Origin of the sequence: Methylomicrobium album BG8 (assembly GCF_000214275.2) — a bacterium.
GTDB classification, from domain to species: domain Bacteria; phylum Pseudomonadota; class Gammaproteobacteria; order Methylococcales; family Methylomonadaceae; genus Methylomicrobium; species Methylomicrobium agile.
This window is the reverse complement of the sequence record NZ_CM001475.1, coordinates 2,423,518-2,481,188: the sequence shown is the minus strand read 5'-3', so window position 1 is coordinate 2,481,188 and position 57,671 is coordinate 2,423,518. Positions and strand designations below refer to the sequence as shown.

General features: G+C 55.0%; 49 protein-coding genes and 2 pseudogenes (2 of these 51 only partly in view). 25 read left to right on the top strand and 26 right to left on the bottom strand.

The features are described from left to right. Nucleotides 1-1,367, top strand: partial view of an efflux RND transporter permease subunit gene (locus METAL_RS10685; protein ID WP_005372216.1) — the final stretch only. 1,810 nt of this gene lie to the left of the window's left edge; only the last 1,367 of its 3,177 coding nucleotides appear in the window; its start codon lies beyond the left edge, outside the window; its stop codon occupies nt 1,365-1,367. After that, nucleotides 1,354-2,802 (top strand): TolC family protein, encoded by a 1,449-nt coding sequence (locus METAL_RS10680; RefSeq protein ID WP_213069365.1) that lies wholly within the window; start codon nt 1,354-1,356, stop codon nt 2,800-2,802. Before METAL_RS10685 ends, METAL_RS10680 begins: the two co-directional genes overlap by 14 nt. Before the next feature lie 304 nt (nt 2,803-3,106). Here METAL_RS10680 and METAL_RS10675 read toward each other — a convergent pair. The 3 genes and pseudogenes from METAL_RS10675 to METAL_RS10665 form a co-directional block, all read right to left on the bottom strand. Beyond that, nucleotides 3,107-4,065: pseudogene (locus METAL_RS10675) on the bottom strand (IS5 family transposase). Between the two features lie 382 nt (nt 4,066-4,447). Then, nucleotides 4,448-5,983, bottom strand: a complete 1,536-nt coding sequence (locus METAL_RS10670; protein WP_005372210.1) for a hypothetical protein — start codon at nt 5,981-5,983, stop codon at nt 4,448-4,450. Nucleotides 5,984-6,350: 367 nt separating this feature from the next. Further along, on the bottom strand, nt 6,351-7,589 hold the full coding sequence (locus METAL_RS10665) for a glutaredoxin family protein (protein ID WP_005372209.1): 1,239 nt from the start codon (nt 7,587-7,589) through the stop codon (nt 6,351-6,353). Nucleotides 7,590-7,718: 129 nt separating this feature from the next. Here METAL_RS10665 and METAL_RS10660 point away from each other — a divergent pair, with 129 nt between their 5' ends. Then, nucleotides 7,719-7,943 carry a hypothetical protein gene (locus METAL_RS10660; protein WP_031431729.1) on the top strand — a complete coding sequence of 75 codons (225 nt, stop codon included), beginning with the start codon at nt 7,719-7,721 and terminating at the stop codon, nt 7,941-7,943. 301 nt (nt 7,944-8,244) lie between these two features. Here METAL_RS10660 and METAL_RS10655 read toward each other — a convergent pair whose 3' ends face one another. After that, the gene (locus METAL_RS10655; protein ID WP_005372207.1) at nt 8,245-8,961 is read right to left on the bottom strand and encodes a YidB family protein; all 717 of its coding nucleotides are present in this window, start codon (nt 8,959-8,961) and stop codon (nt 8,245-8,247) included. 375 nt (nt 8,962-9,336) lie between these two features. Here METAL_RS10655 and creA point away from each other — a divergent pair, with 375 nt between their 5' ends. Beyond that, nucleotides 9,337-9,804 carry a protein CreA gene (gene creA, locus METAL_RS10650; RefSeq protein ID WP_005372205.1) on the top strand — a complete coding sequence of 156 codons (468 nt, stop codon included), beginning with the start codon at nt 9,337-9,339 and terminating at the stop codon, nt 9,802-9,804. A gap of 177 nt (nt 9,805-9,981) precedes the next feature. Continuing rightward, nucleotides 9,982-10,335 (top strand): YceK/YidQ family lipoprotein, encoded by a 354-nt coding sequence (locus tag METAL_RS10645; protein ID WP_005372203.1) that lies wholly within the window; start codon nt 9,982-9,984, stop codon nt 10,333-10,335. Between the two features lie 87 nt (nt 10,336-10,422). Here METAL_RS10645 and METAL_RS10640 read toward each other — a convergent pair whose 3' ends face one another. The 3 genes from METAL_RS10640 to METAL_RS10630 form a co-directional block, all read right to left on the bottom strand. Beyond that, nucleotides 10,423-11,265, bottom strand: coding sequence for an alpha/beta hydrolase (locus METAL_RS10640; RefSeq protein ID WP_005372201.1), 843 nt, complete (start codon nt 11,263-11,265; stop codon nt 10,423-10,425). 89 nt (nt 11,266-11,354) lie between these two features. After that, nucleotides 11,355-11,729, bottom strand: a complete 375-nt coding sequence (locus METAL_RS10635; protein ID WP_005372199.1) for a hypothetical protein — start codon at nt 11,727-11,729, stop codon at nt 11,355-11,357. Between the two features lie 78 nt (nt 11,730-11,807). Continuing rightward, a complete protein-coding gene (locus tag METAL_RS10630) occupies nt 11,808-12,377 on the bottom strand; it encodes a hypothetical protein (RefSeq protein WP_005372197.1) in 570 nt (189 codons plus the stop codon). Nucleotides 12,378-12,695: 318 nt separating this feature from the next. Here METAL_RS10630 and METAL_RS10620 point away from each other — a divergent pair, with 318 nt between their 5' ends. Then, the gene (locus METAL_RS10620; protein ID WP_005372195.1) at nt 12,696-13,406 is read left to right on the top strand and encodes a glutamine amidotransferase; all 711 of its coding nucleotides are present in this window, start codon (nt 12,696-12,698) and stop codon (nt 13,404-13,406) included. A 33-nt stretch (nt 13,407-13,439) separates the two neighbouring features. Here METAL_RS10620 and METAL_RS10615 read toward each other — a convergent pair whose 3' ends face one another. The 3 genes from METAL_RS10615 to dnaB form a co-directional block, all read right to left on the bottom strand. Then, nucleotides 13,440-14,567 carry an aminotransferase class V-fold PLP-dependent enzyme gene (locus tag METAL_RS10615; RefSeq protein WP_005372194.1) on the bottom strand — a complete coding sequence of 376 codons (1,128 nt, stop codon included), beginning with the start codon at nt 14,565-14,567 and terminating at the stop codon, nt 13,440-13,442. Between the two features lie 109 nt (nt 14,568-14,676). Beyond that, a complete protein-coding gene (alr, locus tag METAL_RS10610; RefSeq protein ID WP_005372192.1) occupies nt 14,677-15,792 on the bottom strand; it encodes an alanine racemase in 1,116 nt (371 codons plus the stop codon). Then, nucleotides 15,785-17,179, bottom strand: a complete 1,395-nt coding sequence (gene dnaB / locus METAL_RS10605; RefSeq protein WP_005372190.1) for a replicative DNA helicase — start codon at nt 17,177-17,179, stop codon at nt 15,785-15,787. Before dnaB ends, alr begins: the two co-directional genes overlap by 8 nt. A gap of 199 nt (nt 17,180-17,378) precedes the next feature. Here dnaB and ssb point away from each other — a divergent pair, with 199 nt between their 5' ends. The 9 genes and pseudogenes from ssb to mepK all read left to right on the top strand — a co-directional run bounded on the left by ssb (nt 17,379) and on the right by mepK (nt 27,075). Next, nucleotides 17,379-17,858: a single-stranded DNA-binding protein gene (gene ssb, locus METAL_RS10600; protein ID WP_005372189.1), complete on the top strand. Its 480-nt coding sequence runs from the start codon at nt 17,379-17,381 to the stop codon at nt 17,856-17,858. 214 nt (nt 17,859-18,072) lie between these two features. Next, nucleotides 18,073-18,291, top strand: a complete 219-nt coding sequence (locus tag METAL_RS20770; protein ID WP_213069364.1) for a hypothetical protein — start codon at nt 18,073-18,075, stop codon at nt 18,289-18,291. A gap of 48 nt (nt 18,292-18,339) precedes the next feature. Continuing rightward, entirely contained in the window at nt 18,340-18,471 is a 132-nt protein-coding gene (locus METAL_RS20765; protein ID WP_213069363.1) for a type I restriction endonuclease, read from the top strand. Nucleotides 18,472-18,546: 75 nt separating this feature from the next. After that, nucleotides 18,547-20,092 (top strand): annotated as a pseudogene (locus METAL_RS10595) (type I restriction-modification system subunit M). After that, nucleotides 20,089-20,907, top strand: a complete 819-nt coding sequence (locus METAL_RS10590; protein WP_005372187.1) for a KilA-N domain-containing protein — start codon at nt 20,089-20,091, stop codon at nt 20,905-20,907. The pseudogene METAL_RS10595 and the gene METAL_RS10590 overlap by 4 nt, the downstream one beginning before the upstream one ends. Next, entirely contained in the window at nt 20,904-22,232 is a 1,329-nt protein-coding gene (locus METAL_RS10585; RefSeq protein ID WP_005372186.1) for a restriction endonuclease subunit S, read from the top strand. Before METAL_RS10590 ends, METAL_RS10585 begins: the two co-directional genes overlap by 4 nt. Beyond that, nucleotides 22,225-23,073 carry a BRO-N domain-containing protein gene (locus tag METAL_RS10580; RefSeq protein WP_005372185.1) on the top strand — a complete coding sequence of 283 codons (849 nt, stop codon included), beginning with the start codon at nt 22,225-22,227 and terminating at the stop codon, nt 23,071-23,073. The genes METAL_RS10585 and METAL_RS10580 overlap by 8 nt, the downstream gene beginning before the upstream one ends. Further along, nucleotides 23,066-26,167: an HsdR family type I site-specific deoxyribonuclease gene (locus METAL_RS10575; protein ID WP_005372183.1), complete on the top strand. Its 3,102-nt coding sequence runs from the start codon at nt 23,066-23,068 to the stop codon at nt 26,165-26,167. Before METAL_RS10580 ends, METAL_RS10575 begins: the two co-directional genes overlap by 8 nt. Nucleotides 26,168-26,421: 254 nt before the next feature. Beyond that, entirely contained in the window at nt 26,422-27,075 is a 654-nt protein-coding gene (mepK, locus tag METAL_RS10570; RefSeq protein WP_005372178.1) for a peptidoglycan L,D-endopeptidase MepK, read from the top strand. Between the two features lie 64 nt (nt 27,076-27,139). On the opposite strand, the gene METAL_RS10565 is transcribed toward mepK, so the two are convergent. From METAL_RS10565 to METAL_RS10555, 3 genes are read right to left on the bottom strand one after another with little or no spacing between them, the layout of a single operon-like run. Continuing rightward, a complete protein-coding gene (locus METAL_RS10565) occupies nt 27,140-27,331 on the bottom strand; it encodes a hypothetical protein (protein WP_005372177.1) in 192 nt (63 codons plus the stop codon). A 20-nt stretch (nt 27,332-27,351) separates the two neighbouring features. Next, the gene (locus tag METAL_RS10560) at nt 27,352-27,558 is read right to left on the bottom strand and encodes a hypothetical protein (protein WP_005372174.1); all 207 of its coding nucleotides are present in this window, start codon (nt 27,556-27,558) and stop codon (nt 27,352-27,354) included. Between the two features lie 59 nt (nt 27,559-27,617). Continuing rightward, a complete protein-coding gene (locus METAL_RS10555) occupies nt 27,618-28,919 on the bottom strand; it encodes a dicarboxylate/amino acid:cation symporter (protein WP_005372172.1) in 1,302 nt (433 codons plus the stop codon). Between the two features lie 155 nt (nt 28,920-29,074). Between METAL_RS10555 and METAL_RS10550 the strand changes: the two genes are divergently transcribed. The 5 genes from METAL_RS10550 to METAL_RS10530 all read left to right on the top strand — a co-directional run bounded on the left by METAL_RS10550 (nt 29,075) and on the right by METAL_RS10530 (nt 35,666). After that, a complete protein-coding gene (locus METAL_RS10550; protein ID WP_005372167.1) occupies nt 29,075-29,323 on the top strand; it encodes a hypothetical protein in 249 nt (82 codons plus the stop codon). Then, entirely contained in the window at nt 29,320-29,697 is a 378-nt protein-coding gene (locus METAL_RS10545; protein WP_005372166.1) for a hypothetical protein, read from the top strand. The genes METAL_RS10550 and METAL_RS10545 overlap by 4 nt, the downstream gene beginning before the upstream one ends. A 45-nt stretch (nt 29,698-29,742) precedes the next feature. After that, complete coding sequence (gene ppk2, locus METAL_RS10540; protein ID WP_005372165.1) at nt 29,743-30,528, top strand: polyphosphate kinase 2; 786 nt, start codon at nt 29,743-29,745, stop codon at nt 30,526-30,528. A 502-nt stretch (nt 30,529-31,030) separates the two neighbouring features. Beyond that, complete coding sequence (locus tag METAL_RS10535) at nt 31,031-32,617, top strand: MFS transporter (RefSeq protein ID WP_245549344.1); 1,587 nt, start codon at nt 31,031-31,033, stop codon at nt 32,615-32,617. A 562-nt stretch (nt 32,618-33,179) separates the two neighbouring features. After that, nucleotides 33,180-35,666 carry a hypothetical protein gene (locus METAL_RS10530; protein ID WP_005372163.1) on the top strand — a complete coding sequence of 829 codons (2,487 nt, stop codon included), beginning with the start codon at nt 33,180-33,182 and terminating at the stop codon, nt 35,664-35,666. A 199-nt stretch (nt 35,667-35,865) separates the two neighbouring features. Here METAL_RS10530 and METAL_RS10525 read toward each other — a convergent pair whose 3' ends face one another. Continuing rightward, complete coding sequence (locus tag METAL_RS10525) at nt 35,866-37,650, bottom strand: ABC transporter ATP-binding protein (protein ID WP_005372162.1); 1,785 nt, start codon at nt 37,648-37,650, stop codon at nt 35,866-35,868. A gap of 339 nt (nt 37,651-37,989) precedes the next feature. On the opposite strand from METAL_RS10525, the gene lpxB reads away from it, so the two are divergent. Both lpxB and METAL_RS10515 read left to right on the top strand, forming a co-directional pair. Next, nucleotides 37,990-39,114 carry a lipid-A-disaccharide synthase gene (lpxB, locus tag METAL_RS10520; protein ID WP_051040368.1) on the top strand — a complete coding sequence of 375 codons (1,125 nt, stop codon included), beginning with the start codon at nt 37,990-37,992 and terminating at the stop codon, nt 39,112-39,114. A 177-nt stretch (nt 39,115-39,291) separates the two neighbouring features. Then, complete coding sequence (locus METAL_RS10515; RefSeq protein WP_040578519.1) at nt 39,292-40,161, top strand: hypothetical protein; 870 nt, start codon at nt 39,292-39,294, stop codon at nt 40,159-40,161. A 42-nt stretch (nt 40,162-40,203) separates the two neighbouring features. On the opposite strand, the gene tnpC is transcribed toward METAL_RS10515, so the two are convergent. From tnpC to tnpA, 3 genes are all read right to left on the bottom strand, one after another. Continuing rightward, entirely contained in the window at nt 40,204-41,835 is a 1,632-nt protein-coding gene (tnpC, locus tag METAL_RS10510) for an IS66 family transposase (RefSeq protein ID WP_005372160.1), read from the bottom strand. Between the two features lie 74 nt (nt 41,836-41,909). Continuing rightward, nucleotides 41,910-42,260: an IS66 family insertion sequence element accessory protein TnpB gene (gene tnpB, locus METAL_RS10505; RefSeq protein WP_005372159.1), complete on the bottom strand. Its 351-nt coding sequence runs from the start codon at nt 42,258-42,260 to the stop codon at nt 41,910-41,912. Further along, a complete protein-coding gene (tnpA, locus tag METAL_RS10500) occupies nt 42,248-42,535 on the bottom strand; it encodes an IS66 family insertion sequence element accessory protein TnpA (protein WP_005372158.1) in 288 nt (95 codons plus the stop codon). The genes tnpB and tnpA overlap by 13 nt, the downstream gene beginning before the upstream one ends. A 105-nt stretch (nt 42,536-42,640) precedes the next feature. Between tnpA and METAL_RS10495 the strand changes: the two genes are divergently transcribed. Further along, a complete protein-coding gene (locus METAL_RS10495) occupies nt 42,641-42,952 on the top strand; it encodes a hypothetical protein (RefSeq protein ID WP_040578327.1) in 312 nt (103 codons plus the stop codon). A gap of 63 nt (nt 42,953-43,015) precedes the next feature. Here METAL_RS10495 and METAL_RS10490 read toward each other — a convergent pair whose 3' ends face one another. The 9 genes from METAL_RS10490 to recA all read right to left on the bottom strand — a co-directional run bounded on the left by METAL_RS10490 (nt 43,016) and on the right by recA (nt 56,450). Then, on the bottom strand, nt 43,016-43,720 hold the full coding sequence (locus METAL_RS10490) for a DUF2490 domain-containing protein (RefSeq protein ID WP_005372157.1): 705 nt from the start codon (nt 43,718-43,720) through the stop codon (nt 43,016-43,018). 26 nt (nt 43,721-43,746) lie between these two features. Beyond that, nucleotides 43,747-45,330, bottom strand: a complete 1,584-nt coding sequence (locus METAL_RS10485; protein ID WP_005372155.1) for a glycoside hydrolase family 57 protein — start codon at nt 45,328-45,330, stop codon at nt 43,747-43,749. Between the two features lie 9 nt (nt 45,331-45,339). Beyond that, nucleotides 45,340-46,236: a DUF4912 domain-containing protein gene (locus METAL_RS10480; protein WP_213069362.1), complete on the bottom strand. Its 897-nt coding sequence runs from the start codon at nt 46,234-46,236 to the stop codon at nt 45,340-45,342. A gap of 109 nt (nt 46,237-46,345) precedes the next feature. After that, nucleotides 46,346-49,798 (bottom strand): AAA family ATPase, encoded by a 3,453-nt coding sequence (locus METAL_RS10475; protein ID WP_005372152.1) that lies wholly within the window; start codon nt 49,796-49,798, stop codon nt 46,346-46,348. Nucleotides 49,799-50,092: 294 nt separating this feature from the next. Then, nucleotides 50,093-50,515, bottom strand: a complete 423-nt coding sequence (locus tag METAL_RS10470) for a hypothetical protein (protein WP_005372151.1) — start codon at nt 50,513-50,515, stop codon at nt 50,093-50,095. Nucleotides 50,516-50,736: 221 nt separating this feature from the next. Next, nucleotides 50,737-51,960, bottom strand: a complete 1,224-nt coding sequence (locus METAL_RS10465; RefSeq protein WP_005372149.1) for an aspartate kinase — start codon at nt 51,958-51,960, stop codon at nt 50,737-50,739. 126 nt (nt 51,961-52,086) lie between these two features. Continuing rightward, nucleotides 52,087-54,702: an alanine--tRNA ligase gene (alaS, locus tag METAL_RS10460; protein WP_005372147.1), complete on the bottom strand. Its 2,616-nt coding sequence runs from the start codon at nt 54,700-54,702 to the stop codon at nt 52,087-52,089. Nucleotides 54,703-54,899: 197 nt separating this feature from the next. Continuing rightward, nucleotides 54,900-55,364: a regulatory protein RecX gene (locus tag METAL_RS10455; protein ID WP_245549343.1), complete on the bottom strand. Its 465-nt coding sequence runs from the start codon at nt 55,362-55,364 to the stop codon at nt 54,900-54,902. A gap of 54 nt (nt 55,365-55,418) precedes the next feature. Then, nucleotides 55,419-56,450: a recombinase RecA gene (gene recA, locus METAL_RS10450; protein ID WP_005372143.1), complete on the bottom strand. Its 1,032-nt coding sequence runs from the start codon at nt 56,448-56,450 to the stop codon at nt 55,419-55,421. Nucleotides 56,451-56,592: 142 nt separating this feature from the next. Here recA and METAL_RS10445 point away from each other — a divergent pair, with 142 nt between their 5' ends. Both METAL_RS10445 and secA read left to right on the top strand, forming a co-directional pair. Next, nucleotides 56,593-57,096 (top strand): hypothetical protein, encoded by a 504-nt coding sequence (locus METAL_RS10445; protein ID WP_005372141.1) that lies wholly within the window; start codon nt 56,593-56,595, stop codon nt 57,094-57,096. Nucleotides 57,097-57,199: 103 nt separating this feature from the next. Then, on the top strand, nt 57,200-57,671 hold the start of the coding sequence (gene secA / locus METAL_RS10440) for a preprotein translocase subunit SecA (protein ID WP_005372139.1). The gene runs 2,246 nt beyond the window's last position; only the first 472 of its 2,718 coding nucleotides appear in the window; the start codon lies at nt 57,200-57,202; the stop codon falls past the right edge of the window.

The following is a 57,671-nucleotide window of genomic DNA, read 5'->3' as shown; positions in this document are numbered from 1 at the left end:
ACGGCGTGCAATCGGTTTCTTCCTTGGCGGGCTACGAAGTGCTCACCGAAGGACGCGGTTCGAATGCCGGCACCTGTGTCATCAACCTGAAAGATTGGACCCAACGCAAACATTCCGTACAGGATATCATCAACGAACTCGAGGAAAAAACCCATGACATGGGCGCGGTCATCGAGTTTTTTCAACCGCCGGCAGTGCCGGGTTACGGCGCGGCATCCGGCTTGGCGTTTCGTTTATTGAATAAGACCATAGATACGGATTACTTCGAGTTCGACAAAATTAACCATACGTTCATGGATGCGATGCGCAAGCGAAAGGAGCTGACCGGATTGTTTACCTTCTATGCGGCCAATTATCCGCAATACGAACTGGTCATCGACAATAAGCTCGCGATGCAAAAAGGCGTTACCATCGACAAGGCGATGAATAACCTGGACATCATGATCGGCAGCACCTATGAGCAGGGCTTTATCCGCTTCAATAACTTTTTCAAGGTCTACGCCCAGGCTCTGCCCGAATTTCGGCGTTTCCCTGAGGATGTGTTGAAATTCTTCGTGAAAAACGACAAGGGCGCGATGGTGCCGTACTCCGCTTTCATGACCATGAAGAAACGGCAGGGTCCCAATGAGATCACGCGTTATAACCTTTACAATTCCGCCGCTATCCGCGCCGAGCCAGCCGCCGGTTATACCACGGGAGCAGCCATCAAGGCGATCCAGGAAGTCGCCGCTGAAGTTTTACCGAAAGGTTTTGACGTCGCGTGGGAAGGTTTGACGTTTGACGAAGCCCGCCGCGGTACTGAAGCAATAGAGATCTTCGTGGTCGTTATCATGTTCGTCTATCTGGTGCTAGCCGCGCAGTATGAAAGCTTTGTTTTGCCGTTAGTCGTATTATGTTCGCTGCCCCCTGGTCTTTTCGGCGCATTCTTCCTGCTGAAAGAGCTGGGCCTTGCCAATGATGTCTATTCTCAGTTGGGGCTGGTGATGTTAGTGGGTTTGCTCGGTAAAAACGCGGTATTGATCGTGGAATACGCGGTGCAGAAGCAAGCCCAGGGCATGACGATTAAAGAGGCAGCGATCGAGGGCGCCAAAGCGCGTTTCCGGCCGATCTTGATGACTTCGTTCGCGTTCATCGCCGGCCTGATTCCGTTGGCGATCGCCACCGGAGCGGGAGCTGTCGGCAACCGGACGATCGGCACGACCGCCCTAGGCGGCATGCTGTTCGGTACCGTATTCGGCGTCGTGCTAATCCCCGGATTGTATTACGTCTTTGCCAAGATGATCGAAGGCAAGCGACTAATTAAGCACGAAGATATCGATCCTTTAACCGAAAAATATCACTACGGTACGAATGATGTTGAAGAGTAATACATTGCAGTTTTTGCTGTTGGGCGCTGTGGGGCTGATGTTACAAGCCTGCGGCATCCCGGCAATGACCGCCAAAAAGACCGACACCGCGCTGCCGGATCATTTCAAGAATACACCGGGCGTTTCGGCACAGAAAAATACCGCAACCGCGAATTGGGCAGATTTTTTTGAAGATTCCGATCTGATCGCATTGATCAAAACGGCGATCGCGAACAATAAGGAAATGAATATCATGCTGCAGCGCATCAGCGTGGCGGAAAATGAAATTCAAAAGCGTAAAGGGGCTTATCTGCCCTTTGTGAGCATCGGTGCGGGCGCCGGCGCGGACAAGGTCGGACAGTTTACGCGCAGCGGCGCGGTCGAGGAAAATCTGGAGATACGGCCGGGCGAGTCGTTTCCGACCTTGCTCGGCGATTATCAGTTCGGGCTGTTTTCGACCTGGGAGATCGACGTTTGGAAAAAGCTCAGAAACGAGAAGCAGGTGGCCGTGCTGGATTACATGGCGTCGATCGAAGGCCGGCACTTTTTGGTGACCAATCTGGTCGCCGAGGTCGCGCATTCGTATTACGAACTGCTCGCGTTGGACAATCAGCTCGAAAACCTGGAACAATACATCGCCATTCTGCAAAACGGCCTGGAGATGGTCAAGCAATTGCAGATTTATGCCAGAACGAATGCGCTCGCGGTCAAACGTTACGCTGCGGAAGTGACCAAAAACGAGAGCAGAAAATACGAGATCAAACAGCAGATCAGCGTCATTGAAAACCGCATCAATTTTTTGTTGGGCCGAACGTCCGGGCCGATCAAGCGCCATTCGGCCGGCTTCATGGACATCAAACCGAAAATGCTCCAGGTGGGGATACCTTCGCAACTGCTGCAAAACCGGCCCGATATCAAGCAAGCGGAACTGGAGCTGGCGGCGGCCGATTTGAGCATCAAAGTGGCGAGAGCGAATTTCTATCCGACCTTCGGCATCAAGGCCGGCATCGGCTTTCAGGCTTTCGCGCTCAAATATTTGATCAATACGCCGGAGTCGCTGGCGGCGACCATTGCCGGCGAGATGGTCGCACCGCTGGTAAACAAGAACGCGATCATCGCCGAATACAAAAACGCCAACGCCAAGCAGGTTCAGGCGGCTTACGAGTACGAGCAAAGCATCATCAAAGCCTATATGGAAGTGGCCAATCAAATTTCGAACATCGACAATCTGGACAAGAACTATCGCTTCAAGAGCAATCAGGTGGACTCGCTCGTGCAATCGATCGACGTGGCCAACCAGCTGTTCCTGTCGGCCCGCGCCGATTATCTGGAGGTTTTGTTGACGCAAAGGGATGCCTTGGATGCCAAAAAAGAGCTGATCGAAACGAAACAGAAGCAAATGAGCGCGGTGGTGGACTTGTATAAGGCGCTTGGCGGCGGGTGGCAGAATGTGTAATTGTCTAGTGAGTAGGTCGGGAAACCGCTTCACCGTTGCCCGACGCTTGGGCGAGAGCCATGCCCCAAATAGGAACATAACTCAAAACCATCACCCGATTGCGGTATCGATATTGTCGGGCACAAAAAGCGCGCCAGAGCTACACGGCTTTAAGGAAGCTCTGAATAAGTGGTTTTTATAAGCGACACCGTGCGACATCCGTGGCACCTCGCCGAAAATGGGCAAATCCTTCCCGGCAGCGCCCGCTATCGGGGTGATTTCACTCAGTGTTCTCGGTTTTCCAGGGCGAAGGACAAAGGTCTCCCTAGGTCGGCTGCAGCGCCTGCCGAACGTGATAAAGATTGCCCAGGGCAAACAGCAAGTAGAGTTGTTGGGCATTCTTGAACAGCCCCCGGTAACGCACTTTGGTATAGCCGAACTGGCGCTTGACGATCCGGAACGGATGTTCGACCATGGCGCGTAACGGCGCCAGCCATGTGGTTGTGAAGGGCTTGCTCTACCGGCAACTCCTCACCCTTCCCCCCGCTTGAACGGAAAGGCCCAAACCGGCTCACCTTCCAGGCGATCCGCCGCCAGATTCCGGTCCTTGCGGGTATAGGCCCGATCGCCCAGCACGACCCGTTCCTCGCCGTGCAGCAACGCCTCCGTCATGACCCCATCCGCCACCTTGGCGGTGGTCATCTCCACAGTATGCACTAACCCCGACTCGGCATCGACCCCAATGTGCGCCTTCATCCCAAAGTGGTAATTGTTCCCTTTCTTGGTCGAACTCATCTCGGCATCCCGTTTGCGCGCCCGGTTCTTGGTGGACGGCGGGGCAGCGATTAATGTCGCATCGACGATCGTGCCTTGCCGTAGCAACAGGCCTTTTTCGGCCAACAGCGCCGCCGTTTCATCAAATAGGGTTTGTGCCAACTGATGGCGTTCCAGCAGATGCCGGAACTTGAGGATCGTGGTTTCATCCGGCAGGGCGTCCTCGCCCGCATCGAGCCCGGCAAACTCGCGCAGCAGCGGCATGTCGTGCAATACTTCCTCCATCGCCGGATCGGAATAGCCGAACCACTGCTGCATCAGGTGAATGCGCAACATCGTCGCCAAGGGAAAGGGGCGGCGGCCTCGGCCCGCTGTCGGGTAGTGCGGCGCTATCCGGCTCGTCCACAAACTCCAAGGCACTACCTGCTCCATCTCTTGGAGAAATTGCTGCCGCCGAGTCTGTTTCGGTTTCTTCACAAACAGTGGGGCACTGAGTCCGAGTTGCTTCATGGCGGGCACCTATCGAAAATGGCAAGCTGCGGATATTTTATCCCAGGCGTAGGACTTATTCAGAGTTTCCTTAAACACAACCTTCAGTTGTAGGGTACGCTGTGCGTACCATCAATGTCGCAAGGTACGCGCTCGGCAATTGCTCCTGCATTGCCCTACCTCCTGCATCCATGCAGTCGTCGGCAATTGCTCCTGCATTGCTCTCGATCGCCTGTTCCCGACGCGATCTACCTCCCCCATCCCTGGAGTCGTACCTCCTGCATCCCTACAGTCGAGCGTACCCTACAGCGGCTTGTACCTTTTTGGGGGTGACCCAAGCTGGCAAGGGGGTATCGCGATAAACGCTCGGCGGGGGAACGAAAAGGGGAAGTTATGAGACGGATTAGTCGTCAGCCCTCGGCGTCTGGAAGTAAGCGGCCGCGCCCAGCAGGCCGATCATGAAGAACGCGGTGCCGACCAAGGTGAAGCGCAGATTCGATACTTCGACCGGCAAATCGTCCGTCGTATACAACATGATAATCACGGCGATCGTTCCCCAGCCGAAAAACCGCAGTAGAGCGGCCAAAACCACTCTGCCGATGGATTCCGATGCGCTGGCGGGGCTGTCCATCTGATAAGCCACGAAGCCGCACACGAGCGCCGGCAGGATTCCCCAACGCATGTGCTGGATGAAGCTTTCCAGAAAATTGAAATGCTCCCTGCGGTAGAAGGTCAGTTCGAGCACCAGTACCGATACCGCGGTGCTGACGGCGAAGCCCAACATCATCACCGATATATAAAAACCGTAGTATCGGTCGGACCGCCCTCGATGCTGCCGGAAAACAAAGGTCCGGGAAACGAAGACCAGCGCGACCGGCAGCACGTACATCGGAATCGCATAGGCGACCCAACGCAAGGTGGTGTAGTCGAAGTGGGCAAGCGGCCTTTCCGGAAACAGGAAGGTATTGTGCAGCAGGACCGAGATTTCCCGGCCCAGCATCACTCCGATCGCGGCGGCGGCGGTAAACAGCAGGATGTATCTATAGGTGTGTTCCAGCCGGGCTTCGCGCACGTTGCCGCCGAGCCGCTTCACGGCGGACCAAATGTCGTTCTCATTGGCGCTGCCGAACACGATCAGCGACGCGAGCAGGCGGCAGAGCAGGCCGGTCAAGTGATCCAGATCCTTCAGTAGATTGACCGTCTTGGTATAGTGCGGCTCGGCTTCTTTCCACACGGCGACTCTTTCCGACATGGCGTTGTAGGAAATGCAGATTTCTCCCCATTTCAGCGACGGTTCGTTGAAAAAACGGCGAAAGGAGGTTTGCTCGGCGTAGTTCTGGATTTCATCGAAAAGCAGGCAATTGTGCGCCCATTTATACTCGACGGTGGCGTCGGATTTCTGGAAATCGCCGGGATCGATGCTCGGCACCAACAGACGGTCGGCAATTTTCTCTTTTAAACGGTCGTCGATCGCGGACAATCTCGAAGTGACCAGCCCATTGTAGACTTCGACCGCCTTGGTCGGAATCGCGAAGGCATCGTGGATGCTGTCGCGCAAGATCAGCAGGGGATTGAACTTGTTTTCCCAGGCAATGAAAAACAGCAACAGTGCGGCGATGATCAACGGGACCAATGTGCTGCCGCCCAAACCGTTCAAAAGGGTTACCCAATCTCCGGTGCGAAGGCTCTTGACGATCAGCGTCACCAGAGGCTCGATAGGCAGCCATTGCCACGTCAACAGGCCGTAGAACGTTGCCATTAGCGTGCAATATAAGGCGATTCCGGCCGTGTAGGTGCTCCGGCGGATAAAGTATTGCGGCAGCGTCGGTTCGGCGCCCAGTTTGATGCGGCGTTTTTCGAAGGACCGGTAGGCCAGAAGGAAGGCCGCCCCGGTTCCAAGCAACTGCACCGTCAAGAGAACGAAGAGTTCGGCCGTCATCGTGTAACTGCTCCCGGGTACTTTTTAAAAGATGTCGAATAGGGAAAGATCATACTGTTTTGAAGAATTATAAGCGCGCCGATGCGAAATGATTGAACTTTTGCCAGGGTATTTTTTACCGACCGCCGTTTGATAAAACGGTTATTTAAATCGAAATGAGAATAAACTGCCGTCAATAATGCCATGAACGATAGGGAAATGCCTAGTGCGAAACGCAAGTTCCTGTGCTGGCTCTTGAGTCTTAGCCGCACCCTGCGGCGCGGAGGTTGCGGACGCGGCTATTCATGCGGTTTCAGGACATAGCTTTCATCGGCAGGGCAGAGCGATCGGCATACCGCCAGTTCGGTTCGGTCGAGGTGGCTGTCGCTCAACCCGAATGCCGTGCCTCCAACAGATAGACGCCGAGAGCGATCATTACGCCGCCGCTGGCCAGTTTGAGCCAGCGGCCTTCCTTTTCCTGGAGCCGCCTCTGGCTGAGCGTGAATATGCCGACGCCGAGCACGAGCATATCGTCGAACATGTAAGCCGCGTTGTACAGCAGCAGGTAGCCGTAGTAACTCCAGGGATCCAGTTGCCGCAGGGTCAGAATGCGGGTATAAAGCGCCGGAAAGCCCGAGGTGCAGAGGAACTCGACGATCTGCACCAAAACGGCCAGCATCGCGGCGGCGATGAGCGCGCCAAGCAGATTTTCGGCCTGGAGGATTCGGCGGATTCGCGCGTAGAGGCCGGGTTTGGATTGTTGCGGTATCGACAGCGAAATCCCACGGCCGAAGGCCAGCGCATCCTTGATATGAATCATCCCGGCGCCTATCGCCAGCGCCGCGATGATGAGCTGCGAGACCCGCGAGAATCCCACCAGCAAGAACAGATTCAGCCAGGCCGCCATGAAAACCAGATAGGCCAGCCCTTCGACCGCGATGAAGGTTCCCGCGACCGCGAACATGCGCCAGCGGTCCCGCATCGGCGCCAACAGCGAAATCATCAGGATCAGCACCCACATCGAGCAGGGGTTGAAGCCGTCGAGCAGACCCATCGCCAGCGTGAACAGCGGCAAGCCGGCCCGATCCGGCGCGAGCGTATGGCCGAACAGCGAGACTTCGAAGCCGGCCGGCTCTGGCGGCTTTTCGCAAACCTGGGCTTGATCGAGGGTACAGCTTTCCGGAGGTGCGGCCGGTTGCGGCCGTTTTGCATCGGCCAGTGCGTCCAGAAGTTGTTTTCCGGTGTTTGTCTCATCCGAAAAGCCGATCATCAGCCGCCGGTCGATATAAAAAGCCGGCACGCCGGGTTTGCCGATGCCTTGCGCATTCGCCAACTCTCTCAAGCGCTCGAGCGCGGCCGCGTCTTGGCCGACATCGCGCAGCAAAATCCGCAGCTCCGGCCGCTCGGCCGCCAGAGCGCCCAGGAATGATCTGGCTTTCTCGCAATGGGGGCAGCCTTCGCGAATGAACACTTCGACGGCGATGTCCTTTGGCGCCGCAATCCGATCTGATTCGGCTTCAGGCGTTACCGCTGAAGGCGCCGCGCCGGCTATCGAGGCAACAAATCCGAGCAGTAAGGCAAGGACAACCGGCGTTGAACGCGCAAGTAAAAATTTGAGCATGTTCATTCGGAGACTTGATCTCTATCGATGCGGCAAGGCTTTCATTATCATCTTAAAATCAACTATTGCCTAAAAATAAGGTCGGAGTATTACAACCTTTTCGTCCCCCTATCTTTATTCAGGTTGGTGAACCCGATGACTTCGAAAAACATCCATATCACGGACGCCGAGTTATCCAGAGCCCGCGAGTATATCGCCGGCCAGTTTATCGCGCGCAGCTGGTGGCCCAAGGAACAGCCGGGAGAAGCCAAACGGGAATTCGAGCTGATGAAAGGCAGCGCCGGTTCCTTGAATGCCTGGTGCGAGCGGTGGCTGGACGCCGGCCAGGCGAAAAAATTGGAAAAGACGTTGCGGGGCTGAATTTCAAGGAACGCCGGTTTACGTTAGAGTATTTTCATGTCGCGTGTAAGAAGGCCCTCACCTTCTGAAGGCTGCCATGTCGTTAAGTCCAGCCAGCCCCGTAGGGTACGCTCGACTGCAGGGATGCAGGAGTTAACGCATGGAGCCGTTGCCGAGTCCGTACCATCTAATATCGAAAGATACGCAGAGCGTACCCTGCAGCTAAGCGTTCGGCGGGAGAACGAGGGGGAAATTATGATCGACCTAATCCTAAGCGCCATTCAATTCTATCCACGACGGCTCCCGTTGACCTGCGCTATCGTTAGGGGATGCGCAAATTCTGGCCTGGGGATATCCGGTCCGGATTGTTCAAAATGTCGCGGTTCGCCTCGTAAATGCGCGGCCACTGGTTCGGGTCATGGTAAAACCGCTTCGCGATTTCCGACAGCGTGTCGCCGCTCGCGACTTGATAAGTGCGCGGCTGCGGGGCAGGGGATGCCGGAGCGGCCGGCGCGTCGGCTTTGATACCCGTGACAGCCGGCGACGGCGTGGTTTGCTCAGGCTCGATCGAGGGCTGATCCTCTTCCTTGTCCTGGCGTCCGAAATAGACGCCTGCCGCGGCCGCGGCGATGCCCGCCCCGCCCAGAATCATCTTGCCCCACTCCGCCAGATTGCCCGATTCGGGTTCCTTGCCTTCCGGCGTCAATCTGTCGACCATGTCGGGCAGGATTTTCGAAAGCACGGAGGGCGCCGCGGATTCGGAGATGCCCGCTCGTTGGGCCAGGTTCCTGATTTGATCCTCGCCCAATACCTGTTTCAATTGCTCCGGCTGTACGGTTTGGTTTTTTTCCTTGCCGACCCACGACGAGGCCACCTCGCCGAGTCCGGACTGCTGGAATTTTTGAACCAGTCCGCCGACGCCCCCCATGGACTCCAGCATGCCAAGGGCGCCGTTTACCAGATTTTGGGTCTTGGGTTCGGCTTCTTCGTGGGTATTCGCGCCGATGGCGGATTTGACGATTTCGGTAAATAGACTCATCACGACCTCCTCGATAACCGGATGAAAAAAATCGAAGACTCGGTTGCGGATCAATCACAGGCGATTTTTGCTTCAGGACGATTCAAAAATCCGTAAACCTGCCATTGCCGATACCGGACTTAAGGCCCGATTGCATCGGGAATAACACTTAAGAGCAATGAATGCGATCGAGGGTTCAGACTGGCGGAATAATCGTGTCCGATTCAATCCATCGAATGGATTCAAATGGCAGAGGCGGCGGGTCTCGACAAAAAACATCCGCGTCACCGGCCTCCGTAAAGCCGTCGAAAAGCTTGAAAAAAGTCAGGGTTCCTGTGTAATAGAAGATAATCGGATTACTTTTTGTTTTACCTTAACCATTTCGGGAGGACCCCTATGAAAAACCGAAGCGTCATCAGTCTGTTATTGATCGCTTGCAGCACAACCGCGCCGGCCGATACGATCGGCTCCGTAGATACCGAATTCAAGCTGATCGGCCCCGACAACAAGATCGTGATCGAGGCATTCGACGATCCAGACGTCGCCGGCGTGACTTGCTACATTAGCCGGGCCAAAACGGGCGGGGTTTCCGGGGCGGTCGGCGTTGCCGAAGACACTTCGGATGCGTCGCTGTCCTGCCATCAGACCGGAGCGATCAACCTCGATCCAAAGATCAAATCGGGCGAGCGCGACGGTGAAAACGTATTCAAAAAACGCACCTCGCTGATATTCAAGTCGATGCAGGTGGTCAGGTTTTTCGATAAAAACCGCAATACCCTGGTTTATATGGTCTACAGCGACCGGGTATTGGAAGGCTCGCCGAAAAACAGCGTTTCCGCCGTACCGATTCAGGCCTGGCGCTAAATCCGGACGTGATGAAGCGGTTTGGCGAGATCGTATCGAACCTGCGGAAGGACTGCGGGTCAGATAAAGCAGAGGTGACAGGCTTACGGCGCGGCGGCCGGTTCATGGGGTTAGGATCGTTCTCTCCGAGGGGTTTTCCGGAACGGGAGCGTTTCCACTGGAAGGTAGGAAAGAGCGATGAAGTTCAATACTGCAAGATGGGTTACGGTGATTCTCCTGGATTTGCTGATGCTCGGCTGTTCGAGCATACGAGCGAGAACCGACGTTGTTGAGCAAGATGATAAATGGCGGGTTTATCCCGGCGTTCGGCAGGATGTGAACGATCTCGGGACGCTAATGAAAGGCCAGCCTTTGAAAACCGACCAGGAAGGTGTGCAGCCGGGATGGGTCAACGGGATTGTCGGCTTTGTTCTGACTATCGATCTGCCTTTTTCTACCGTTTTCGATACGGTCGTGGTGCCTTACGACCTGTATCGCATTTACAATCCGGAGGCGTTCCGTAGCGACGACATCGCATCGGCCGGCAACTGAGGTGTTTTCATATCGTATTCGGCGGCGGAGGCACGGAACGAGTCTTCGGAGAGGGATACCGAATTTCGTCGATCCGGCAAGCCGGCGCTAGTTCTTCTGGAGGGAGATCAGGCGTTTGTCCAGCCAAGCGGCGGTTTCCTTCAATACCTGCGCCGATTCGGCGGGCCGATGATTGAGCAGTTCGTGCTTGAAGCCGGGATAAACGATTAACGATTTGTCCTTGCTCCCCAGCCGCTCGTACAAGGCCTTTGCGCCCGAAAGCGCGGCGATCCGGTCACTGCCGCCGTGGCAAATCAAGGCGGGCGATACAATGCGGCCGGCGTGGCGCCCGATATGTTCGCGGGCCAGGGTAAACTGGTTCAGCCAGCCGAACGTGACGGTAGAGAGGCGGCAGGGGTCGTGCTCGAAGTCGTCGATCACGCGTGGATTGTCGGTCAGTTCGTCAAGGTCGATCAGGGTGGGAACTGTAAATTGCGGCGCATATTTCGAGCATTTTTTGGCTAAAGCGGCGCCGTAATCGGCAAGCCGGCCGGCCAAGTGCAGCGGGCAGGAAAAAACCAGCACTCCGCGGATGATTTGCGGGTACTGCAGCACGTAGTTCAGCATCACGATCGAGCCCATGCTGTGACCGAACAGAAAAAGCGGACGGGCCGCCGCCTCGTCAACGATCCTGGCGATGAACTCGGCGACATCGTCGACGTAGTCCTGAAAAACATGAACATGCCCGCGTTTGCCTTCGGAACGGCCGAAGCCGCGCTGATCGAAGCCGTAGCAGTGGTATCCCCGGGCGGCGAACGCCTGAAGAGCCGGCTCGTAGCGGCCGATATGTTCGCCCACGCCATGCAGAAACACGATCGACGCTTTCGGCGACACCGCCGGACGGGCCGTATAAAAAAGGGACAGGCGGTCCCGTGTCTGAAAAAATTCCATTTTACGAAATCTTGGTGGAAGCGGGCCGTGCCGGATTCAAGGAAGCGACCCGATAGGGAATTGCCGGGCCGCGGGAGCGGCAAGGGCGGTTAGCCATAATCCTCCGAAGTCTCGTGTTTTCGGGCTTCTTTCGCTCTTTCGCTGGCCTTGTAAAGGTCGATCGAGATCAGCGCGAACACCGCCGCCCACAGTTTCGAGGCGATGTCCTGGCCGTATTGGAAAAAACCGAACGAGCCCGGCGCGCCGTACGGTAAAAAGATAAAGAAATATTCCACGACAAACCAGACGGGCGGCAGGATGCCCCAGGCAACCAGCAAGAGATATTTGATTCTCAAGGTATCCCGTCTATACAGTACCCACAGCGTGATGGCCAGCGCGAACAGGCCGAAAAAAATAAAGGCATAAATGCCGATCTGCAATGGTCCTTCATAAATCATTCGCATCCCGGAAGCATCGTTGTTCATCGGTTTTACTCCAGTCGGCTAGGCTAGCGCCGAGGTCTCGGCGAGGGTTGGCGGAGATCAAACGATATGCACCCCGTCTCAATGTGCGCTTCCGTTCAGGTGCCGCTCGATCGATTCATATACGTTGAGTTTTTCGAAAAGTTGTGGCGCCGGAGGCGAAGGCGGCAGGGTTTCGTAACCGGCCGGCCAATTATCCCAGCCGTAACCCCAACGCCAGGGCGTCGGTAGCCAGGGCATTCCGCCCAGCCGGACTCCGGCATAGAGGATATTTCCGAGTCCGTTCGCTTTCGCGTTCACGCAGCGCATCAATTCCCGGTCGGCGTAATCCCGGTCCCGGCCGCTGCCGCCGCACCAATACGCGATGTCATGCGCAATGCAGCAGGCGACCCAGTCATCATCCGGCCAACGCGAGCAGCCGTCGGTCGTGAAAATGAAATCGGGCTGCGCATGAGTTTCGGTGCGTTTTTCCCGGCAATAGGCTTCCGCGAGATCTTCGAGCGCGTTTCGCACCGGTTTGTTTTTGGTGTAGGGCTCGATGGATAACCGGGACTCCAGCGACGTACAGCCCGCGGTCAGGAAACTCGTCAATAAACCGATTAGCAGCCGGCGGTAACTCGGCAAGCGGAAACGGCGGTTTTTAGTCTGCATGCTACCGATCCTGACTGATTTCATCGATTCACCGGTGCCTATCCTAACGCATAAGCATGGCGGATGCCACAGTCAGGCTGTCATTTTCCCGGACTGTCTGACGGAAGAGGGAGAAACCGGCGTCCACGCAGCAAAATGTCGGCTTTACCGTAATCGCCTTACGGCCGGCCCCGGCGTCCACGGCCGCACCTTCCCCGAAAATCGCCCGGCAGAGTATAATGCCTGCGAGATCCCGGGCGGCGATCAGTGTGCCTGATACCGATCGGTTGCGCGCCGCGATCACTCCCCAAGTCCAGTTTAAAATTCCGGCTATATCATTTGAAATCTTTCGTCATCATCAAAACCGGCTCGACATTGTTGCCCATCCGGCAGCGCTTCGGCGATTTCGAAGACTGGATGAGCGAAGGCTGCGGCCTGTCCGGCGCGCCGGTTATCGATGCGGCAGGAGGCGAAGCGTTGCCGTTGCCGGAAACTTTATCCGGGGCGATCATCACCGGCTCGCCTGCGATGGTGACCGATCGAGCCGGATGGATGCAGTCCCTGGCCGTCTGGGTACGGGAGGCGGTGAGCGAGGCGGTCCCTTTGCTGGGCGTCTGTTTCGGCCACCAACTCCTGGCGCAGGCGATGGGCGGCCATGTCGATTATCATCCCCAAGGCCGGGAAATCGGCACCGTCGCGATCGAATTGACCGAAGAAGGAAAACGGGATCCTTTGCTCGGCCATTTGCCGGACCGGTTTACCGCGCATGTCACCCATGCGCAATCGGTGATGCGGCTGCCGGCGAGTGCCTTGCACCTGGCGGGCAACGCCTACGAAGCGCACCAGGCGTTTCGGGTGGGCGAATGCGCCTGGGGAGTCCAGTTCCATCCCGAATTTACCGCGGAGATCATGCACGGTTATGTGGCCGAACATGCCGCCGCGCTGCATGAACACGGCCGGGACGTTGCCGCGTTGAAGGCCGCGATAGCCGATACCGAGGCCGCGAATGCGCTGCTGAAACGGTTTTACGGCTATTGCACGGAACGGTAGCGGTAGCGACGGAACGGCGATGACCCGAGCCGGTCAGGCCGGACAGCGGTCGATGATGGCCAGCGCCCGGTCGATCTGATCCGGACTGTTGTAAAAATGCGGCGAGAAACGGATGCCCGCCCCGCGCAGGGCGCAAATCACTTTTTGTTGCATCAGGTATTGATAAAGCGCTGGATTCGCAATCTTTTTATGTTTGAATACCGCGATACCCGACTTTAGCGCCGGCGGGGCAGGGGACCGTAATTCCAGCTCGGGATGCCGTTCTATTCGTTCCCGCAGATAATCCATCCGTTCGAACAGCAGGCTTTCGATCTTTTCCATCCCGGTTTCGAGCAGCAGCGAGACGCTGGCGGACAAGGCATGGATACCGAGCATGTTCGGGCTGCCGCATTCGAAGCGGCGGGCGGCCGGGTGCATCGCCCAGGGCCTGTTTTCGTAATTGTGCGTATCCTTCATCATGTGCCAGCCGAACTGGGTCAGTTTGAGCCGGTCGCGCGCGTCCGGGGCCGTATAGAACACCCCGAGCCCTTCGGGGCCGAACATCCATTTATGGCCGTCGGCCATCGCGAAATCCGCCCGGCAGGCCTGCACATCGAAGCGCACCGCGCCGATGCTCTGGATCGCATCGATGCAGAACAGGATGCTTCGCCGCTTGCAGAATTCGCCGATCCTTTCGATATCGAGCCGGAGGCCGGTCGCGAACTGGATCGAACTGACCGTCAGCAGGCGGGTGTTGCGGTCGACCAACGCGAACAGCGCGTCTTCCGGCGTGGCGGCGGCATGCAGGTCGGCCTGGCGCAGTTCGACGCCTTGCGCGGCCAGCGACTCCCACGGCAGCCGGTTCGACGGAAACTCCTCGTTGCTGGTCACGATATTGTCGCCGGCCTGCCAGTCCAGGCCGTAAGCGACGAACGACAGCGCTTCGGACGTGTTTTTGACCAAGGCGATGTCGTCCGGACTCGGTGCGTTGACCAGCGCCTGCAACTGCTCACGCAACTGCGTTTCTTTTCGAAGCCAGTCGGGATAGAACGCCGCGCCGTAGCGGGCGTTCTGTTCGGCGAACTCGGCCACGGCCTTACGGGTCCGGTCCGGCCAGGGCGCGACCGCGGCATGATTGAAATAAATCAGGTCATCGGCTAACGGAAATTCAGGATGATGCATACATAAGCTCGAAAATGATCGGATTGTTTAATCATGCACCCTGTAGGGTACGCCGTGCGTACCTTGAATCGGTATCCTCCTTTATCTCTCTCGGTACGCACAGCATACTCTACGATTCGCATGTCGCCGGCTCGAATTCCCGCTCGATGATCTGCACCCGTTGGGTGATCCCGCACACCAGCGTGTAAGGAATCGTGTCGGCGCACTGCGCGATTTCTTCGACCGGCAGCTCGTCGTTCCATAAGGTCACCGGGTCGCCCGGCTTGGCGTCCGGTTGCGAGGCCAGATCCACCGTAATCATGTCCATCGACACGCGCCCGATCAGCGGCACGCGGCGGCCGTTGACCAGCACCGGCGTGCCGTTTCTGGCATAGCGCGGATAGCCGTCGCCGTAACCGATCGCGATCACGCCTAGCCGCGTCGGTTCGGGGCAACGCCAGGTGCCGCTGTAGCCAACCGTTTCGCCTGGGTACGCCGGCTTGACCGCAATTAACTGCGAATAGAGGCCCATCACCGGCTGCAGGCCGATTTGGCTGCCGGTCTGCGACGGGAACGGCGAGATGCCGTAAAGCATCACGCCGGGCCGCACCCAGTCGGTCAAGGCATCTTTCCATCCCAGAATACCGGCGGAGTTGGCGATGCTGCGTTCGCCCGGACAGCCCGCGAGCGTCTCGTTGAATAAGGCGATCTGTCGAAGGGTTTTTACATCGGTTTTGTCGTCCGCATTGGCCAGATGCGTCATGAAACGGATCGGGCCTTTGACGACCCGGCATTCACGCAGACGCTGATGCGCATGACTGAAATCGGCGGGCCGAAAGCCGAGCCGGTTCATGCCGGTGTCGACCTTCAGCCAGACGCCGAGCCTGCCGGTTTCCGGGCAGCTTTCGAGAATATCGAGCTGCGGGAACGAATGTACGACCGTATCGAGGCCATACGACAGGAAGAGATCGAGCTCGTCGCGGTTCCGGAACCCTTCCAGCACGGTGGCCGGCTGCTCGAAGCCGGCTTTTCGCAGCCTGATCCCTTCGTCGCCGCGCGCAACCGCGAACGCATCGACATCGGCCAGCACTTCGGCGATACGCTGCAAGCCGTGGCCGTAGCCGTTGGCTTTGATCACCGCCATGATTTTTGCGCCGGGCGCATGGCGTCTCACCACGGAGACGTTACGTTTTACCGCATCGGTATTCAAAACCGCATAGGCGGCAGGCATTAGCGGATCATTCATAATAATCCTGGTCGTATTGCGTGCCCGCGTAATTCTCGAAACGGGTAAACTGCCCGAGGAAAGTCAGGCGCACGGTGCCCAAAGGACCATTCCGCTGCTTGCCGATGATCAGTTCGGCGATGCCTTTGTCTGGGGTATCTTCGTGGTAGACCTCGTCGCGGTATACAAATATGATCAAATCGGCGTCCTGCTCGATCGCGCCAGACTCCCTGAGGTCCGACATCACCGGCCGCTTGTTCGGCCGCTGTTCGAGGTTGCGGTTCAACTGCGACAGCGCGATCACCGGCACGTTCAGTTCCTTCGCGAGCGCCTTCAGGCCGCGGGAGATGTCCGAAATCTGCTGCACCCGGTTGTCGCCGCTGCTCGGCGACTGCATCAATTGCAGGTAGTCAATCACGATCAGCCCGATCTGGCCGTGCTCGCGCATCAGCCGGCGCGCGCGCGAGCGTACTTCGGTCGGCGTCAGCGCGGGCGTGTCGTCGATGAACAGTTTGGTTTCGGCAAGCAGGCTCATCGCCGAGGTCAGCCGCGGCCAGTCGTCGTCCTCCAGTTTGCCGGTCCGGACCTTGTTCTGGTCGATCCGGCCGAGCGAGGACATCATCCGCATCGCCAGCGCGTCGCCCGGCATTTCCATACTGAACACCGCAACCGGCATCCGGCTTTTGATCGCGATATTCTCGGCCATATTCATCGCGATCGTGGTTTTACCCATCGACGGCCTTCCGGCCACGATGATCAGATCGGCCGGCTGCAGGCCGGAGGTCAGGCGGTCGAGTTCGGTATAGCCGGTGCTGGCGCCGGTGATCGAGCCTTCCTGCGCGAACATCACCTCGATCCGGTCGACCGCTTTGGCGAGCAGCGATTTGATCGGCTGGAAGCCGCTCTGGCCTTTCTGGCGCTGTTCGGCGATCTTGAACACTTCGCGCTCCGCATGTTCGAGCAGCTCGGAAGTATTGCGGCCTTCGGTGTTGAAGCAGGAGTCCGCAATGTCGGTGCCGACGTGGATCAATTGCCGCAGCACCGAGCGGTCGCGGACGATATTCGCGTAGCTGACGATGTTCGCGGCGCTCGGCGTATCCTTCGCGAGCATGCCCAGATACGCCAGGCCACCCGCATTTTCGAGCTCGCCGATATCCTCCAGCGCCTCCGATATCGTCACCACATCGAAAGGAATCTGTTTTTCGGCCAGATTCTCGATCGTCCGAAAGATCAGCCGGTGGTCCTTCCGGTAGAAATCGTCGGCGGTCACCTTGTCCGCAACCGAATCCCAGGTCTGATTGTCCAACATCAGGCCACCCAGTACGGCCTGTTCGGCCTGGATCGAACTGGGCGGAACTTTTAAAGAGTCATGCGCGTAGTCGTGCGGAAAAATCAGGCTGTCAGGCATTTAATGACGAGAGAAAAAGAGTGGGTTAGATAAGTGAGGCAAGCGCCCCTCGATTTGATATACTGCTATATTATCAAAATTGGCCGCGGCACACCGGAGCATCGGTGATTTTCGTTGCGGGGTATGGGTAGGCAATCGACGGAAGCCGGCTCGGCAGCGGCGGTTTTGATGGATCAGGAAAAACATTTTGGAGTAAGCAATGCTGAATAAGGTTATTTTGATTGGGAGATTGGGAGCCGATCCCGAAGTCCGCTTCATGCCGAGCGGCGGTCAGGTGACGACGATTCGTCTGGCTACCAGCAGAAGGTGGCGCGATAAGCAGACCAACGAACGCAAGGAAGAGACGGAATGGCATCGCGTGGTGTTCTTCGCCCGGCTGGCCGAAGTGGCCGGGGAATATCTGAAAAAAGGCAGCCAGGTTTATGTCGAAGGACGCATTCGGACCCAGAAATGGCAGGGCCAGGACGGCCAGGACCGTTATACGACCGAAATCGTCGCGGAAGAAATGCATATGCTCGACAGCCGCAGCGGCGGCACGGCAAGCTTTGGCGATCAGCCGCAATCGGGCTATGCGGCTCCGGGCAAGCCGTCGTCTTCAAGGCCGGAAGCGCCGGCGTCTTCCGGTTCGATGCCGCCACCGCCGAATTACGACGACTTCGACGACGATATTCCGTTCTAATTCCTACCAAATGATAATTTGCTAAAAATTGTCTATGGAACCCGCATCACTGCGGGTTTTCCATTCTGCGTTTCGATGTTTGTGAAGACCCTGGCGAATACATCGGTTAGTGCAATCGGAACTGATGAGTTGGGGCGCTGATTGCCATTGAATTGCCGACTTCTTGCCAACGATAAATATTCGTCCTGGAAAGTTTTGCGCGCAGAGAAGGCCAATGCGCGCATTTGAATTTATTTTGATGGCACTCAGCGCAGATGAGCACTTGTATAAAAATGGCGATCATGCCTGCTTAACGCCATCAGAAGCTCTCTCCAGAAGAGTTGGGCGAGGGCAATTTAAAACTGGCAAAAAGCATATCATGAAGTTCACCGAAAACACCCGAGTTAAACTACCGACCATCCTGCATTTAATCCGTTTGGGTTATGAGAAGTGAAACTGGCGTTGGAAACGGAGGATCTCCAAAGCCTTTTACGAAAAACCGATGGGCCGCTCGGGCGCCAAATTGATCGACTTTGAGAACTTCAACAATAACAGTTTTCATCTGGTTACCGAGCTCGCCTATCAAAACGGCGACGAAGAGTTCAGGCCTGACAGAATTTGGACGGTCGGATAAGCGATAGCCTTGTCCATGTCACCTCCCTCTGAGATGTAATAACCCCACAAAATAGATTAAAACAGGAACAACACCATGACAAGCACCCAACAACGGGCCGCGCTGCAACGCCAAATCTGGCAAATCGCCAATGAGGTACGAGGCGCGGTCGATGGCTGGGACTTTAAGCAGTATGTACTCGGCACCCTGTTTTATCGCTTTATCAGCGAAAACTTTGCCAACTACATCGAAGGCGGTGATGACGGCATCGACTATGCGAAGCTCCCCGATAGTGTCATCACCCCGGAAATCAAAGACGACGCCATTAAAACCAAGGGCTACTTCATCTACCCCAGCCAGCTGTTCGCCACTATCGCTGCGGGCGCCAATACCAACGACAGCTTGAATACCGACCTGGCCGCTATCTTTGCCGGCATCGAAAGTTCCGCCAACGGCTACCCATCGGAGCGCGATATTAAAGGTCTGTTTGCCGATTTCGATACCACCAGCAACCGCCTCGGCAATACCGTTGCCGATAAGAACATCCGATTAGCCGCCGTGCTCAAAGGCGTGGCCGGGCTGGATTTTGGCGATTTTGACGCCAGCCACATCGACCTGTTTGGCGATGCCTACGAGTTTCTGATCTCCAACTACGCCGCCAATGCCGGCAAATCCGGCGGCGAGTTTTTCACCCCGCAGCATGTGTCCAGGCTGATCGCGCGGCTCGCCATGCACAAGCAAACCAGCGTCAACAAGATTTACGACCCCGCCTGCGGCTCCGGCTCCCTGTTGCTGCAAGCCAAAAAGCATTTCGACGCGCACATCATCGAAGACGGCTTCTTCGGGCAAGAAATCAACCACACCACCTACAACCTGGCGCGGATGAATATGTTCTTGCACAACATCAACTACGACAAGTTCAATATCCAACTCGGCAACACCCTGATCGCCCCGCGCTTTGGCGACGACAAGCCCTTCGATGCCATCGTCTCCAACCCGCCCTATTCGGTGAAGTGGATCGGCAGCGACGACCCGACGCTCATCAACGACGACCGCTTTGCCCCGGCTGGCGTGCTCGCCCCCAAATCCAAGGCAGACTTCGCCTTTGTGCTGCACGCGCTCAGTTATTTGTCCAGCAAAGGCCGCGCCGCCATCGTCTGCTTCCCCGGCATCTTCTACCGGGGCCGAGCAGAAGATTCGCCAGTATCTGGTGGATAACAACTACGTCGAAACCGTGATTTCGCTGGCACCCAACCTGTTCTTCGGCACCACCATCGCCGTGAACATCCTGGTGCTGTCCAAACACAAGGCCGACACCACCACCCAGTTCATCGACGCCAGCGGGCTGTTCAAAAAGGAAACCAACAACAACGTGCTGCTGGACGCGCACATCGAACAGATCATGGCGGTGTTCGACAGCAAGAAAAATGTCGATCACTTTGCCCAAGCCGTGCCGTTTGAGCAGGTGGCCGCCAACGACTATAACCTATCGGTCAGCAGCTATGTGGAAGCCAAAGACACCCGCGAAGTGGTGGACATTACCCAGCTCAATGCCGAGCTAAAAACCACCGTCGCCCGCATCGACCAGCTACGCAAGGACATTGATGCGATCGTCGCGGAAATTGAGGGAGGTGAAGCATGAGCAACAAGAAGATCGACGTGCGAGGAGTTCCAGTCACGGTCTATTCCGACAAGGACATGGACTTCATCTCCCTGACCGACATGCTCAGAGCCAAGGACGGGGACTTCTTCATCTCCGACTGGCTGCGCAACCGCAACACCGTGGAGTTCCTCGGCATCTGGGAGCAGGTCAACAACCCCGCTTTCAACTATGGCGGATTCGCCACAATTAAAAGTCAGGCGGGCCTGAACAACTACAAGCTCAGCGTCAAGGAATGGGTGGAGCAGACCAACGCCATCGGCCTGACCGCCAAGGCCGGGCGCTATGGCGGCACCTACGCCCACAAGGACATCGCCTTCGAGTTCGGCATGTGGATCAGCGCCGAGTTCAAGATTTACCTCATCAAGGAGTTCCAGCGCCTGAAAGAGGCGGAAACCGCCCAACTGGGCTGGGACATCCGCCGCAACCTCACCAAGATCAACTACCGCATCCATACCGATGCGATCAAGGTCAATCTGATCCCGCCAGAACTGACACCCGCACAAACCAGTTTTGTCTATGCCAGCGAAGCAGACTTGCTGAACATGGCCCTGTTCGGCAAAACCGCAAAACAGTGGCGGGACGAGAACCCCGGCAGCAAAGGCAACATCCGCGACGAAGCCAACGCCTCGCAACTGGTCTGCCTGGCGAACCTGGAAACCCTGAACGCCCATTTCATCCATCAGGGCCTGGCACAACCGGAACGCTTGAAGCTGCTGAATCAGACCGCCATCGGGCAAATGAAGCTGCTGCTGGGCGATGCGGGCGTTCGGCAACTGGAAGGAAAGAAGAAATGAGCGGCGCAAGTTTTCTGGAAAGGCTGCTGGGTGGGGTGGCGGTGGAGTGGAAGGCGCTGGGGGAAGTTGGCGAGTTTATTCGCGGCAATGGTTTGCAAAAAAAGGACTTCGTTGAGTCAGGATTCCCTGCCATACACTATGGACAAATCTATACAAGGTATGGCTTGTCTGCCGAAAAAACATTCACTTATGTATCTAATCAATTGGCAAGCAAATTGAGAGTTGCCAACAAGAATGATTTATTGCTTGCAACCACATCCGAGAATGATGAAGACGTTGTAAAGCCGCTGGCTTGGCTTGGCGATAAAGCTGCTATTTCTGGCGACATGATGCTGTTCAGGCATAAACAAAATGTTAAGTATCTTGCGTATTTTTTTAAAACAGAGAATTTTCAAGAGCAGAAGAAAAAATATATTACTGGCGCAAAGGTTCGCAGGGTTTCTAGCAGCGACCTATCCAAAATACCTGTCCCCATCCCCTGCCCAGAAAACCCCAAAAAATCGCTTGAAATCCAGGCCGAAATCGTCCGCATACTGGACAGCTTCACCGAGCTTACCGCCGAGCTTACCGCCCGCAAAAAACAATACAACCACTACCGAGACCAGTTGTTGAGTTTTGAAGAGGCCGTCATTCCGCATACGTCATTCTGCGCGGAGCGAAGCGCAGTCGCAGAATCCATGCAGGAAGAAAAAGCTGGACCCTGCGACTTCGCGCAGGGTGACGGGAGAGTTGCAGTGGAGTGGAAGACGTTGGGAGAGGTAGCAACCTATTCGAAAACGCGCATCAGCTCTGGTGAAGTTGACTCAATGAGTTATGTTGGCGTTGACAATCTTTTGCAAAATCGCGCAGGAAAGGTTGCATCTAATTTTGTACCGACTGAAGGCAATTTAACTAGATATCAAGATGGCGACATATTAATAGGCAACATTAGACCTTACCTAAAAAAGATATGGCACGCTGATCGGACTGGTGGAACGAATGGCGATGTTCTGGTGATTCACCCAACGGATAATGCTGTTAATCCACGGTATCTATATCAGGTTTTGGCTGATGATAAATTCTTTGAATACGACATGCAGCACTCCAAAGGGGCGAAAATGCCTCGCGGCAATAAGGAAATGATTATTGCGTATCAAATTCCGATCCCTTCTCTAGCCGAACAAGCACGCATCGTCGCCATTCTCGACAAATTCGACGCGCTGACCAACTCCATCACCGAAGGCTTGCCCCGCGAAATCGAGCTGCGCCAGAAGCAATACGAGTATTACCGCGATTTGCTGTTGAGCTTTCCCAAGCCTGGGCAAAAGGAGATTGCCCATGCCTAATACCCCCCAACCGCAAAATCACTTGTTTGAAGCGAGCCAGATTCGTTCTATCTGGGATGTCGAGCAGGAAGAATGGTTTTTCTCCATTGTGGATGTGGTGGCCGTACTAACCGACAGCCTTGATGCCACGGCTTACTGGCGTAAGCTGAAACAACGCTTGAAAGCAGAAGGCAATGAAACCGTGACAAATTGTCACGGGTTGAAAATGCAGGCGGCAGACGGAAAAATGCGTATGGCCGATGTCGCCAATACGCAGCAGCTTTTACGCCTTATCCAGTCTATCCCCTCCAAAAAAGCCGAGCCCTTCAAGCTCTGGCTGGCACAGGTAGGCAGCGAGCGGCTGGACCAACTGCAAGACCCTGAACTGTCCATCGAACAGGCCATGCGGGATTACAAGCGTCTGGGCTATTCTGACAACTGGATCAACCAGCGCCTGAAAAGCATCGAAATCCGCAAGGAGCTGACCGACGAATGGAAAAAGCACGGTTTGCAAGAAGGGCCGGAATTCGCCTTTCTCACCGATGTGATCTACAAAACATGGGCAGGGAAAACGGCGAAGGAATACAAGCAATACAAGGGGCTGAAAAAGGAAAGCCTGCGTGACAACATGACCAACAAAGAGCTGGTGCTGAACATGCTGGCGGAGTTATCCACCAAGGAAATTTCCGAGATTGCCAATCCCGATTCCTTGTCGGAGCATGAAGAGGTGGCAAAACGCGGCGGTGGCGTTGCCAAAGAAGCCCGGTTGAAGCTGGAAGCGGAAACCGGCAAGAAAGTGGTTAGCAGACAGAATGCCAAGGGTTTGCAGTTGGCGAACAAGAGTGACAAGAAACATGACTGACTACAAAACTATTGCGGAATCCAATAACTTCATTGTTCTGGATAAATACCACCGGGAATGGAAGGTGGCGGAAAGCTACCAGAGCGAAGGCGATCTGGAGCGCGAGTTCATTCAGGATTTGGTCGATCAGGGGTATGAGTACCTGCCCGGCCTGAACAAGCCCGATGCGCTACTGGCCAATGCGCGCGTTCAGCTGCAAGCGCTCAATAACGTGCGATTCACCAATGGCGAGTGGTCGCGCTTTGTCGAGATTTGGCTGGACAAGCCCAGCGATGGCATCGTCGAGAAAACCCGCAAGATTCACGACGACTATATCCACGATTTCGTCTTCGATGATGGCCGCATTCGGAACATTACCCTGCTGGACAAGAAGACCATTGTCCGCAACAAGGTACAGGTGATCCGCCAGTTTGAGCAAACCGGCAGCCACGCCAACCGCTACGACGTGACCATTTTGGTGAACGGTTTGCCGTTGGTGCAGGTGGAGTTGAAGAAGCGCGGCGTGGCGATTCGCGAAGCCTTCAATCAGGTGCATCGCTACAGCAAGGAGAGCTTTAACAGCGACAACTCGCTGTACAAATTTTTGCAATTGTTTGTGATTTCCAACGGCACCGACAGCCGTTATTTTGCCAACACAACCCAGCGCAACAAGAACAGCTTTGATTTCACCATGAATTGGGCGAAAGCCGATAACAGTCTGATTAAAGACCTGAAAGACTTTACTGCCACTTTCTTTCAGAAAAACACGCTGCTCAATGTGCTGCTGCATTATTCGGTATTTGATGTCAGCAACACGCTACTGGTGATGCGCCCTTATCAGATTGCCGCTACCGAGCGCATTTTGTGGAAGATCAATAGTTCATATGAAGCCAAGAACTGGAGCAAACTCGAAAGTGGCGGTTATATCTGGCACACCACGGGTTCAGGTAAAACTTTAACCAGTTTTAAAGCGGCGCGACGATTGGCGACTGAGCTGGATTTTATCGATAAGGTGTTTTTCGTGGTGGACAGAAAAGACCTCGATTACCAGACCATGAAGGAATATCAGCGCTTTTCGCCGGATAGCGTCAATAGCTCGGACAGCACCGCCGGCCTCAAGCGCAACCTGGATAAGGACGACAACAGAATCATTGTCACCACCATCCAGAAGCTCAACAACCTGATGAAAAGTGAAAACGACTTAGCCGTTTACAACAAACAAGTAGTGTTTATTTTTGATGAATGCCACCGCAGCCAGTTTGGCGAGGCGCAGAAAAACCTGAAGAAAAAGTTTAAAAAGTTTTATCAATTTGGTTTTACCGGCACGCCGATATTCCCGCAAAACGCCCTTGGCGCGGAGACGACCGCCAGCGTGTTTGGCCGCGAGTTGCATTCTTATGTCATCACCGATGCTATCCGCGATGAAAAGGTATTGAAGTTCAAGGTGGACTACAACGATGTCCGCCCAAAGTTCAAAGCCATTGAAAGCGAGCAGGACGAGAAAAAATTAAGCGCGGCGGAAAACAAGCAAGCCTTATTGCACCCCGAGCGTATTCGGGAAATTTCACAATATATCCTGAATAATTTCCGGCAAAAAACCCATCGTCCGCAGGCTGGCGCAAAAGGCTTCAATGCCCTGTTTGCCGTGAGCGGCGTGGATGCGGCCAAGCTCTATTATGAGTCTTTGAACAAATTACAACAAGGCAGCGATAAGCCGCTGAAACTGGCGACCATCTTTTCTTTTGCGGCCAATGAAGAACAGGATGCCGTAGGCGACATTCCGGATGAAAGCTTTGAGGTTTTAGCCATGAACAGCAGCGCGAAAGAGTTTTTAAGCGCAGCGATTGCTGACTATAACGCGCTGTTTAAAACCAATTTCAGCGTGGATGGCAATGGCTTCCAAAACTATTATCGGGATCTTGCGCTACGCGTGAAAAGTCAGGAAATTGATTTATTGATTGTGGTGGGGATGTTTTTGACCGGCTTTGATGCGCCCACGCTGAATACCTTGTTTGTCGATAAAAACCTGCGCTATCACGGTTTGCTACAGGCTTATTCGCGCACGAACCGTATTTTCGATGCCACCAAAACCTTTGGCAATATCGTCACCTTCCGCGATTTAGAACAAGCCACGGTGGACGCCATTACCCTATTTGGCGATAAGAACACCAAAAACGTGGTGCTGGAAAAAAGCTACAAGGAGTACATGGAAGGTTTTACCGATGTGGCGACTGGTGAAGCCCGACGCGGCTTTGTGGAGGTAGTCGCGGAGCTAGAGCAGCGTTTTCCTAACCCCGATGAGATTGTTAAAGAATCCGATAAAAAAGCTTTTGCGAAATTATTTGGCGAGTATTTGCGCGTGGAGAATGTGCTGCAAAACTATGATGAATTTGCCAGCCTGAAAGCCCTGCAAAGCGTTGACATGAGCGACCCGGAGGCCGTTGAGGCATTTAAAGCCCAACATTATCTAAGCGATGAGGACGTGGCCGCGCTGCAAGCCATCAGAATACCCGCCGACCGGAAAATTCAGGATTATCGCTCCACCTATAACGATATACGCGACTGGCTACGCCGTGAAAAATCTGCCGCTGAAAAAGAAAAATCCACCATTGATTGGGATGACGTAGTCTTTGAGGTAGATCTGCTTAAGTCGCAAGAGATCAATTTAGACTACATTCTGGAACTGATTTTTGAAAATAATAAAAAAGTTAAAGATAAAGCGGCACTGGTTGAAGACGTGCGTCGAGTGATTCGCGCCAGTCTGGGCAACCGCGCTAAAGAGGGCTTGTTGGTTGATTTTATAAATCAAACCGACCTGGATAAGATTGGCGATAAGGCCAGTGTTATTGATGCTTTCTTCACCTTTGCGCAAGCTGAACAACAGCGTGAAGCCCAAGAGCTCATTAGTAGCGAGAGCCTAAATGCTGAGGCGGCCAGGCGTTACATCGCCACCTCGCTAAAACGGGAATTTGCCAGTGACAATGGCACTGAGCTCAATGCCATTCTGCCTAAAATGAGCCCGTTAAACCCGCGGTACCTGACAAAAAAGCAGAGTGTCTTCCAGAAAATAGCCGCTTTTGTCGAGAAATTTAAAGGCGTGGGTGGGCAGGTCTAATGGGATCGCTTCATCTGTTTGGACGACCTTCAAGTCTGTCGTGCGGTCAGCAGAGCTTTCCCCCTTAATTCAGGGCGAGTACAATGTAAACATTTATAGAATTCTTCGGCTGGATTCTAAAGCCCTGTAAGAGTTTAAATTAATGTTACTGTTGAACTTGTCATATGGTTAGCTTTACTAAACAGTAGCATGGGATTAAGTGTCACTTAAAATAAAACATGAAAGAGCGATCCTCAAATAACGCAGAGTCCGACATGGACACCATTGCATCCAGACGCGAGTTTCTGAAGAAGCTGGCTTTGGGATCATTGGTAATACTGGGTGGATCGGGAACGGCTACAGCGGCCGTAAGGCACGTCATCCATCCCGTGAAGCATAGACACAAGCCCGGGCATGAGCCCGTTTTCCATGCCTTCGACCGTTCGGTTCACCCGCGGAATACAGCGCCTTATCCGCATACTTTCGAACATAAAACGCTCGCCTTCGAACATACGCATACCGGCGATAAGCTAAAGCTGACCTATTTTGAACGCGGCCGCTATATCAAAGAAGCGCTGCATGAAATCAATTATCTGCTCCGCGATTTCCGTACCGACACTATTCACCCGATCGATACAGCTTTACTGGATCAGTTGTTTATGCTGAAGCAAACGCTTGGCGTCAATAAACCGTTCCATATCATCTCCGGTTATCGTTCGCCTTTTACCAATGCTCAGCTCCGTAGGTACAGTCATGGCGTGGCGGAACATAGTTTTCATATGCAAGGCCGGGCCATTGATATCAGGCTTGAAGGCATTTCACCCAAAATCGTTAGAAACGCCGCGCTGGCAATCGCGCAAGGCGGCGTAGGTTATTATCCTCGAGACAATTTCGTCCATCTGGACACCGGACATTTTAGAACCTGGTAAACTCCGCGGCGAATTCCTACCAGCCGGATTGAAACTAAAACGGGCGGAAAAAGAGTGCTCAGGCCTAATCTTCAGGCTTTTTTTCGGCGTAGATTTGCTCGACCAGATCCTTGAACCAGTACGGGCGCGCCACCAGCACGTACAGCACCAGGATTTCCAAGATCGGCAGCGGAATCACATGGAGAACGATCAAGCCGATCAATACGATGAAACACAAGATCAGCCGGGACGGGAAGGTTGTTTTCTCTATACTCACGGCCTGGTTACCAAGTTAAGTTAGTCGGAATCGTTTGCGCTGTTGCGCTTGTCTCGGCCGGCTTGATCGTATATCTCCAGCACGGCGTTTTTAAACCATAGCGGGCGAAAGAGTAATATGTAAAGCAGAATCAGCCCGATGACCGGAACGGGCAAGAAGTCGAGCACCATCGTCACCAACAGCACAATGATCCATTTGATTCTGACAAAGACGGCGTTATGGCTCATATCGGCATGGGCTCCAAAATCTTTCCTGCGGCATAACATAACCCCTTTCGATCGGATTACTAATGGTTTGTTTTGTCCAGCCGATCCAGCAGGATTGCGATCAGCATGTCGTTCATCACATTTACGCCGGACCGGAACCGGGCAATGATCCAGTCGATCGTGGTAATCAGCGGCACTGCGGTGACCACCAAGGCTTCCGGCAGGCCAGCCGTGCTCAATACCAAGGGCAGGGCGATCAGGCCGGCTTCGGGAATGCCCGAAATGCCGACGCCCACCATGATGGCCGCCGCAATGATAACCAGTTGCTGCGCAAAGTTCAGTTCGATGCCGATCGCTTGCGCCAGAAACAGCGCGGCCATCGCTTCGTACAGGATGATGCCGTCGTTGTTCAAATTGGTGCCGATGCATACCGACAGGCGCGCAGACCGGTTTGAAATCCCCATGTTTTCGGTCAGGCAGCGCAGGGTGACCGGCATCGTCGCCAGGCTGCTGTTGGTGGAAAGGCCGGTTACGATCGCATCCGCGCCTTCCGAAAAATAACGCTTGACCGGCATCCCGCCGCCCCATTTGACCATGCCGGGATAATAGGCGAGGGCATGGATCAGCAATCCGCCCAACATCGCAGCCAGGAATACCGCCACCAGTTCGAACACTTCCAGGCCTGCTTTCCCGACCACTTGCGCGACCACGCCGAAAACCGCGAACGGTATGGCCTTGACGACCCAGAGCAGCATCTGGATCAGCAGCCGGCAGCCGACGCCGATCGATTTTTCCAGCATGACGAGACCGGCTTGATCTTCGTCCGCCGTCTGCCGTTTCAGTTGGCGGATCGCGCCGCCGACCAGCAACGCCAGCAGAATGATCGCGATCATATTGTTTTCGACAAACGGTTCGGCCAGACTTTTCGGGATATAGCCGGCGAGGTTTTTTAGCGGATCGAGCGTCAGATTTTCCGGTACCGATTTGGGCATCAAGCGGCTTGTGCCGTGGTCCAGTTGGTTCGTCATCGCCGTTAGCCTGCCTTCCCACAGATGGCCCGGACGCAGCGTATTCATCAAAGTGAGGCCGATGATCATCGCCACCGCCAGATTGATCGAACACAAGGCCAGCAGGCGGCGGCCGTGCTTGAGCGAGATGTCGGTATGGATCATCGCGTCCAGAATGGCGAAAAAGACCAGCGGCGCCGCAAGCGCTTTCAGAAGGCGGATCACCAGTTGTCCCAATTGGCCGAGCGCCGCGTTGCTGAATAAATTAAAGCCGTAACTTTCGGTTCCGAACAGGACGCCCAGAAGGGCGCCGGCGGCGACGCCGACGACAACCTGGACATATAAAGGCAAGGCAAAGTAGCTGGGTTTGTTCATGGGCAGTGAATGTTCAGTGAATCGAAAATGGCGGGAACCGCTTCAAAAAAAGCATGGCGACAGTTCAGTTTAGCATTCCGCCTGGAGAGAAGGTAAACGGCGGGCGGGATTTGGGTGTAAGATGTGAAGGTTCCTTTCCTGACTGGAGACCTGTGATGAGTAGCTGCTGCCATGATCCGACCGAACCGCCGAGAGCTGATCCCCGCGACATTCTCAGGGAACAGGTGCACTATGATAATCTGGTTCGCGATCTTTTCACCGAAGATCCCGAAAGAATCTGGAGCGCATTGCGCAAAAAGAGCCGGATTCGCCGTTCGGCCTGGCGGCCCGGCAGCGGATCGGGCATCTGGAATAACTCTTTTGGCTGGAAATCGATCCATTCAATCTTATGGAGGCAACGATGAAACCTTTACGAATACTCTGGTTAAGCCTGTTCATGGCGACCGCCCAGGCCGCTTGGGGCTACGGTGGCGGCAGTAGCTCGAAAGCCTGCGAGAAACCCGGCTTCAGCCAATTTTCTCCGCCCGACAAGGCGGAAGTATCCCCGAATACCGAATTTTCCTTTATCGCCTCGCCGAATACGAAGCCGCAAACGATCAAAGTCATTGTCAAAGACATTCCCGTACCGGTTGCGGTGAAGTCCGTTGCGCAGGGTTATGCGGTCAGCGGAGTTCTGCCGGCTGCATTGCGCGGCGTTTATGCCAGGATCGGTATCGCGGCGGAAGGCGCGAGCCAGTGTAAAGGCAGCGGCGGATGGCTGCTGAATATCGGCGAATAGTCTTTTTATCCGAACAAAATCGCCCGCAATCTCCGTTTTCGCCTCATGAAACATAAACACAACAGGAAAAAAATCGACAAGGATGAATATCAAGCCGCTCTGATCCGGTTGCAGATCGAACTGGTCAAGCTGCAAAAGCACATCATCAAGCACGGCGAAAAAGTGCTGATCCTTTTCGAGGGGCGCGACGCGGGCGGCAAGGACGGTTCGATCAAACGCATCACCCAGCATTTGAGCCCGCGCGAAACCCGGGTGGTGGCGCTGGGCAAACCTTCCGACCGGGACCAAAGTAGCTGGTATTTTCAACGCTATGTGCCGCACCTGCCGGCGGCCCAGGAAATGGCGCTGTTCAACCGCAGCTGGTACAACCGCGCCGGCGTCGAGCGCGTGATGGGTTTCTGCAGCGACGGGGAATATCACGAGTTTCTCGAAACCGTCCCGGATTTCGAGCTGATGCTGGTTCGGTCGGGCATCAAGCTGTTGAAGTATTACCTGGACATCAGCCGGGAGGAACAGAAACGGCGCCTCGAAGACCGCGAACGGGACCCCTTGAAACAGTGGAAAATCAGCCCGATCGATGTGGAAGCGGTCAAGCATTGGGACGACTACAGCCTTGCCCGCAATATCATGTTTGCGAGAACGCATCATCTGGATGCGCCCTGGACGGTCGTGCGGGCCGACGATAAAAAAAGCGCGCGCCTCAATATCATCAAGGACATGTTGTTCCGCCTCGACTATAAGGATAAAAACGATGCGGAAGTGCTGCCCGATACCGACATCGTATTCAATTATGCAGAAAGCTATTTGAAAAACGGGATGATTGCGGAATAGGGCAGCAACAGGCTTAGGAGCTGGCTCCAAATAACTTTCCAGCCAAAGACCTGCCAGGTTTTAAAAACCTGGCAGGTTTACCACGCTATACCAGGAAGTTAGGATTCGGCTCCACATAATTTCCCGAAACCGGTAGGCTACGGATAGGCTGAAATAAACGCCCACTTCCCCCTTTGAAAAAGGGGGATCGAGGGGGATTTATTAAAAAAAATCTCTCCTCACCCCGCTTTTTCAAAGGGAGAGACTGAACGCATACGCGCTAAAAAGCCACGCAATACAAACAGGTTAAAACCGGGAAGTTATTTCCGCCCAAATCCTGAAAGCCCTCTGGGATCAATGGAACGGATTCGATTCGACCGCGAACTTAATATCAAACTCAGGAGTCAACAAACGCATTCAAACGCATTAAGCCGAAGGAGGATACATGATTAAGGGGCCGTCGGACGCAAACCGTAATACCGCGCCGATCTTTTTCTTATTACGGAAGTGGCTGGATCATAATGTGATCGATCTCGGCCGGCAAATGCGCGTCAGTTACGTGCCGCCGCTGATGGTGTATCTGGCGGCGGGCGTATCGGGGCTGACCGGCATCGTCGGAACTTTTTTCGTCAAGGAATATTTGGGCCTGAGCGCCGAGTTTCTGGCTGCGCTGGGGTTCTGGGCGATGCTGCCCTGGGCCTTGAAAATGCCGATAGGGCATCTGGTCGATTTACTGTGGCGCCATAAGGCCGGCCTGATCTACCTGGGCGCGGCGCTGATCGCCGCCGCTTTGCTGATCATGATCAATCTGCTCGGCGACCGTGAGTATATGCAGTCGTTATGGCCCGTCGAAAACTGGTACGTGCTGGCGGCGCTCCTGGCGCCGGTCGGTTACGTGATCCAGGATACCGTGGCCGATGCGATGACCGTGGAGGCCGTGGCCGTCATCGACGAACAGGGCCGGCCGCTGCCCGAACCGGAAATACTGGCCGCGCATACGACGATGCAGACCCTGGGCCGGGTCGCGATCATCGGCGGCAGCCTGCTGGTAGCGGGGGTTAATGTCGCGTTTTTCAGCGGCATCGAAACGATGGATGAGGCCCAGAAAGCGGCGATATACCTGTCGATTTACCGTTGGGCGCTGTGGATTCCGGTCATCTCGATCCTGGGCGTTGTGCTGGCGTCTTATTTACGGGCGCAGGAAGAATGGCGGCTCGCCGCACACGGTTTCGAGTTTGAAGATATCGAACGGCTGACCGCCCGCGTCCGTGAGACGCCTGCGGTCAATTGGCCGCTGCTCGGCGGCGGGCTCGGATTTGCGCTGTTCGCGGCGGCGGTCGGGCTGGGAGGATTGCGAAACAGCGAAGAAATCGTATTTGCCGGGTCTTTGGTGATCGTGCTGTTTTTGATGTGGCGATTGACGATGGACCTCGACAGCAAAACGAAAAACCGCTTGTACGGGACCGCATTCGTGATCTTCGCGTTCCGCGCGGTCCCGACTACCGGCGCGGGCGAAACCTGGTGGATGATTGACGACCTCGGTTTCGACCAGCAGTTCATCTCGAAATTGTCGCTGATCGCGAGCACGCTGACTCTGCTCGGCATGTTCCTGTTTCGCCGCTTCATGGCCGAGCGGCCAATCACCTACATCATCGCGGTGCTGACCGTCGTGCTGGGCCTGCTTTATATCCCCAATATCGCGCTGTACTACGGCATTCACAAATGGACGGCGGAGCTGACGGGCGGCGTCGTCGATGCCCGTTTCATCGCGCTGGTCGATACCGCGCTCGAATCGCCGCTGGGCCAGATCGCGATGATTCCGATGCTGGCCTGGATCGCCAATTCGGCCCCGAAACAGCTGAAGGCGACTTATTTCGCGGTGATGGCTGCGTTCGTGAATCTCGCGCTATCCCTGTCGCAGCTCCTGACCAAATGGCTGAATCAAGGCTTCGTGATTACCCGCGAAGTGCGCGACGCGGCGACCGGCCGGATCGTGGTTGCCGCAGACTATAGCGAACTCGGCTGGCTGCTGATCGTGGTGATGGGGCTGAACTTGGCGATCCCGATCGCGGCGATCGTGTTGGCGAAGCGGACCTGGCTGAAAGATTGATTTTGCAGCGGCTATCAAGTTTTCATGGATGCTAAGCACAACCAATCCAATTTCGAGGTGCATTTCAAACAGCAACTCGTATAAGAGATACAGGCAAAATCCTCCCCTAGCACCGATTTGATTTATTTCGGCCTGGCCTCGCGTAATAACTCATTCAGGTTACGCCCCATTTTCTGAGCTTCTTTCAGGTGATCTGAAAAAGTACCGATTTGATTCAGGGTAAATTTGCTGAACGGTTTGGAGTTCATCTACAAGGAAGGGATTAAGTTAAAAGCAGATTATAATAAAGACTAGCCTGTGCTGATGCCAGCCATTCACAGGGACCTCCCGCCTCTGGGGCTCCGCTTCGCTGCCCCGGCGGGTCCCTCCTGTGGATGGCTGACGGGAGTGATAAAATAATAAAATTATTTTGATTAAAAGCCAGCTTTAATGAGTATTATTTTTTGGCAATGATTTTATGTTAAAATTATTTTTATAAATTAGTTTTATAATTAAAACCATAGTATCATTATTAGGAATGATAACAAGGTACTATTTTTTAAAATAAAGAAGAAAAATTAGTATGCATGCACTTTTTGAGCTTACTGAAGGAGAAAGAATACTGGGAAATATTATCAAAGAATTTCCTAGTGATAGCCCTCATTGGAATGAGGCCCAAAACCGGTTTCAGTTTGTGGATAGACTTCTTACGGAATGCCTAGGGTGGGACAGAATAGATATTGAGGTAGAAAGGTCAGATGACCTTGGCGGAAGATCAGACTATATTTTAGGATGCCCTACTGCGAAGGCTGTTCTTGAAGCTAAAAAGGAATCCAAATTATTCGACGTACCCCCAACTGGTACCCCAATAATTGTTCGAAAACTTGAGCCATTACTTCGTGCTTCTAAAACTTTAGAGGAAGCTGTTTATCAAGTGATCCCCTATTGTGCTATCCATGGAGCTCAAATAGCGATTGTATGTAATGGCCCACAAATAGTAATTTTCCAAGCTATTATTCCGGGCCAGTCTCCACTTAAAGGGGAATGCTATTTTTTTAATGGCTTTGATTCTTATATTAATAATTTCCCGCTTTTATGGAAATTGCTTTCGCCTGAAGGAATAACAGAGAACCGTGCCTATCGAGATTTGTCGATGCACCGTAATCCAAGGATTCCTCAAAAAGCGTGTACATCGATTCCTGAGCCATTTAAATATCGTTATAGAAACAGATTCCAAGAAAATCTCAGATCTTTATCGTCCCTTCTTCTTGAAGAAATTGAAGAAAATCCAACTTTGAAATCTTCATTTTACAAAGAATGTTATGTTCCTATTGAGGCTAATAATAGGCACTTACTTTTAAGCAAAAACATAATAGCGGCACGATATAAGCGTGTTGGTGAAGACGGTGTTTCTCCCTCCGCTCTAGATTCAATCACAGTGGCCCATACTGATGGAGATCTGAAATTTAATGACCCAGTTATTGTTCGTTCTAAAGGATCGCGGCCTGTAGTTGTTATCGGCGATGTTGGCGTGGGCAAGACTTCGTTCTTCGAAAATCTTTATCAGAATCTAGAGAATACTGAAAAGACTAATACATATTTCATTCATATAAATCTTGGGATTAAAGCAAACTTATCGACTAATATAAAATCTTTCATACTCTCGGAAATTCCTCTAGTCCTGAAAAACAAGTATGGAGTGGATATTAATAGCGCTGAATTCGCAAATGCTATTTACCATAGGGATTTAATAGACTTTGATAATAGTGTCAAAGGATCTATGAAGGGGATTGATCATGTTGCTTATCAGCGAGAACGGGTCGCCTTTCTTAGCGAGAAAATCGAGATGCGCGATAAACACCTTTTAGCGTCTCTTGGTCATCTCGCTCGTGGTCGTAATAAGCAAATCATTCTAGTGCTTGATAATGCGGATCAGCGCACTTTCGAAGTTCAGCAGGAAACTTTTCTGATTGCCCAGGAGCTTGCTGCTTCGCGTAATCTCCTGGTTTTCGTGGCATTACGTCCGAGCACATTCTATTTATCAAAGACAACAGGGGCACTTTCTGCATATCAGAATAAAATACTAACGATAGCACCCCCTCCAGCTGACGAAGTAGTGCAGAAGCGTCTAGTTTTCGCTGTTCGGGTTGCGGAGGGTAAAGTTGCTCCAGCCGAATTGTCCGATATTCGTATCCATATTGGAAGTGTTGTGTCTTTTTTAAATGCGACTTTAAGATCAATACGTACCAGCGAAGCTATCCGGCAGTTCTTGAGCAATATAACCGGTGGAAATACCCGCGCAGTTATCGAGCTAATTACTGGTTTTTTTGGTAGCCCTAATGTTGATTCTGAGAAAATTGTTCAAATTGAAGAAAAAAAAGGAAATTATACAATACCCCTCCATGAGTTCACTAAGCACGCACTTCTTGGTGAATATGCATACTTTAATTCACAATCTTCGTTCGTAGCTTGCAATATTTTTGATTTAAGTTCAGCTGATCCTCGGGAACATTTCTTGGCAAGTTTAATTGTGGCTTTTTTGAATTCTGGTGCGGGAATTTTGGACAATGATGGTTTTGTTAATGGGCAACAATTGATGTCGGAGATGGCGAGACAGGGATTCGTGGAAGATCAAGTTCGTCATGCATTGCGACGCTTAGCAACCAAACGCCTTATTGAAACACCACACGCACATTATCGAGAACTCCACGTGGCAGACCATGAACCTCCTGAGCACTTCCACTATAGAGCGACAACTGTCGGAATTTATCATATAAGGTTTTGGACTGGGTCCTTTGCGTTTTTGGATGCTGTTTCTACAGACACGCCGATTTTTGATCAAGAGTCACGGGAAGAAATATCAAAAATCGCTGATTCATTTGATATAAGTGACCGGTATAAAAAAGCGATTTGCTTTAAAAAATATTTAGAAAATCAATGGCATTTATCGAATTTCGGAGTAAATTATTATGACTTTATGTCTCTGATTCATAGTCAAGAAGAGAGTTTTCTTTCGGTTAAGAAAGCTATTGAGCAAAGAAAAGAGAACAATTCCCGCGGCCATAAGTAAAGTAAGAGCCTGCTTGGTATATATTATGCCGCCCTCAAATGCGAGAGAGGTTTTGCGTTTCCACGTTAATGCAGCTAAATCGTAGCTGTACTGTACATTTAATCGTTATTTTCTGGCTTTTTGAGACAGTTTTTAGTTAGGGATAACATTATAAGGTATTGATTTAATTTATTTCTATAAGCGATCTTAATATTTGTAATCAGCCGTCCGGCAGGAAGCCGCCGGCCTGCATGTTCCATAAACGGTAGTAATAGCCTTTCAGCGCCAACAGTTCCTCGTGCGTGCCGTCCTCGACGATGTGTCCCCGATCGAACACCAGGATACGGTCGAGATAGGCGATCGTCGACAGCCGGTGCGCGATCGCGATCACGGTCTTCTTCCCCATCAACCGGGCCAGGTTTTCCTGGATCGTTTTTTCGGTAACCGAGTCCAGGCTCGACGTCGCTTCGTCCAGGATCAGAATCGGCGCATCCTTCAGCATCACCCGCGCGATCGCGATCCTTTGCCGCTGGCCGCCGGACAGCTTGACGCCGCGTTCGCCGACCAGCGAATCGTAATCTTCCGCCATGGCCCGGATAAACTCGTCCGCATGCGCGAACGCGGCGGCGTCCGCGATTTCCCGGTCGCTTGCGCCGAGTTTGCCGTAGCCGATGTTTTCCTTCAGGCTGCGGTGAAAGAGCGTCGGATCTTGCGGAATCAGGCTGACCTGTGCGTGCAGCGATTCCTGCATCGCTTCGGCGATGTCGGTGCCGTCGATGCGGATTTTACCGGCTTGCGGCTCGTAATTGCGCAGGATCAAGCTCACGAAAGTCGATTTGCCCGAGCCCGAAAAGCCGACCAAGCCGACGCGCTGGCCGGGTTCGATCACGACGTTCAATTCCTTGAAAACCGGCTGGTCCGGATGATAGCCGAAAGTGACATCGCGGAATTCGATCCGTCCTTCGGCGACTTCAAGCGGTTTCGCATCCGGCGCATCGACGATTTCGTGCGGCTGCACGATTGTTTCGACGCCGTTCGCGATGTTGCCGACATATTCGAAAAACTCCAGGAAATGGCGGGACAGATTGCGCGCGTCGGCGATCACGATCAGTGCCAGGCCCATGCTCATCGTGAAATCGCCCACGCTGATCAGTCCGTCCTGCCAGAGCGTCAGCGCGTAATAAATCGTGCCGATCTTCAACGCGCCGGCCGAGATGAACTGGAACCAGCGCACCCGCTCCATGAACCAGAACGTCCGGCGCGCGGCTTTCAATTCGGTGTCCAGATAGCCCTGCAGGTAATCGCGTTCGAATCTTTGGCGCGCGAACAGTTTGGCGTTCAGGCTGTTGGTGACCGAATCGACGATCTTGCCGTTCACCATGCTGCGGATGCCCGCATAGTGTTGCGAATACGGGCGGCAGCGCGTCGCCAGCCAGAAAGAAATCGCCACATAGATGAAAACCCAGGCGGTGACGAATAGCCCGAGCCCCTGATGCACGTGCAGCAGCAAGCCGGCGGAGACGCCGAAGGTGATCGTGATCGGCCAGAAATCGCACAGTACCGCCCAGATCGTATGATTCACGCTGATCGCGGTTTCGCTGATCCGGTGCGCCAGCGCGCCCGCGAAATGGCTGCTGAAATAGCGCGCCGAATGGTATTGCAGGTAGGTGAACAGGGTGCGGGTGGTTCTTTGGCGGAGCCGCGGGCCGATCGTAATCAGGATCGCGCCGCTGGCCCGGCTGCACAGGATCTCGGCAATCGTCAGCCCGGCCAGAAACAGTAAGGGACCTTTCAGCGCCTCGATGGCGGTGCGGGCGTCGGGAAGTCCGGCCGCTACGCCTTCCATGATCGCCTTGACCGCATAGGGCACCAGGATGCTGCCGGCTGCCTGGCCCGCTTCGAAGAGGATCATCAACGTAATCCAGCCCTTGAAGTGGGACAGGCAGTAGAGGATGAAGTGGATCGTGCCGCTGGGTAACGGCGGTGCTTCGGTGGCGCGGCGCATGGACGGGGAGGGTAATATTTTAGACATTAACGGCGGAATAGAGGGATAAACCAACCATTATACCTGCGCTGTAGGGTGATTGGCCGAATCAGTAAGACTCAGGGTGGAAGGTTAGCAATCTGAATATAACAGGACTTACGCAAGATTCATCCGTAGAGATGGATTCCTGAGTTGTTGGTAGAGGTAATCATCGAGTAGATTATCTTTGAGTTGCAAGCAAAGTCGAGTTATCGTTATTTCGTTGAAATAATCAGGACTTAGGCAGAATTCCATTTAAAATGGATATCCCGAACCCATTAACGAGGACTGTCCTTGCCAGACCACAAGCCGTATAAAGTCATGTTCAGCGCCGGCGAAGCGTCCGGCGATCAGCATGCTGCTCATATGTTCAGCGAGATGAAAAAACTGCAGCCCGATGTTCAGGGCATCGGGATGGGCGGAGAGAAAATGAAATGGGCGGGAATCGATGTCCGTTACGATTCCTCCCAGATTGCGGTGATCGGAGTGGTCGAGGTGATCAGACACTATGCCGAAATCCGCCTCGCCCTGAAACTGATGCAAACGCTACTGGCGAACGAGCGGCCGGATTTGTTGGTTTGCGTCGATTACAAGGAGTTCAATTTCAAGCTCGCGACTTACGCCAAACGGCTCGGCGTCAAGGTGTTGTTCTACGTCAGTCCTCAGGTCTGGGCCTGGCGGCCGGGAAGGGTTAAACAGTACGGCCGCGTGATCGACATGATGGCAGTCATTTTTCCATTCGAAACGGCCTATTACGAGGCCGAGAACGTGCCGGTACGCTACGTCGGCCATCCGTCGGTCGACAAGGTACGTCCGCAATGCGGCAGAAGCGAAGACTTCGCCCGCTTCGGCTTGACGGCCGACGCGCCGGTCGTCGGCTTGTTGCCGGGCAGCCGGACCGGCGAGATCCGGGGCATGCTGCCGGTCATGCTGAAAGCGGCCGAAACGATAGCCGGTCGCGTGCCGGGCGCGCAGTTCATCCTGCCGCAAGCCGGAACCATCGCCGACGAAATGCTGAACGATTATCTGCAAACCTCGCCGTTAAAAATTACGGTGGTCAAGGGCCAGCCGTACGACGTGATGCAATGCTGCGACGCGATCATGACCACCTCCGGCACGGCCTCGCTCGAAATCGCGCTGCTGGGCGTACCGATGGTCATAGCCTACAAACTCTCGCCGCTCACCTATTGGTTGGGGCGGCTGCTGGTCAAGACGCCGTTCATCGGCCTGCCCAATATCGTGGCGGGCAAAGGTATCGTGAAGGAACTGATTCAGCATGAGGCCAGCGCCGAGAATCTGGCCGACGAGATGGGTAAAATACTGACTGATGCCGGTTATGCCGGGCAAATGCGCGAGAACCTGCAAAGCGTCAAAGCGTGCTTGGGGCAGGGCGGCGGGTCGAAAAATATGGCGCTTCTGGCTCTGGAGATGCTTTTTACGGATTGAGGAAGGTCTGTGCTCAGGGCGTCGTGTTGGATCATCGGCGATGATTCGGCGGAGGCTCGCTCGTGCCCGCCTGCGCGGATCAGACCGCGCGTCCATGCGGCCCGTTTCAGGCGGTGATCCAGGAAACCGGCTGATCGAAATCTACTCTATACCTTAATAAAAAGGTCAGGGTAGCTTATGGCGAAGAACGACATACCCGATTTAAAATTGCAAAACGATTTTTCCCTGGTGCAGGGCGGGCCGCTGTTCCAGCTCTTCGTGCGTTGCCGCTTATCGACAAGCGGATTGGGCTGGCTTAAACGCCGGATTATTTTCCTGGTCATGCTCACTTGGTTTCCGTTGCTGTTGCTTTCGGCGCATTCCGGCCAAGCGTTCGGCGGCAGCGTCCATATTCCGTTTCTTCAGGACTTTGAAACGCATGTGCGTTTTTTAGTGGCCATGCCGTTACTGTTAGTGACCGAATTAGTCGTTCACGAGCGAATGCGGCCGGTCATTCGGCAGTTCGTCGAACGGGATATTATCACGGCGAAAGACCGGCCTCTTTTCGATGCCTGTATCGCTTCTGCGTTACGCTGGCGCAATTCGGTATTTACCGAGATCGTGTTGATTGCATTTGTGTTCACGTTTGGCCATGCGATTTTTTTCGGGCGGACACTGGAAAACATCTCCACTTGGTTCGTAACCCGTTGGGCTCCGCAACTGGCGTTTTCCCCGGCCGGATACTGGCTGAATTATGTCAGCCTGCCGATATTTCAATTTCTTCTCATCCGCTGGTTATTCCGCTTTATCGTCTGGTCGCGTTTTCTCTGGCAGGTATCGCGCCTCGAACTCAATTTGATGCCGACTCATCCCGATCGGGCAGGCGGCTTGGGGTTTCTATCCGAAAGCGCGCTCGCATTCATTCCGTTCCTGCTGTCTCAAGGCGTTTTGCTCTCCGCGATGATCGCGGAGCGCATTCTTTACAAGGGTGCGGCGCTGCTGTCTTTCAAACCTGAAATTGCGATCGTTGTGGTGTTTCTTCTGCTGCTGGTGCTCGGCCCTTTGTAAGCGGCCAGCGGGACCTCATAGCCAGGACTAAAACGTTATGATTTAATCCACGAAGCGAAGAGGCAGAAGCTCATCGATGCGACTGTTGGGCCAAGTTGGGAGTTTTTCCAAGGTGTCTTTTAGCCAGGCCGCAGGATCGAGGCCGTTGAGCTTGGCAGTGCCGAGCAGAGTTTGGATCACGGCTGCGCGTTTTCCGGCGCGCTCGGAACCTGCGAACAACCAGTTCTTTTTGCCCAATGCAATCGGTCGGATGCTGTTTTCGATCGGGTTATTGTCGATCGGCAGATCACCAGTCTCGGCGTAGCACGTGAGCGCGGCCCAGCGCTTCAAGCTGTAGTCGATGGCTTTAGCGGTCGCGGTATTGGGCGCGGTACGGAGTCGGGTTTGCCGTAGCCAATCGTGCAGGCCGGCCAGTGCCGGCCGGCTTTTCTCGGCACGCAGGCGTTGGCGTTCCACTGGACTCAGGCCTTGGCCTTCGGCTTCGATCGCATACAGCACCGTGATGCGTTGCAAGGCTTCTTGCGCGATTGGACTCTGACTGGCTTGCAGCAGATCGAAGAACTTCCGCCGCGCATGCGCCCAACAGGCGAGCTCGATACACGGTTCGATCAGGCGTTGGGTTTCGGGATGGGCGCGGTCGGCCGCAAACAGGGCTTTATAGCCAGCATAGTCGTCGACTACCAGATGGCCCTGCCAGGCTTGCAGAAACTGTTGCGCATGCCGGCCGCTGCGGCCGGCTTGATAGTCGAAAATGAGAATCTTCGGCCCCGGTTGCAGGTCGTTACTGCGGTAGGCCCACAAATAGGCCTTTTTCGTTTTGCCGTTGCCGGGATCCAGTTGCGGCACCGGCGTCTCATCGGCGTGCAGGCAATCGCGTTGCAGCAGGTGCCAGGCCAATCGATCCGCCAAAGGTTGCAAGGCGACGCCAAGCCGTCCGACCCAGTCAGCTAGGGTGGAGCGGGACAAGGTTACGCCATCCCGCGCGGCGATTTGTTCCAGTCGGTACAACGGTAAATGATCCAGGAATTTGCTGATCATCACCCAGGACAACAAACCCACCGCCGCCATCCCGCCGTCGATCACCGCCGACGGAATCGGCGCCGCCGTCACGGTTTCGCAACTCCGGCAGGCATATTGCGGGCGGATATGGCGATGCACGAAAAACTTCGCCGGCTCGACGTCCAGTTGCTCGGTCACATCTTCGCCGATCTTGACCAAGTCTTGCCCACACTTTCCGCACGTGCAGGATTCCGGTTCGTGCCGGTGTTCGATCCGTGGCAAGTGAGACGGTAACGGTTGCCGGCCGGCACGCAGGCGTTTGGGGCGAGCGACAGTGTCGCAGGGTTCGTTCTGCAGTTGCTCGACTTCGGCGTCGATGGCCGAGATGTCGGTATTCCAGGTTTCCTCGAACACATCCTGCTGCAGCGGGGCCCAGGCTTCGCTCTTGGTACTGAAACGGATGCGCTTGTAATAGGCCAACTCGTGCGTTAGCGCCGCGATTTTGACCTCTTTGGCTTGCAGGCTGGCGTCCTTCGTTTGCAGGAGTTGCTGCTGATTCGCAATGGTTTGAGCATCCTGCGCAGCTTGCTCGACAAGCGCCTGAAGCATCGCCGCCACTTGGGTTTTGGCAGCCGGTTCCAGGTTGAGTTGATCGAGTTCAGAGAGCAAATTCATGGGTGATATTATACCGCACTTATCGCCTGAAAGCCTTGATATGACTGATGTTCAAGAGGATTTTATCGCTAAAATCAGACTCGCCATTCCAACGAGGGTTGCGCCGATAACCGTTGCCAATCGACGCCGGCGGCCAGCCATTCCCATTGGGCTTGAGTAATCGCAAAGACCGGATCAGAGGCCTTGGGCCAAACAAAACTGCCCCGGTGCAAACGCCGCTGGCACAGCCAAACCCCGTTACCGTCCCACAGCAACAGGCGCAAGCGGTTGCCGGCCCGGTTGCGGAAGATGAAGGCCGACCCGCAGCCAGGCGAATGCCCCAGGCTGTGCTGGACGATGGCGGTTAAGCCATCCAGGCCACGGCGCATATCGACCGGCGCCACCGCCAGCCAAATCTGCGCCGGACTCGCGATTAGGCCAGGCATCGCAACAGCTCCGCTAGCCAGCTCGCGGGCATCGAAGCCGGCAGTTCCAGGCGATGACCCTGGGCATGGGTAAAGACAATGGCCTCAGCGGCAGCCGGTTTAATCTGCACCGGTATCAAGGCCGTCGAATCCAATTTGGGTAATTTGCGATAGTCGCTCAATCGCGCCGTAAACGTACGGAGATTGAGTTGCTGCGCTGCGCAATACTCGGCTTGCGACAAACCACTGCGTTGCCACGCTTCGATATGCTGACGCCATTTCGCTGTGATGGCCATGCTAAAACTCCTGATCAAAAAAATCACAGGATGCCGCAGGCGAAAATGATTTTATAGGTGGTACGGGTAGACGCTTACGGCCCTTTATGCGTATTCACGTCTCTTTTGGTAAAAACAAAACGCCAAGGGCGGCTGGATTACGGCGTTTTGGCCAGCCGCTATGTCCGCGCATTCGACGACAAATGGCTGCAAGGCGGCGCCGCCCCGGATGAACCGTTGATCGGAAGCGGTGACATTCAATCTTTGGCGGATCTGAACAACAGCTTCGAAGTGATTCGTGCCATGCAGGTGTTTCCGTTCGATAAGCAAACGGTGGTGTTCATCATCGTGGTTACGCTTTTACCCTTGCTGCCTCTGATGCTGACGCTGATTTCTCCGGAGGATTTGATGAAGCGGCTTATCGGCATCCTGCTGTAAGCGTGGCGTCGACGATGCAGCGAAACCGACGGGGTTTGTCATCAGTCTAGTGAACCGTTTGTTCTAAAAATTGACATTGAGATTGGTCAGCCAGATATGGTTTGCTCCGCCCTGAGCGCCGAAATTATTCACGTACTGAAACTGGTAGCCGGTATCGATATTGATCTTGGGCGTCAGCTTGTAGCCGACCCCGACATAGCTTCGGTTCTGGTTGATGCCGGGCTGGACCGAACTGGCCAGGCGGCCGTGGTTGATCGAATTGAAATACACGAACAGCTCATCGAGCGCAATCAGGTAGGCTTTCGTTTCGGGCAGCGTATAGGTAAACCGGAAGCGGTGGCGCATCCGGAACGCGGTATTCTCGCCTTCGAAAAAGCGTTCTTCCATCCGGAAGCGGTACTGGAAATTTAATTGCGGCGTCCAGTCGTCTATCCATTGCAACTGCTGCATGAAGTCGTTGGTGGCCAGCTCGAAATCGGTCTCTTTGCTGTATTCGCCTTGCCATGTGTAACCCAGCCAGAGTTGCAGCTTTCGGGTCAGCTTGTAGCCCAGCAGAGGCCGTACGATGACTTGGTTGAATTCGCCGTTGTCGTTTTTGGTGCGCGGCGCCAGTTCCAGGAAGGCTAAATAATTACTGCCGCCGAAATCGGTCTGGTAGGTATTGCTGAGCCACATGCCCCAGTCGTCTTTGACGGGAGCAGCTGAGGCCAATGGGGACAGGGTGAGCAGACCGATAGTTAGCAGTAAAATCCACGAATGTTTCCGCATGAGGGATCGTGAGGTTCAAATGGGTGTTAAGCGCAGTAATTTCGAAAATCGATGTCCGGAAAAATATTGTCCATGATTTCGAGCGCGGTCAGGTAGCGTTCGTCGATTTTACCTTTGCGCAGGCTGTCGTACAGATAATTGAAACGGGCGAGATGGTCGGTGACCCGTTTGGTCGCATAGCCGACCGTCGTGCCCGATTTCATGATGAACGGCCAGTCGGAGGATTGGGCGAGCAGCAACGAGCGGACCGCCTGATTGAACGCACGTTCCTGTAGGGGATTGACCGAGATGTCTTTCAGTTCGGCCACGAACGCTTCCAGTTGCCGGCCGGCCTGATGCAGAAAAGGGTAGATCCAGGCGTTCGTTTCGTTGATCCAGTAACTCGAATAACCTTGCTCGCCCCAGGTCGAGGCGGACGGCGTCGCCGCTTGCGGGGAGGGGAACCGTTGCAGATCATCTGCGCAGCTCACCGTGCGGATACCGTTTTCGCCCGCGATTCGCAGGACTTGTTCCAGCCAGTGGGGGCCTTCGAACCACCAGTGCCCGAACAGCTCGGCATCGTAAGGGGCGACGATCAGCGGCGGACGGTCCCTGCGTTCGGCCAGCGCATCGATTTGCCGCCGACGTTTTTGAATGAAGTCCCGGGCATGCAGCTCGGCTTTTGCCCGCGCTGGTCTCGGGTCGTAAGGCTGTTTGGGCTGGTTTTCGCCGGTAACCCGGTAATATTTGATCCCGGTGTTCGCGCGGATCTGTCCGTCCGGTACATAAGGGCCGATGTAATCCAGGTCCAGATCGAAGCCGATGTCGCGGTAGTATTCGCGGTAATCGAAATCGCCGGGATAGCCCTGCTGGGAACTCCAGACCTGTTCGGATGATTCGGGGTCGCGCGCAAACGCGGCGACGCCGTTTTCGCAGGCGAGCGGGGCGTAAACGCCGTTGACCGGCGGCTGGCTCGCATTCAGCAGACTGTGCGAGTCGACAAAAAAATACGTGATACCGGCCTCTTTCAGAAAGGTTTCCAGGCCCGGATAATAGCCGCATTCGGGCAGCCAGAATCCCTTCGGCGCGAAGCCGAAATGGCGGCGGAACGTGTCAATCCCGACGCGGATCTGGTTGCACACGGCGGCTTCGCTGACGCTGAGCAGGGGCAGAAAGCCGTGCGTCGCAGCCGTCGTAATCAGTTCGAGCTTGCCATGCGCCTGATGCATGCCGAACGCGCCGAGCAAATCGCCGCGGCACCGGTTCTGATAGAAGTCCAGCGTATGCCGGTAGAAGCGCCGGTACAGCCTGGCCAGTTTATTCAATTCCGGTTCGCGGCGGGTTCTGACGGTTTCTTTTTCGGCCAGCTCGATCAGTTTGTAAAGATGCTGCAGGTAGCGGCTTTGCAGCAGCTCGTCGCGCAGCATCGAAAGCAAGGGCGGTGACAGCGACAGGGTCAGACGGTAACCGACCCGGTCGTTTTCCAGCCGGTCGAGCATTTCGAGCAGCGGAATGTAGCATTCGGTCATCGCCTCGAACAGCCAGTTTTCTTCGAAGAAGCTTGGATGTTCGGGATGACGCACGAAGGGCAGGTGCGCATGCAGGATGATGCCGAGAAAGCCGTTTTCCATGGAGTATCTTTATTTCAGGCCGCGCCCCGAAGCATGTCGGGACGGTTGTGCCGATGCAGGCCCTGCAGCCCGTTCAAAGTCGGCCGTAATCTCACCGAAATAACGCAGGAGTTCGGCAAATTGCGACGCTGATTCCGAGTAATGGACCGGGTTCAAATGCAACGATGAATTTCCGGAAAAATGCAGGGCTTCCATCCAAACCCCGCTAAGCACTTCTTGCTCACCGGATGTGAAACGCATCGGTATTTCGGAGGCCGTATTTTCTTGCGGCAAAATTTTTTCGGTAAATCGTTTATTTCCCGGTGAAGCCGGCACATGGACGAGATTCGAATGTACGAGCACCTCCAGGCTGTGATCCGGGTTCATCCGGCCCAGCGCGGCGGCATAGTGCGTATCATCGATCGGCAGGCGGATGTTTTTCCTGTGTGCGGCCTCATCGGCCGGCACATCGAAATACAGATCCAAAGGGATTGTCGCTTGTTTGGCATCCGGACGCCAGTAAATGCGCAGGGTCAAAGGTTTTTGCTCCTGATGCTCCGGAGTCGGCGGCTGGCCGGTACCGCTGTTCCAGTATGCGTACAGGTGGTGAGGGTCGACCGGTAGCAGCAGTATTTCAGGCTCGGCGGTGGAGACCGTGGAGACCGTCGGCATGAACCGCCGGGCGATGTCCTCGCTGATCGCCTGCAACCCCCGGTAGCCGAAATTCTGCGTTTCCCGCCGCTCGTCCGCAATCGCGGCGTATGAAGGAACGGCAGTTGCGGCACCGGTTTGCGGACAAGGCCCGACATCGGCCAAAGAAGCCTTGTGGGGAGAAAACTTAAGCGCAATCTCTCGGCTGATCGCCAACATCTCATCCGGGGTGGGTTCGATGGTGGAACGAGATTCTACCTTTGCGGAAGTGGTCAACGTGAGCCCTTGGTAAACGATACCCTCAATTTACCGGGTGCTGTGACAGTCTGCAATCCGTTTTCGATTTTTTTCGGCATCGGCCAGATATCCATATCTCTATCCGCGATCAGGACGCCATTTTCAACATGCCCATGCCGTTGGGTTTTTTGACGATCTGCAAACGTGCTTTGAAGCGTTTTTGCACGCTTTCGACATGCGAAATCACGCCGACCGTTTTACCGTGCTGCGTATGCAGGCTTTCGAGCGCGGAAATCACCATAAACAGGTTTTCCGCGTCAAGCGCACCGAAACCTTCATCGAGGAACAGCGAATCGACCGAGCGGCCGTTGCTGGCCAGTTCGGACAGCCCGAGCGCCAGAGCCAGGCTGACCACAAAACTTTCGCCGCCGGACAGGGTGCGGGGCAAGCGGCGCGCATTGCCTTGTAGGGTATCCTCGACCTCGAGTGCGAGCCCGCTTTCGCTGGGCATTTTGCGCAGATAGTAGCGGCCGCTCAGTTTTTCGAGCAGCGTATTGGTTTTGTCGAGCAACTGGTCGGCGATTTTATCCCGGACCCGGCGGCGGAACGCCATTCCATTTTCGGCATTGATCAATTGCTGTTCTTCGGTCAACGCCTTTACGGTCGCTTCCTGCGCTTCGAGTTGGGAATGGACCGCATCGTACCGGCTGCGCAGGCGCTCCTGCTCCTTCAGCAGGTTATCCAGATGTCGCACTTCGAAATGCGCGATTTCGAGCTTTTGCGCCACGCCGCGCACCTGCAGGCTGATCTCGTCGAGCGGCTGGTCGGTATCCTTGTCGCGGATTGCCGCTTCGAGCTGCTGACGGTTGCTCTCCAGCAATGCGGAAGTTTCGGCCGCGCGTTGCGCCAGATAAGCGGTTTTCTGCTCCTGTTCGAGGCGCGATGCCTGCAGCGCCAGGATTTCCTTGAGTTCGTCGACGCCGGAAAAGCCGGCTTCCTGCATTTTCGTGTGCAGCGCTTTCTCCAGCACGCCGGCCATCGCCTGCTTTTCCGCGAGCCGCACGCGCTCGGCGGCGATCAGTTTCTGCTTGTCGAGCAGCGCCAGATGCAGCGCGACGCTTTCTTCTTTCTGCAGCTTGCTGCCGGCGGTCGCAAGCTTTTCCTCCAGACCTTTGATTTCTTCGCGGATCGCTCTGTCACTGGCCGTCAGCGACGCCATGTCCTCTTCCAGCCCTTCTTTACGGATCAGATGAGTCTGGTATTCGTGGCGGCGATGGCTGAGCCTGTCGTAAAACTGTTCTTCCTTGCCTTTGCCCGGCATCTTTTCGCCGAGCAGAGCCAACTGCTCGGTGATTTTCGCCGCCAATTCCTTTTCCGCTTCGACGGCTGCGGTCAGGGCGTTCGAAATTTCTAAGGGGTTGAAAGGCTGGTCTTCCCGTTCGGCTTCGAGCTTTTGCAGCGCGGCAGTCAGCTGTTCGATCGAGGCGCTGCTTTTTGCAATCTGTGCCTTCAGTTTTTCGATGCTTTGAATCTTGTTGCGGTGTTTGCCGAGCAGAAAAGCGATTTCCTTGAATTGCCCCTCTTCCTCGTCGTAGAGATCGTCCATCCGCTTGATCCGGTCGATCTCCAGGCTTTGGGCGATATTCAGGCGGTTGCGCAAGATGCCCCATTGGGCCTGGATTTGCCGCGCTCTTTGAAGGGTGACCGCATGTTTTTCCGATAGCCGGCGCGCATCTTCGACTTCGATCTCCAGCCGTTCGGCCCTGGCGGTCTCGGCGCGTATCCGGGTCTGCTGGTCGGCCAGCGCTTTTGCCGAACTGCCGACCGCCGGCGGCTGTTTCGCATAGGGATGCTGCAAGGCGCCGCACAAAGGGCAGGGCTTTCCGTCGATCAGATGATGGCGGTCCTCGACCATGCGCTTCATCATGTTTTCTCGGTAAACGGCGCCTTCGAGGATCAGCCGGATATTCTCGTCGCGCTTGATGTTCTCGCGCAATTCTTCGAGTTCGCGCGCCAGTTCGTCCGGAGCGGGAATGGCGGTCGCGGATTTTTTGAACAGACCGAAAAGACCGGAGCCGTTCCCGGCCAGCTTGCGGTATTGGATCGCGAGTTCCTTCAGCTCCTTGAACCCGTTAACGCGCTCCTGCTGATCGCGGTGCAATTCGGCAAGTTCCTCGTGCGTTCTTCCTTGCAGCAACGCGGCGACGGTTTTCTCTTCGCCTTCGAGCTGTGTCTGAAAGCGGGCGACATTCGCGGTTTCTTTTTCGATGGCGGCCTGGGTATTTCGAAGCGATGCCGAAGCGTTTTTCGCCCAGTCGTCGAAAATCTTTTGTTTCTGGCTGAGTTCTCTGATGTTCTCGCGCAGGTTTTTCAGTTTGATCGTTTCGGGGAAATGATCGACCAGCGGCGCATCGCCGGCATGCTGTTCCAGCCAGCCGTCGATTTCCTGCAGAGCGGCTTTCTTTTCGGCGCCTTGCGCGGCCAATGCCTGCAATTTGCCGATTTGCGAAGAGCGGGCCAGTTCGAGTTGGGCGATTTGCGTCTGAATGTCGTAAAGCGTCTGCTGCTGTGTTTCCAGCGACTTCGCACCCAAGCCTTCCGGCGCCGTTTGGGGTTGACTGCGGCTGGCCAGCATATCTTCGAGCTGCCTCAGTTCGGAGGCCAACGCCGTCAGCGCCGACTGGATTTCCAGGGCGGCTTGCCGGCTTTCCGTGATCGCTTCCAGGTCTTTCGCGAACGGCTTCAGATCGGGCAAGACATCCAGCCGATTCAGGATTTGCCGGATGCGGTTCCGTTCCTTTTCGAAATCCTGCAGCTCCTTTTGCTGGCCTTCGATGCGTGCCTGTAGGGCGTCGATCTTTTGCAGCACGAGCTGCTGTTCCTGAAGCCAGCCCAATTCTTCCTGCAGAGCGGTAAACTGGTCGTTGAAGTCCTGCAGGTCATGTTCGGAGGCTTCCCGTTTCGCCGCGTCCATGATCGGAATCAGCGCCAGTTCACGACGGATCCGTTCCAGGCTCTGATTGGCTTCGGCAAGCCGGGTTTCGATTTCGCGCTTGTGATCCGCGTAAATATCGGTGCCGACGATCTTTTCGAGGATGTCTATCCGCTCGCTGTCCAGCGCATTCAGAAAGGCGGCGAAATCGCCCTGGGCCAGCATGATCGAACGGGTAAAATTGCGGAAATTCATGCCGGTGATTTCCGTCAGCTTCGCGTTGGCTTCGTGCGGTGCCGCCGCCAGCGTTTCTTCCTCGCCGTTCGAATGCAGTTGATAGAGCCGCATTTCGGACGGCAGCAATTCGCCGTCCGCATCGCGCCGCACCCGCCAGCTCGACCGGTATTTATCCTGCCCCAATGCGAATTCGATGACGGAGAAACACTCGGAGGTATGGCGCGTCATGACATGTTCGGCAGGGCGGTCGAAACGGTAAGTTTCGCCGTACAAGGCCAGCGTAATCGCATCCAGAATACTGGTTTTGCCGGAACCGTTGGGGCCTGTGATCGCGAATACGCCGGTGTCGGTAAATGGAGACCGCTCAAAATCGATCCGATGCTCGCCTTCCAGCGAGTTGACGTTTTTAAAGTGGATATTGAGAATTTTCATGGGCGGACGCTTTTAGGCATTCAATCGGAAAACGCTGTTAAACCCCCAGATTATAACGCCGATAGAAAACAAGTTGCTCAGGAAAATTCGCGATAATTCTTACATGGAAGGAGTTGGAGGCTATCCCGTCAAGTCAAAAACCGGGTTCGTGCCGGCGACTCTCCGAAAATGAATGTCGATTCTTTAATTTGGGGTATAGGCCGGGACCGCATAACGTACTCCGGGCCGAAGAGGCAAAGAGTGGAAAACTGCGTCGAACCTGGCGTGGAGGTCGAGGCTAAAGATTTACCGATTTTAATCCGGCTTCGGTAGCCCGGCGGTTTCGGTAGTGTGAAAATCGCCGCGCAAGGCTTTCAACGCATATTTTTCGCGGTCGATTTCCTTACGCGTACGGACACCCAGACGCCGCAATAAGGGCACCGGCGGGCACCAGCCCTGAACCGCATGTTGAAACAGGAACGGTAAAACGACCGCCGGCAGGAGCAGCCACTTCACGTTTTTTGTGATACCGAGCAACAAGCCGGTAAAAGCCAGCGCCGAAGCGTTGGTTTCGAGCAAACGTTCGATGTCCCATTCGCGGTCGAGTTCGTCGATGCGTCGGGTAATCTCTACGGAGCTTTTTTGGGCATATTCCCGTACACGAGCTTCTATCGCCCGGTCGATTCTGCGGTTGATTGCTTCAGAAGTGTTTGCACGTACTCTGTCTGCGCTTTCCATCGTCTCGCTCCCTTTGGAAATTTGACTGTTGACCGTGATTCGAAGCCAAGTTCGCCTCGAAAATCACTCCCCAGAAATTAGGCAGCGCTTGCCGTTTTAGGTTCAGTTCTCGGAATGACCTTGAATTCCGGATTTCTGAACAGAAACATTATTGCCTCTCGATGGATGGCGGGGAAAATGAGGCTCCGTTTGGGCGGGAAAACGGAGCCCAAGCGAGTGCGTTATGCCGCCTGCTGATCCAGCTTAAACGCCGCATGCAGCGCCCGGACCGCAAGTTCCAGGTATTTCTCGTCGACCACGACCGAAATCTTGATTTCGGAGGTGGAGATCATCTTGATGTTGATGCCCTCGGCCGCCAGAGTCCGGAACATCGTGCTGGCGATGCCCGCGTGCGAACGCATGCCGACGCCGACGATCGAAATCTTGACGATATTGTCGTCGGCGGTGACTTTCTTTGCGCCGAGTTCCGCGCAGGTCTTTTCGAGCGAGGCTTTCGCGCGCTGAAAATCGTTCCGGTGCACGGTAAAGGTGAAGTCGGTCGTTTCGTCTTCGGCGATGTTCTGCACGATCATGTCGACTTCGATGTTCGCATCGGCGATCGGGCCGAGGATTTTGGAGGCGACGCCCGGCTTGTCCGGCACGCCGGTGATCGTGAGTTTGGCTTCGTCCCGGTTGAAGGCGATGCCCGAAATCAATGCGCTTTCCATTTGTGTTTCCTCGTAAGTGATCAGGGTGCCGCTGCCTTCGGTAAACGACGATAGTACGCGCAGCGGCACGTTGTATTTGCCGGCGAATTCGACCGAGCGGATCTGCAGGACTTTCGAGCCAAGGCTGGCCATTTCGAGCATTTCCTCGAAGGTGATCCGGTCGAGGCGGCGGGCTTTCGGTTCGATGCGCGGGTCGGTCGTATACACGCCGTCGACGTCGGTATAGATCAGGCATTCGTCGGCTTTCAACGCGGCCGCCAGCGCGACGGCGGTGGTGTCGGAGCCGCCGCGGCCCAAGGTGGTGATGTTGTCGTTCTCATCGACGCCCTGGAAGCCGGCGACCACGACGACCTTGCCTTCGTTCAGATGCGCACGCATCCGGCTGTCGTCGATGTTGCGGATACGGGCCTTGGTATGGCTGCTGTCGGTCAGAATCCCGACCTGGCCACCGGTGAACGAAAACGCCGGACAGCCGATTTCTTCCAGCGCCATCGCGAGCAGCGCGACGGTGACCTGTTCGCCGGTCGAGACCAGCATGTCGAGCTCGCGCGCGTTCGGCTGCGCCTGAATGTCTTTCGCCAGCCCGATCAGCCGATTGGTTTCGCCGCTCATCGCCGAGACGACCACGACGATCCGGTCGCCCCGGTCGTGCGCCTTTTTGACTTTTTCGGCGACCGCCTTGATCCGCTCGACCGAGCCGACCGAAGTACCGCCGAATTTGAACACATACAGTGCCATTTTCAACCTGTTGATTTTTTGTTTGTAATAGGTAGGATGGGTAGAGCGACAGCGAAACCCATCAAGTCCGTTCGCATTGGTTGTTTTTGATGGGTTTCGTTCCTCAACCCATCCTACTCGGAGTTGTTAGCCGGATGCCGTTTGCGTTTGCACCCACGCCGGCACGTCGGCCAAGGCCTTCGCCAGCCCGGACGGATCGTTCCCGCCCGCCTGCGCCATATCCGGCCGGCCGCCGCCTTTACCACCCACTTGGGTCGCGACGAAATTGACCAGATCGCCGGCCTTCACGCGGCCTGTCTGATCTTTCGTGACGCCCGCGGTCAGGCTGACCTTGTCGCCGTCGACGGTCGCGAGCACGATCGCCGCGCTGCCGAGCTTGTTCTTCAATTGGTCGACCAGGTCGCGCAGCGATTTCGGATCGACGCCGTCCAGCTTGACCGCCAGTACCTTGATGCCGTTCACTTCGACCGCTTTGGCGCCGAGTTCGTCGCCGGCCGAACTGGCCAGTTTCGCGTTCAGACGCTCCAGCTGCTTTTCGAGGTGGCGGGTTTTTTCGAGTAGTTGTTCGACCTTTTCAGCCGCCTTGTCGGGCGAGCTTTTCAACAGGCCCGCAATCGAGGCGAGCGCCTTGTCGCGTCCCGCGATCCAGTCGATGCAGCCTTGTCCGGTGACCGCTTCGATACGCCGTACGCCGGCCGCGACGCCGGTTTCGCCGACGATCTTGAAGCAACCGATGTCGCCGGCCCGCTCGACATGGGTGCCGCCGCACAATTCGGTCGAGAAATCGCCGATCTTCAGCACGCGCACTTCGGCGCCGTATTTTTCGCCGAACAGGGCCACCGCGCCCGCTTTGACCGCCTCGTCTTTCGCCATGATTTCGGCCGAAACCGGCGCATTCAGGCGAATCTGCTCGTTTACGATCCGTTCCAGCTCCGCGATTTGCTCGCCGGTGACCGGCTCGAAGTGCGAAAAATCGAAACGCAGGCGCTCGGGATTGACCAAGGATCCTTTCTGCGCAACATGCTCGCCGAGCACCTGTTTGAGCGCGGCATGCAAGAGATGCGTGGCCGAGTGATTCAGCGCGGTCGCCCGTCTCTCCGAAACATTGACGCTGGCGATGCAAACCTGACCGGTCTTGAAGGCGCCGTTCAGCACTTTGCCCTTGTGCAGAAACAGATTGCCGCCCTGTTTCTGGGTATCGGCCACTTCGAAGGCGGAATCGGCGATAGTGATCGTGCCCGAGTCGCCGACCTGTCCGCCCGATTCGGCATAAAACGGGGTCCTGTCGAGTACGATCACGCCTTCCTGGCCGGACGCCAGGGTCTCGACCGGTTGGCCCTGCGCATACAGCGCGACGATATGGGACTGATCGGCGAGATGGTGGTAACCGGTGAATTCGGTCTCGACGTCGAGTTTGATGTCCTGGTCGTAATCGGCGCCGAAATGGCTGGCCGAACGCGCGCGGTCGCGCTGAGCGGTCATGGCGGTTTCGAAGCCTGCATGATCGACCGACAGGTCGTGCTCGCGTGCGAAGTCGGCGGTCAGATCGACCGGGAAGCCGTAGGTGTCGTAGAGCTGGAAGACGGTATCGCCCGGGATCACATGGCCTTCGAGTTTGGCGATGCAGGCTTCGAGAATCTTCATGCCTTGCCCCAGGGTTTCCGCGAAGCGTTCTTCCTCTTTTTTCAGGATGCGTTCGACCTGCGCCTGTGCGTTCTTCAGCTCGGGATAGGCCGGGCCCATTTCTTCGGTGAGCGGCGCGACCAGCTTGTAGAAGAAAATGTCGCGAATGCCGAGGCGGTAGCCGTGCCGGATTGCGCGGCGGATGATCCGGCGCAGCACGTAACCGCGTCCTTCGTTCGAGGGCAAGACGCCGTCCGCGACCAGGAACGCGCAGGAGCGGATATGGTCCGCGATCACCCGCAGCGAGCTCTGGTTCAAGTCGTCGGTGCCGACCAGTTGCGCGGCGGCCTTCAGCAGTTTCTGGAACAGGTCGATTTCGTAGTTGCTGTGCACGCCTTGCGAAACTGCCGCGATCCGCTCCAGACCCATCCCGGTATCGACCGAAGGCTTCGGCAGCGGCGTCAGGGTGCCGTCGGCGGCGCGGTCGTACTGCATGAACACCAGATTCCAGATTTCGATGTAACGGTCGCCGTCTTCGTCGGGGGAGCCGGGCGGGCCGCCCGGAATCGATTCGCCGTGGTCGTAAAAAATTTCGCTGCACGGGCCGCAGGGACCGGTGTCGCCCATCGACCAGAAATTGTCTTTCGCACCGATCCGGGAGAAGCGGTTAGAATCGATACCGACTTCGTTCAGCCAGATGGCTTCGGCCTCGCTGTCTTCTTCGAACACGGTGACCCATAACTTTTGCGGCGGGATTTCCAGTTCTTGCGTCAAAAAGTCCCAGGCAAAGTGGATCGCCTCTTTCTTGAAATAATCGCCGAAACTGAAGTTGCCGAGCATTTCGAAAAAGGTATGATGCCTTGCGGTATAGCCGACGTTTTCCAGGTCGTTGTGCTTGCCGCCGGCGCGGACGCAGCGCTGGCTGGTCGCCGCGCGCGTGAAACCCTTGTGCTCGCGGCCCAGAAAGACGTCCTTGTACTGCACCATGCCGGCATTCGTGAACAGCAGGGTAGGGTCGTTGCCGGGAATCAACGGACTGGACGGCTCGATCGTATGCCCCCGTTGGCGGAAGAATTCCAGAAAGGCGGAGCGCAGTTCAGCGCTGGTCATCTTTTTCATAGGTTATGCGATTAAAAGACTAAAGAAGTTAAATTCCTGTTGAGGTGTTTTTTCGTTTCCACGCACTGCGCGGGAGAGCGACCAATTTCGAAAATCGTAGGGTACGCTGTGCGTACCGTTTTCGGCTCGGTTAAATCGAGCTCTGCTAAAGGTACGCGCAGCGTACCCTACAAAATGCCGGAGCTTTCGGCTCAAGTTCATTCACCAGGGAATGATCCGCTCCCCGTTTCGGCGTGCCTCACGAAAGCAAATAAATCCGTAATCATGGCATTCGTAAAGCCGCGTTGTTGTAAAAACCGGTTACGTTTTGCCCACTCATTTCGATTTGGAATCAGGCTGTCACTATATTTCTTGCGATAAACCTGCCGCAAAAGCGCCAGCCATCCGCCCGCTACCGACTTGGCGAGCGCTTCGAGATCAAACGAGGGAAGATGGGCGGGATCGATGCCGTTCTGGCGCAGTTCGTAAGTTATAAATACGGGACCGTAACCCTTCAGTATCCGCGAACGCGCATAACTTTCCGCATAGCGTGCATCGCTTTGCCAGTTTTCTTCGGCCAGTTGGTCGAGGACCGCTTCGATGCTTTCTTTTGCAAAACCATGGGTGGCCAGCTTTTGCGTCAGTTCTTTCCTGCTGTGTTCGCGGCCGGCCAACAGCCGCAAGCATTCGGCCCTGATCTTGTCGTCCGTTGGGTCCACGGAAAATCGGTTCGGATTTTACTCCTCGTCAAGATCGGACTTGTTCGAAACCGGCAGTACCTTGCCGAACGCTTCCGCGCGGATTTTCGTTTCGATTTCTTTGGCCTTGTCCGGATGCTCTTTCAGGTACTGTTTCGCGTTGTCCTTGCCCTGGCCGATCTTTTCGTCGCCGTAGCTGTACCACGAGCCGGATTTCTGGATCAGGCCGAAGCTGACGCCCAGATCGACCAACTCGCCGTAGAACGAAATCCCTTCGCCGTATAGAATCTCGAATTCGGCCTGTTTGAACGGGGGAGCGACCTTGTTCTTGACCACCTTGACACGCGTTTCGTTGCCGATCACTTCCTCGCCTTTCTTGACCGAGCCGATTCGGCGAATGTCCAGGCGCACCGAGGCGTAAAATTTGAGGGCATTGCCGCCGGTGGTAGTTTCGGGGTTGCCGAACATCACGCCGATTTTCATCCGGATCTGGTTGATGAAGATCACCAGCGTGTTCGAACGCTTGATGTTCGCGGTCAGTTTACGCAATGCCTGGGACATCAGCCGCGCCTGCAGGCCCATGTGCGAATCGCCCATGTCGCCTTCGATTTCGGCCTTCGGGGTCAGCGCGGCGACTGAGTCGACCACCACCACGTCGACTGCGCCGGAACGTACCAGCATGTCGGTGATTTCGAGTGCCTGCTCACCGGTGTCGGGTTGTGAAACCAAGAGATCGTCTACGTTCACGCCGATTTTTTCGGCATAGCCGGGGTCCAGCGCGTGTTCGGCATCGACGAAGGCGGCGGTGCCGCCCAGTTTTTGTACTTCGGCGATTACTTGCAAGGTCAGCGTGGTTTTTCCGGAGGATTCCGGCCCGTAGATTTCGACGATCCGGCCGCGCGGCAAGCCGCCGCAGCCCAAGGCAATATCCAGTCCCAACGAGCCGGTCGACACCACCTCGATGTCGCGGGCCGCCGCCACGTCGCCCATCCGCATGACCGAGCCTTTGCCGAACTGCTTTTCGATTTGCATCAATGCCACACCGAGCGCTTTTTTTCTGTTTTCGTCCATTGCCTATACCTTAAATAATGACCAGATGAGTTAACGGAGTGCCGCTCAATTTAATAGAGTATTATTACATACGGGTGCCGGTTCGGGGTAGTGTTGTTTTGGGATTCCAAGCCGGCTTCATAGGTCTCGGATGAGGGTCGTGATGTTTGTTTATTCGTTGCCGATTGTATTCGGCCAACTCGATTTGATTAGCCCGTCGGAGGCTTTGTTCATTATCAGCGGCCTTTTCGCGGGGTTATGGGTTTTGACTCTTGCTCCGGGCGAAAAGCTTGGGCGGCGGACTTCGGAGAATTATTTGTTCTCGTGCTGGACCGGAAGACAGTGGCTGGCTGCTACTTTTTGGCCTTTCTTTCTATTGCTGAACGTTGTCTTGTTCGGTGTGGATTGGCTTGCCCGGTCAGGGTTGTGGACTGTATCGAGCTGGGATGATGTGCATTTTGTCCTGCTGCTTCCGATCATCTGGTGGACGGTGTCCATCTGGCGCTGCTCGGCAAATACCGGGCTTCGCCTGTACAGTGCCGGCGCTCGTTTAGCGACCCTTGGCGTATTCATCGAATACGCCTTGAAACTGTACATTCGGGTCGAGTATCCGCGCATTTTCTTCAATTGCGAAGATTTGCTGCTGAATTACGGCAGTTGTTTTTGATGCGTGGAGCCTTGCCGGCGTAAAACCCGCCTCGCTATAAAAAAAGCGGCAAACCGGTTATAATCGGTCTTTTTTTATTCACAATTAATATTTCGGAATAAACATGCTGGGTAAGCTGGTCAAATTTGTTGTAGGGAGCCGAAACGACAGGCTGGTAAAAAAGAAAAGAAAATTGGTCAAAAAGATCAATGCCTTGTCTGCTGAGTTTGAAAAGCTGTCCGACGACGCCTTACGGGAGAAAACGCAGGAGTTCCGCGACCGCCTCGCCCAGGGCGAAAAACTCGACAATCTGATTCCCGAAGCTTTTGCCGCCGTCCGGGAGGCATCGTCGCGGGTCTTCGGGATGCGCCATTACGATGTGCAGTTGATCGGTGGGATGATCCTGCATGACGGTAAAATCGCCGAAATGAAGACCGGGGAAGGCAAGACGCTGATGGCGACGCTGGCGGCCTACCTGAACGCGCTGCCCGGACGCGGCGTGCACGTGGTCACCGTGAACGATTACCTGGCGCGCCGCGACGCCGAATGGATGGGGCGTCTGTACGGCTTTCTGGGCATGACCACCGGCGTGATCG

Bases quoted from the DNA above. Each gene is read 5' to 3' on its own strand.
- METAL_RS10680 (WP_213069365.1), top strand. From the start codon at position 1,354: ATGTTGAAGAGTAATACATTGCAGTTTTTGCTGTTGGGCGCTGTGGGG.
- METAL_RS10670 (WP_005372210.1), bottom strand. From the start codon at position 5,983: ATGACGGCCGAACTCTTCGTTCTCTTGACGGTGCAGTTGCTTGGAACC.
- METAL_RS10665 (WP_005372209.1), bottom strand. From the start codon at position 7,589: ATGAACATGCTCAAATTTTTACTTGCGCGTTCAACGCCGGTTGTCCTT.
- METAL_RS10660 (WP_031431729.1), top strand. From the start codon at position 7,719: ATGACTTCGAAAAACATCCATATCACGGACGCCGAGTTATCCAGAGCC.
- METAL_RS10655 (WP_005372207.1), bottom strand. From the start codon at position 8,961: ATGAGTCTATTTACCGAAATCGTCAAATCCGCCATCGGCGCGAATACC.
- creA (WP_005372205.1), top strand. From the start codon at position 9,337: ATGAAAAACCGAAGCGTCATCAGTCTGTTATTGATCGCTTGCAGCACA.
- METAL_RS10645 (WP_005372203.1), top strand. From the start codon at position 9,982: ATGAAGTTCAATACTGCAAGATGGGTTACGGTGATTCTCCTGGATTTG.
- METAL_RS10640 (WP_005372201.1), bottom strand. From the start codon at position 11,265: ATGGAATTTTTTCAGACACGGGACCGCCTGTCCCTTTTTTATACGGCC.
- METAL_RS10635 (WP_005372199.1), bottom strand. From the start codon at position 11,729: ATGAACAACGATGCTTCCGGGATGCGAATGATTTATGAAGGACCATTG.
- METAL_RS10630 (WP_005372197.1), bottom strand. From the start codon at position 12,377: ATGCAGACTAAAAACCGCCGTTTCCGCTTGCCGAGTTACCGCCGGCTG.
- METAL_RS10615 (WP_005372194.1), bottom strand. From the start codon at position 14,567: ATGCATCATCCTGAATTTCCGTTAGCCGATGACCTGATTTATTTCAAT.
- alr (WP_005372192.1), bottom strand. From the start codon at position 15,792: ATGAATGATCCGCTAATGCCTGCCGCCTATGCGGTTTTGAATACCGAT.
- dnaB (WP_005372190.1), bottom strand. From the start codon at position 17,179: ATGCCTGACAGCCTGATTTTTCCGCACGACTACGCGCATGACTCTTTA.
- ssb (WP_005372189.1), top strand. From the start codon at position 17,379: ATGCTGAATAAGGTTATTTTGATTGGGAGATTGGGAGCCGATCCCGAA.
- METAL_RS20770 (WP_213069364.1), top strand. From the start codon at position 18,073: ATGCGCGCATTTGAATTTATTTTGATGGCACTCAGCGCAGATGAGCAC.
- METAL_RS20765 (WP_213069363.1), top strand. From the start codon at position 18,340: ATGGGCCGCTCGGGCGCCAAATTGATCGACTTTGAGAACTTCAACAAT.
- METAL_RS10590 (WP_005372187.1), top strand. From the start codon at position 20,089: ATGAGCAACAAGAAGATCGACGTGCGAGGAGTTCCAGTCACGGTCTAT.
- METAL_RS10585 (WP_005372186.1), top strand. From the start codon at position 20,904: ATGAGCGGCGCAAGTTTTCTGGAAAGGCTGCTGGGTGGGGTGGCGGTG.
- METAL_RS10580 (WP_005372185.1), top strand. From the start codon at position 22,225: ATGCCTAATACCCCCCAACCGCAAAATCACTTGTTTGAAGCGAGCCAG.
- METAL_RS10575 (WP_005372183.1), top strand. From the start codon at position 23,066: ATGACTGACTACAAAACTATTGCGGAATCCAATAACTTCATTGTTCTG.
- mepK (WP_005372178.1), top strand. From the start codon at position 26,422: ATGGACACCATTGCATCCAGACGCGAGTTTCTGAAGAAGCTGGCTTTG.
- METAL_RS10560 (WP_005372174.1), bottom strand. From the start codon at position 27,558: ATGAGCCATAACGCCGTCTTTGTCAGAATCAAATGGATCATTGTGCTG.
- METAL_RS10555 (WP_005372172.1), bottom strand. From the start codon at position 28,919: ATGAACAAACCCAGCTACTTTGCCTTGCCTTTATATGTCCAGGTTGTC.
- METAL_RS10550 (WP_005372167.1), top strand. From the start codon at position 29,075: ATGAGTAGCTGCTGCCATGATCCGACCGAACCGCCGAGAGCTGATCCC.
- METAL_RS10545 (WP_005372166.1), top strand. From the start codon at position 29,320: ATGAAACCTTTACGAATACTCTGGTTAAGCCTGTTCATGGCGACCGCC.
- ppk2 (WP_005372165.1), top strand. From the start codon at position 29,743: ATGAAACATAAACACAACAGGAAAAAAATCGACAAGGATGAATATCAA.
- METAL_RS10530 (WP_005372163.1), top strand. From the start codon at position 33,180: ATGCATGCACTTTTTGAGCTTACTGAAGGAGAAAGAATACTGGGAAAT.
- METAL_RS10525 (WP_005372162.1), bottom strand. From the start codon at position 37,650: ATGCGCCGCGCCACCGAAGCACCGCCGTTACCCAGCGGCACGATCCAC.
- lpxB (WP_051040368.1), top strand. From the start codon at position 37,990: ATGTTCAGCGCCGGCGAAGCGTCCGGCGATCAGCATGCTGCTCATATG.
- METAL_RS10515 (WP_040578519.1), top strand. From the start codon at position 39,292: ATGGCGAAGAACGACATACCCGATTTAAAATTGCAAAACGATTTTTCC.
- tnpC (WP_005372160.1), bottom strand. From the start codon at position 41,835: ATGAATTTGCTCTCTGAACTCGATCAACTCAACCTGGAACCGGCTGCC.
- tnpB (WP_005372159.1), bottom strand. From the start codon at position 42,260: ATGCCTGGCCTAATCGCGAGTCCGGCGCAGATTTGGCTGGCGGTGGCG.
- tnpA (WP_005372158.1), bottom strand. From the start codon at position 42,535: ATGGCCATCACAGCGAAATGGCGTCAGCATATCGAAGCGTGGCAACGC.
- METAL_RS10490 (WP_005372157.1), bottom strand. From the start codon at position 43,720: ATGCGGAAACATTCGTGGATTTTACTGCTAACTATCGGTCTGCTCACC.
- METAL_RS10485 (WP_005372155.1), bottom strand. From the start codon at position 45,330: ATGGAAAACGGCTTTCTCGGCATCATCCTGCATGCGCACCTGCCCTTC.
- METAL_RS10475 (WP_005372152.1), bottom strand. From the start codon at position 49,798: ATGAAAATTCTCAATATCCACTTTAAAAACGTCAACTCGCTGGAAGGC.
- METAL_RS10470 (WP_005372151.1), bottom strand. From the start codon at position 50,515: ATGGAAAGCGCAGACAGAGTACGTGCAAACACTTCTGAAGCAATCAAC.
- METAL_RS10465 (WP_005372149.1), bottom strand. From the start codon at position 51,960: ATGGCACTGTATGTGTTCAAATTCGGCGGTACTTCGGTCGGCTCGGTC.
- alaS (WP_005372147.1), bottom strand. From the start codon at position 54,702: ATGAAAAAGATGACCAGCGCTGAACTGCGCTCCGCCTTTCTGGAATTC.
- recA (WP_005372143.1), bottom strand. From the start codon at position 56,450: ATGGACGAAAACAGAAAAAAAGCGCTCGGTGTGGCATTGATGCAAATC.
- METAL_RS10445 (WP_005372141.1), top strand. From the start codon at position 56,593: ATGTTTGTTTATTCGTTGCCGATTGTATTCGGCCAACTCGATTTGATT.